The following is a 49,763-nucleotide window of genomic DNA, read 5'->3' as shown; positions in this document are numbered from 1 at the left end:
TTGCTCCTTGGCGTCGTCTCACTGCTCAATATTCCATTAAAACTTATTCCGAATATCGACCCTCCAATAGGAGCTGTCGTTGTTAGCTATGAAGACGCAAACCCGACAGAAGTGCTTGAAAAAGTAACAAAACCAGTTGAAACCAGTTTATCGACTTTGCCTGGTTTGAAATCGATGCAGTCCATTTCCCAAGAGGGTTCAAGTTTAATTATTTTACAATTTTCATGGACGACATCAATTGAAGATATCCAAGATGACATTAACAATGCGATTAATCAAGTAAGGGTGCCTGATGATGCAGAGGAACCGCGGTTTTTAAAATTTGATCCTTCACAGTTTCCCGTAATCCAAATGGCGGTATCAGCCGGTAAAAACGCAAATGAATTCCAGGATCTTGTGAAAGATTTGGAACGGGATTTAAGCAAAATTCGTGGCGTTGCCAGTGTTGATGTTGACGGCATCCGTGTTGACGAAATTAATGTCGCTTTAAATCAGGATGAATTGGAGAAATACGGCCTTTCCCAACAAGATGTTGTTGACGTCATCCAAAGCAGCAACATTTCAATGCCTGGCTCCCCTGTAACGAGCAAAGAAGAACGGTTGACAACGAGGGTTGTCAGCACCTTAACCTCTGTTGATGACGTGAAAAATCTCGTTGTTACGAAAAAAGTAAATGGCGACGATGTAAAACTTAGCGATCTTGCGAAAGTGAAAAAACAAAAAGAAAAACAAAACATTATAACGAGAGCGAATCAGGAAGACGCCGTGCTGTTAAGCGTCCTGCAGCAATCGGATGCAAACACGGCAGAGGTTTCAACAGCCTTCAATGAAAAGCTCGATGAACTTTTAGATGAAGAAAAGTACAAAAGTGTTGAAACCGCTGTGCTGTTCGATCAAGGCGATTACATACACCAAGCCATCGGAAGTGTTTCTAGCTCCCTTGTACTTGGTGGGATTCTTGCAATGCTTGTGTTGTTTCTATTCCTTCGCAACGTAAGAAGCCCGCTTATCATTGGGGTTGCCATTCCTTTCTCCGTGATTGTTACGTTTGTTTTGCTTTATTTCGCCGATTACAGCTTAAATATTATGACACTCGGCGGGCTTGCGCTTGGAATTGGTATGCTAGTCGACAATTCCATCGTTGTGATTGAAAGCATTTATCGCCATCTGCAAATGGGAAAAGATCCGAAAGAAGCCGCATCCATCGGAACGAAAGAAGTGGCTGGTGCCATCACCGCCTCCACTTTGACAACGATTGCTGTTTTTGTCCCTGTTCTGTTCATTTCTGGGCTGATCGGCAATTTATTTAAAGAGCTTGGCTTCACTGTCGCATTTAGTTTATTTGCTTCTTTATTTGTCGCGCTAACTGTAGTACCAATGATGGCAAGCCGGTTCTTAAAGGCGCAAAGCGAAGAGTTTGAGATCAAACGTAGAAATTCAAAATCAATGAAGTGGCTGGATTCTGCGACACGCTGGGTGCTTGGGCACCGTTTCGCCGTCATTCTAATGACCGTTGTGCTTCTTGCACTAGGCGGTTTGGGCCTTACAACGGTTGGCACGCAATTTCTGCCTGCCACAGACGAAGGATTTTTTACAATAAAAGTTACGCATGAAAACGGAACCCCATTGTCTAAAACGGATGAAACCGTTGGCAAAATCGAAGATATTCTTTCAGATGAAAAGGATATTCAAGATTTCCTAAGTTTAATTGGAAGCACAGCAACTGAAGGGCCTTCCGGTTCGGCCGCGGCAAATGAAGCTGAAATTTTTGTCTCAATGGTCGATTTAAACAAAAGAGACCGCTCCACACAAGAATTCAGTGAAGACATTAAATCGAAAGTGGAACGCGCTGCAGGCAATGCCGATGTGTCATTCAGCCAGCAAGGATCCATGGGTTCAGAGCCAAATACGCTAACATTCATTGTGAAAGCCGACAACGAAAAGAACTTAAATGAGTATGTCGATAAAGTTCAAGATAAAATAAGCAAGCTTTCAGATGTCAATGAAGTGACCAATGATAAAAATGAAACAGTAGAAGAGCTGCAAATTACAGTTGACCGTAAAAAAGCACTTGATGAAGGGCTTGTTCCCGCTCAAATAGCCAATGTGGTGAATAGTGTGACACGTGGCCAGCAAGCGGCGCAATTAACAACAGACGATTCAGAAGTATTGGCAGTTCACGTGAACTATGATGAATCAGTGACAGAAAATATTGATGCATTGAAAAAGCTGCTTATTAAAAAACAAGATGGCACATACACGACATTGGGGGATGTAGCGAAGATTGAACGGGCAGAGGGCCCTGTCGCCATCAATCGGGAAAACCAACAGCCGGCGGTTCAATTTACAGTAAAGTTCAGTTCTCAAACAACGCTGGGCAATGTAACGAAAGATGTCAATGAAGCTGTGGATGATCTCGATTTTCCGGATGACTTTGACCTGTCCTACACAGGGGATCAAGAGCTGCTGGAAGATTCGCTGGATGATCTAGGTTTGGCTTTCATTTTGGCTATCGTTTTCGTCTATCTCGTCATGGCTGCCCAATTTGAATCATTGAAGCACCCGTTTATCATTATCTTTTCGATCCCGCTTATCGTTATAGGTGTCATGATCGCGTTGACAACAACGAGAACACCGCTCGGTGTAACAGCAATCATCGGGTTGATTATTCTTGCGGGAATTGTAGTTAATAATGCCATCGTCCTTGTCGACTACATTAATCAGAGGAAAGAAGCGGGCTTGAGAACATATGATGCGATCATTGAAGCGGTGAAAGTGCGTACAAGGCCAATCTTAATGACGGCATTGACAACGATATTAGGACTTGTGCCGCTAGCATTAGGCATTGGAGAAGGGGCAGAAATTCAACAGCCGCTTGGGATTACAGTCATTGGCGGATTAATCAGCAGTACGTTCTTGACGCTGTTCTTTATCCCCGTGTTGTACAGCTTCTTTGATAAAGAAACAAGACATTTAAATAAAAAATATGTTACGCCTGACGGACAATTAATTCCTGCTTATTTGCTCGAACATCATGAGGAACAAAACAAAGAAGGCGAGAAAGAAGAAACTCAATTGCCTGAATCTCCAGATGTCAATCAAATTGAAAAAGAAGATTTGTCAAAAGATGATGTTATTGCTTTGCTTGAAAAGATTGTGGAAGTTTCGAAAAAGAAACGAGATGATGATGGGGATAAGGAAGAATAGAAAAAGCGGGGCAACCCGCTTCCTTGATTTTCTGACGTTTTACTGCCCATTACTGCGGGAAAAATGAATGAAAGGAGAAAAATGATGCACCAGCCAATTAAAACGATTACTCCAAAAGAGGTTGAACAGCTACTTAAAGATAAAAAGCCAATTTCATTAATTGATGTCAGAGAAGACGACGAAGTGGCACAAGGGAAAATTCCTCAAGCGAAACATATTCGGTTAAGTGAAATTCCTGAACGTTTAGATGAAATTGAAAAAGATAAGGAGACGATTTTCGTTTGCCGTTCCGGCGGACGCAGCGGGAGAGCATGCGAATATTTGCAGGCGCTTGGCTACAACGTTGTCAATATGGAAGGCGGCATGCTTGATTGGGAAGGCGAAACGGAATAAGATATACGACTAACCTCCAGAACGTTATAATGGCGTTAATGGAGGTGTTTTTTTATGATGCAAGTAAAATTGTTTGACTTTGAACATGAAGAAGATTTGGAAGAAGCTCTGAATGATTTTCTAGCAACTTTACAAGAAGAGAAAATCGTTGAAGTGAAATATCAAGTAGCGGTAGCAGATAATTCGAAAACGTTCGACACCGTTTTTTGCTTTTCGGCAATGGTCGTTTACCGCTCTTCGTGAAAATGAATGAAGTTCCATCTCAACAAATATGTTAAAATAAGAAGCGTTGTGTACTAAAAGTGTGTGTTCAAAAGCAGGACAACGAGAGGCAAGAAGGTCGAGGAAGCGTAGCTCTGAGCAACGCAGCGTATGTTTGTAGAATACGTGAATAGCGGAAGAGCAAGCAGACGAAGAGATTCGCAGCCTATCGTGCAGGACTTTTTGAACAACCTCTAAAGCGAGTAGGGGATGGACGTTCATGAGTAATTCACGCCTCATTCGGGGGACTTTTCTATTAACAGCAGCAACGATGATTTCGCGTGTTCTAGGCTTAATCTACTACTTTCCATTTATTTGGCTTGTTGGAATCCAAGGTGCTGCGCTTTATGCTTATGCATACAATCCTTATGTGATATTGCTCAGTGTGGCAACAGTCGGGCTGCCGTTGGCTGTGTCGAAATTTGTTTCAAAATATAACGCGCTTGGCGATTATCGAACGGGAAGAAAGCTTTTTCGATCAGGCATTGTTGTCATGTTGGCGACAGGTTTTGTCACGTTTCTTATGCTTTTTCTATCAGCGGACGCGATTGCTCCTCTTTTTATTGGAGAAGGAGACGAGACAGGAAATAGCTTGGAAGATGTCGCTTTCGTCATTAAGGTCGTTAGTTTTGCATTGCTTGCCGTACCGGTCATGAGTTTGATTCGCGGCTATTTTCAAGGCTTTGAATCGATGGGGCCAACGGCAACGTCCCAAGTCGTTGAACAAATTGTCCGGATCGCGTTCATTTTAGTTTCCGGGTTTATTATTGTCGTCCTTCTAAAAGGCGACCGTACGACAGCGGTTGCATTTGCCGTTTTTGCGGCTTTTATAGGGGCGCTCGGCGGTTTGGCCGTTTTGTTTTACTATTGGCGTAAACGGAAGCCGCATCTTGATAAACTGATTGCGGAAAGTACCGTAGACCATCAAATCTCTTTGCCCGAAATGTACAAGGAATTGATTTCATATGCGATTCCATTTGTAATCGTTGGGCTTGCCATACCGATTTACCAGCAAATTGATACGATGACGATGGTAAAAACGTTGAAGTCAATTGGCATGGCCCAAGTTGATGCAGAGGCGATTTACGCAACAGTCAACCAGACGACGAACAAAATTATTATGATTCCTGTGTCGCTTGCAACGGCTTTAGGATTGACATTGATTCCGACCATTACAAAAACGTATACATCTGGCAACCTAAAAATGCTGCAGCAGCAAATTACACAGACATTTCAAATGCTTCTTTTTTTAACGCTTCCTGCCGTTGTGGGTCTGGCTGTGCTTAGCTACCCTGCTTATGGCACGTTATATGGGATGGGAGATGTTGCTTCGGGTGGGCAGTTGCTTAGGTGGTATGCGCCAACGGCCGTTTTGTTTGCGCTTTTTACAGCGATGGCGGCCATTTTGCAAGGCATCAATCAGCAAAAATTGGCTGTTCTTTCCCTTTTGTGCGGAATTTTAATCAAGCTTCTTTTAAACACGCCATTTATTGAAAAATGGGGAGGAATCGGCGCGATTCTCGCAACCGATGCGGGATATTTATTTTCGGTTGTGTTCTGCCTTTTGGTTATTAAAAAAATGATTCGATTCCGACTTCGATTTGTTGCAAAGAGGGCGCTTTTGATTTCAATTTTTGTAACAGTGATGGGGATCGCGGCATGGCTCATTAAACTGCCAATTGAGCTTATTTTTTCAGGAGATTACGGGGATGGTGCTTCGTATTTTGAGGCTCTTCTTTCACTCATTATTGGCATTGCTGGAGGGTCGTTTGTATACTTATGGTTAAGCATCCGTTCTCATCTTGCCGGACAAATTTTTGGCCATCGCTTTGCTTTCCTGAATAAAAAAGTGAAAAGTAAAAGCAGGAATCTTTGATTGAGACCTGCTTCTTTTTTTAAACTAATGACCGTACATGCCACCGATTCGGTTTTCTATTCGCCTTATTCTTTGATCAAGCCGATTGATTTCTCTTTCCATTCTTCTAAGGCGGCGATCAATATTCCCTCCAAAATAACCTGGATAGCCTAATGATTGCTGGTCTGTTGAGGGGAAACCCTGCATTCCCGGCATTTCTGGCATCCCTGGCATCTCCTGCATTTCTGGCATTCCCTGCATTCCTGGCATTCCCTGCATCCCTGGCATTCCCGGATACCCTGGAAAATATTGCGGTTCTTGTTGTCTATACATTTTAAATCGCTCCTATCAAAAATATCTTTCAATAGCAGTCTATGTGACAGTAGCGGAAGAGTATAGACGCATACCTAGAGTTCGTTCAAATCGAAAATAAATCAGTCGAAAGATAACGTTCTCCAGAGTCAGCAGTCATACATACAACGGCATCATCCGGTGAGTGGCGTTTGGCAACTTCCAGCGCAGCATAGACAGCGGCTCCTGATGATGGCCCTAGGAGGATTCCTTCTTTTTTTGCCAATTGATATACAGCGTCATATGCCTGTTCATCTTCAATCTTGATAATTTCATCATATATTGATGTGTTAAGCGTATCTGGGATAAAGCCTGGGCTCGTACCAACCAACTTATGCTTGCCAGGCTTTCCTCCCGACAAAACAGGAGAACCGGCAGGTTCAACGACATGAACCGTTAAATTTGGATAGTGCTTTTTCAGGATTTCTCCTGTTCCGGTTATCGTTCCGCCGGTGCCTGCAGGTGCAACGAAAGCAACGGGGTCTTTACCTATTGTTTCCATGTCCTTTATGATTTCAAGCGCTGTCGTTTTTCGATGGGCATTCGGATTTGCATCGTTTTCAAATTGCATCGGGATAAAGCTTCCGGGAATTTCGTTTGCCAGCTCTTTCGCTTTTTCAATGGCACCAGGCATTTTTTTGTCGCCTGGTGTTAAGACAACTGTTGCGCCGTATGCTTGTATTAAATTGATCCGTTCCTGAGTCATCGTATCAGGCATAACGATAATCGCCTTGTAGCCTCTAGCCGCGGCATTCATCGCAATGCCAATTCCGGTGTTTCCCGACGTAGGTTCGATAATCGTACCGCCTTTTTTAAGCAGCCCTTGCTGTTCTGCCGTCACAATCATTTCAAAAGCAGCCCGGTCTTTAACGCTTCTGCTTGGGTTAAAATATTCTAATTTAATGTAAACGGATGCCCCATTCGGCGGTTGAATACGGTTTAATTTAACGAGAGGCGTCTCTCCAATTAAATCCGCTATGTTTGTAACGACTTTCATCTCTACAACTCCTTTTCAATTTCTTTGTTAATTATAACAAAACTGATAAAGCGAATCTATTCACTATGAATATACGGATTTAATTTGGCGAGTGATCTCCTACCAATTATTTGATAAAATGAAAGACAAGTTTACTAGGCTTTTGAGAGGATAAGTGTATGTGTTTTTTAAAAACCTTTTGTTAACCGTTGTGCAGATTGGAATTTTATATCTTTTTTACCGTATCGGTGTTTTCATTCAGCATACATTCCATTTGTTTATCCCTGGAAGTATTATTGGAATGCTTCTTTTTTTTATGGTTTTAATGGTATGGAAACCGTTTGATCGTTTCATAGAAAAAGGAGCAGGTTTCTTTTTATCGCATTTGCCTATTTTCTTTATTCCTGCCACTGTAGGGATCATGGAATATTTTGATTTATTTAAAGGAAACGGTATATGGCTTATCGTTATTACAATCTTCAGCACGTTATTGGTTTTGATTGTTTCAGCATTAACAAGCCGTTTCATCATGAGGTTAAAGAGGAGAATGAAGGAATGAATTTTGTGGGTCTTGCATTAACAATCGTTTTATATTTATTGGCAAGAAGGCTATATTTTCGTTTTCCTTATCCGCTTTTTGCCCCAGTCGTTACGTCTTCCGTCGTCTTAGTCAGCATATTAGTGGCCTTTAAAATCCCGTATGGGCACTATATCAAAGACGTAAAAGTGATTACTGAATTACTGGGCGCTGCAATCGTCGCTCTAGGCTATCCCCTCTATAAGCAATGGCATGTGATTAAACGTTATTTCGTTCCAATTATTTCAGGGGTAATCGTTGGAACTTGGTTCGGCATAGAGAGCGGACGGCTTCTAGCCAAAGCATTTAAAATTGAAGATTTGTTAATGCTTTCTCTGTTGCCTAAGTCCGTTACAACGCCGGTTGCCATGGAAATTTCGAGCATGATTGGCGGGATTCCTTCGCTTGCGGCCGTATTCGTCATGTTTGCCGGTATAAGCTGCGTCATCATTGGGCCGTTATTGATAAAGTTATTCCGCATTCATAACCCGTTGGAAATTGGCATTGGCTACGGAAGTGCGGCACATGCTATTGGCACTTCGAAAGCGTTGGAATTTGGAGAGGAAGCTGCCGCAATCAGCTCGGTTACGATGACACTGTGTGCATTGATTGCTTCATTCTTGGCTCCGGCTATCATAGCTACTTTCGGTTAAAGAACGACATGAAAAAAGGGGCATCCCTCAATGGCTCAATTATTGAAATTACAAGATTACATTTCTCGTTATGAACAGGACCTTAATAAATATTTGAATCAATTTATACGTGTAAAGCAACGTCGGTGGGATGAATACAAAGAAAAATTAGCACACAACGATTTGCATGGTGAACAATTAAAAAAAGTGAGGCAGGCGTTTCTTGATGAATTGTACTTGCACCAACTTCAGTGGGCAAGTTCAACGATTGCTGAAAAATCACAATTGGCCGCCCGCTACGAACATGACAATGTACTAAAATTATTGCTTCAAACGTTGCCTGATACGTATTTGGTTTTTTATGATCCGGTTTTCAAAATTGAAAATGCATCGGTTGAAATGGAAGCGATTATTGTAACACCTACAATCGTTTATTGTCTCGCTATTTTAAAAGGAAAAGAAGACGACATTTATTTGGCTAATAAAGAACGTTTTTGGAAAGTGATTCGAGGGGAGCAGGAATTAAAAGTTGTGAGTCCCTTTCTTTCATTAAAACGTTCTGAAAATGTAACACGAAAATTAACCGAAAATGCCAATGCATTGCCTATTAAAAAAATAATCTTAGCTCCAGGCTGCTATGTTGATCATTTCCAGGAATTCCTAACCGTTGAGTGCTATGACAAGCGTTCTATTAAAGAATGGCAAAAGAAAGCAGCGGGGGACCCTTCCCCAATAAAGTTCAAACAATTAAAAATCGCACGCACGTTGCTCGGGAATAGTATGACAGAAAGTTACTTTAGGGATGAAGAAGATCGATATTTTGATCGTTTGAATCGACAATTTCCCGGGGAATAAAACAGAAGCTGCCATTATTCCGGTACAAACGTTATTTTTCTTTGTGTTGATTTATTAAAGGGATTGCTGTCATTTTTTATCGGTTTTTCACAATGATATACAGGAAACGCTGCTGTCCAAGATTCCAAAAATGGAAAGGGGGAAAAAGCGATTGTTTGCTCGTCTTTCCATTTGCACTCAATTGTTATGTTTGCACCTGAGGCAGAAATGCCGTTTATTCCATTTTTAAACCAAGGATGCTCGTTGACTTTTTTTGCGCCCGGTTCATTTAGGCAAACATAAAGGGAACAGTTGTCCCACATTTTTAAATGTTCGAGTGCCAGTTCAACATCTTCATTTCGGTATCGATTCATTAAATGCTGTTGCCTTTCTTTTTCTTTCGTTAAAAACTGTGAAATTTCCCGTTCATTCGCCGCTTTAAAAAAGGCAGTATAGTGGAGGGAGGTTAAAAGGGCAACATATTCGTCGATTTTTTCCATTTCGTCAATGCCTTTTTTATAGAGCTTCAATTTTGCAGCCATTGGATAGTTTGTGAAATCATATAGACCTTCATGAAGGTGGCTATCGCTCTCGATCCAGCTGTAATCATGAAGGGCAGCAACCATCACTGTTTTAAAATCCGCATGTTTAAATGGTGGATTTCCGGTATGGAAAGCCATTTCGCCAGCCAGCTTGGCGTGATCGTGCTGCTTAATTAATTCATAATGTGTTTCGTACTCTTTAACAATCAAAACAAACGCCTCCTTGATGAATAATGAAAAACATAACTGCTCTCATTTCTTTCTTCCCATTATCTTATAGAATGAAGCGGAACGCCAATTGGGCTGCCTGATGAAACACCTTTTCCTTTGTATCGTTTCGTGTTAGAATGATGTGTCGAAAGAGATTAGGAAGTGATAACATGAGACTGCGCCATAAACCATGGGCAAAAGAAAAGCTTACTAGCTACCCACATTTTGTCATTGGAGAACCAGAAAAATATAAAGGGGCCTGGCACTCACTTTTTGGAAATCATCACCCGATTCATATTGAAATCGGTACGGGAAAGGGCCGTTTTATTACTGAAATGGCGAAGAAAAATCCCCACATCAATTATATTGGGATGGAGAAGCAAGACCGCGTCATCGTTTCAGCACTTGACCGCGTGCTCAATGAAGAGAAGCTTACGAATATAAGATTGATTAATGAAAATGCCGATCACTTGCTTTCATTCTTCTCGAAAGGCGAGGTAGCAAGGATTTATTTAAACTTTTCCGACCCTTGGCCAAAATCGCGACATGAAAAAAGGCGCTTAACGTACCATTCTTTTCTTGAACGTTATAAAGAAATCGTAACGAAGAATGGAGAGATTCATTTTAAAACAGATAATCGGCAGTTGTTTGAGTATTCGCTTGAAAGTTTTTCACGCTTTGGAATGCTTCTAAAAAACATTAGTTTGGATTTGCATAAAGACGCATTGGAGGATCATGTGATGACCGAATATGAAGAAAAATTTTCTGGCAAAGGAAATCGCATTTACCGTTGTGAGGCTGTCTTCAATTAATATGTAAAGTTCACATATTTACCAAAAGCTTTTTCAAACCCATTATTTATTTTATGGTATGATAGTTTTATAATCTATACATTGATAAAAATTTTCGTTTACAAGGAGAAGGAGGCATTTGTTTTGAAGAAAAAGTTTGTAGCCATTATTACTATGATTCTACTAATCGCAAGCATGTCTGGCATTGCTTCAGCCGCAGAAGCGCCTCAAGATATGGAAAAAGCAATCCAAGATGCGAAACAAGAAGAACATTCCAACTATAAAAAAGGTTCTTTGACACTCTCTGATTTCCAAGAAATCTCGGTGAATGATCCTGAGTTGGAAACAGGCACTGTTCAAATGGCTTTGGCGGAGTATTCTGTAATCCGCGACAAAATTTTTCCTATTGTGCACAAGGAAGTTGTCTACTATGATTCGGAAAATGGAAAGGTGCTCCAGGAAGCACAGTTGGCTGGTGTTGATGAAGCAGTCAAGTATAAAGAATCACATAAAGGCGAAACAGGGATTAAGCTTCAAATGGGCTTAATCATTGCGCTTTTGATTGTTGTCCCTCTTGTTTATTTTTTAATCATTGTACTTGTTTGGGAGCCGCGCCAATATTTAACAACGAAATTTAAAATTGCTAATAAACTCTACTATGGCCAACAACAAACCTACCAATAATTAAGAAGTCAGAGGTCAGTGGCCGGGTTGGTTTGAATTTGCGAAGGGGCAAATTTAGACTTTCTAATAGAAAAGTCCGCTTATACCGATTGTATAAGTGGACTTTTTTGATTAATTGTGATTCTTAAATTCTAGTATGGCTCCGGTTTTTGTATCAACGGCAAAATCGTAATAGGTTACATTGTTTTCTTCATTGGAAGTTAGCCCTCCGCGGTAAACCGTATATTCAAGTTTGTCGTTTTGCAGTTTTTCGGGAATCATTTGGATCCACGAGCCTTCAATAGCCAGCTTTCCCTTTAATTCATCCTTCACCTTTTTTAAAGCTTTTTCAGGGGTAATGCCCTTATCTTCAAGTTGCTTTGAAATGGTTAGCCCCGCGATTAAACCGAGTGCGGTTCCTGCCAGGAAAGAGTAGACTTTCATGTAAATCTCCTTTCAAACGATTTTCTTCATTATACTAGATGGACGTCAGATGAAACAACATACGAGATGGACATTGACTGAAACTAATACGCTCACTCTGGAAGTTGTTTCTAAGTTTCGTTAAGATAAATTGTAAGAGATTGTTCAAAAAGATACTGATGGGAGGATGCGAAATGAATAAAGAAACGAAGGAACTTTTCAAAACATTAACAGAGCTAAGAGGAGCGCCGGGTTTCGAACAACATGTCCGAAATTTTATGGAAAAGGAACTTGAGAAATATGCAGACGCTATTATCCGAGACAATTTAGGCAGCTTGTTTGGTGTGAAAAACGTGTCAGGCAATGGGCCGCGTGTTATGGTTGCGGGACATATGGATGAAGTTGGATTTATGGTGACAGATATTACAGAAGAAGGCATGGTGCGTTTTCAGACGCTCGGCGGCTGGTGGAGTCAAGTATTGCTCGCTCAGCGCGTTGAAATCGAAACGAAAAACGGCGCTGTTCCAGGCGTAATCGCTTCGATTCCTCCGCATTTATTAAAAGAGGAACAAAGAAAAAAACCGATGGACATTAAAAACATGCTGATCGATGTTGGGGCAGATGATAAAACGGACGCCGAAAGGCTTGGCATTCGCCCTGGCCAGCCGATTACACCGGTTTGTCCATTCACACCGATGGCAAACGAAAAGAAAATTCTCGCAAAGGCGTGGGATAACCGTTATGGCTGCGGGCTTGCAATCGAACTTTTAAAGGAATTAAAAGATGAGAAATTGCCTAACCAACTATTTTCGGGAGCGACTGTTCAAGAAGAAGTCGGGCTTCGCGGAGCCCAGACGGCTGCGGATCTTATTAACCCGGATATTTTTTATGCACTTGATGCGAGCCCGGCCAATGATATGTCAGGGGATAAACAAGCATTTGGTAAACTTGGCAAAGGGACACTGCTTCGCATCTATGATGGTTCAATGGTTACCCATAGAGGAATGAGGGAATTTATTTTAGATACGGCAGAGTCGAAAAAAATTCCTTATCAGTTTTTTGTGTCAGCAGGCGGAACGGATGCAGGGCGGGTACACCTGTCAGGAGCCGGCGTACCATCGGCTGTTGTCGGTATTTGTTCACGTTATATCCATACATCTGCCTCAATTATCCATATAGATGATTATGCCGCTGCAAAAGAGCTTTTAATCGCCCTCGTCAAATCAACAGATGAATCTACAGTGAATTCAATTCGGGTCAACAGCTAAAGATGAACGTTGCTGTCGGTTCAAAAAATCGGGCAAAATTGTTGGCGGTTGAAAGAATAGCATCAGATATGGGCATGAACGTATTCGTCCATCCAGTCCCTTCAGGCGTTTCTCCCCAGCCGCTTTCAGATAACGAAACGAAGGAAGGCGCGCTCAACCGTGCCAGGGGAGCATTGCAACACCCGAAATGCAGCATCGGGATTGGTCTTGAGGGTGGTGTAGACAAGTTGGAAAATCAATGGTTCGTCTGCAATTGGGGAGCTCTTGTCGATGCAGGCGGAATTGAAATCGTGAGCAGTGGTGCACGCTTTTTGCTCCCGAAAGCCGTTTGCTGCGAGCTTGTAAAGGGGAAAGAGCTCAGCACTGTCATGGATGAATTTGCCGGCAAGAAAAATATAGGGCAAAGTGAGGGTGCTGTCGGAATTTTTACGAACGGCCTTGTCACTCGAAGCGAGATGTACGAACATCTCGTTAAAATTCTTTTTGGACAATATTTATTTTATAAAAAACGCTTCTGACTTTGAGGTCAGAAGCGTTTTGGCGTTTTACTCCGTTTCAAAAATATAGGATAAAGCTTTAACGGCTTGATCCGCTGTTTCACAGACTACGCTTGCTTTATTCGCAATTTCTTTTAATGGATGGATGAGCGACTCAGGACGAATTAAAATAAGCGGCTTGTTTTTGGAGATTGCAGCTGAAGCGTCCATTGCCGTATTCCATTGTTTATATTTTTCACCGAAACATGCAATGACAACGTCAGCTTTAGAGAGCAGCACCTCTGTTCTTAAATTATTCAAATCGGACGCGGCATCGTCCACTAACATTTTGTTTGGCTGCGGCCCAAGAATTTCTTCCCCGATGTGATCCGAACGATCGTGGTTTTCCATCGGCCCGACGAATGTGATCGGCAAGCCCAGTTTACTTGCTTTTTCTCTAATTTCATCTCTCCAATTATCATGAATTTGGCCTGCTAGATAAACAACTAATTCCATTTTATTTCTCTCCTTACTGTTCTTCTTAAAAATAAGTATAAGAATCTTCAACGAAAAAAACAATGATTATCTTGCCAATTACTAGATGTTTAAACAATGATATTTACATGTGTCTTTACACTAAGTATAATGATGATGTTGGCAAATAGGTGGCCGAAACTGATGATAAAAAATGAGGTGAAGATATGGAGAAGAAAGAAGTCCGGTGGGCTTGGGCAATTTTTATTATGATGTTGCTTGCCTATATTGTTCCGTACGGTTTATTGAGCGGTGTTGACGCGTGGTATGGAAGCTTTTTGTTTTGGACCCTTTTTGCTTTTATCGTGATTATTTTTAACATTTTCATGACGACGGATTGGAGTGATTAAGTTGACGGCAGCAATGGTTTGGTGGGGAGTTGCAATTTATGTCATCGTTTCACTTGTATTAGCTTATTACTCCAGAACCGGCAAGGCAGTTGACATGACAGATTATTTTCTTGGCAACCGGAAAATGGGAGGCTTTGTTTCAGCGTTAAGTTACAGTGCGACAACGTATAGTGCGTTTATGCTCGTAGGCCTTGCTGGATTAACTTATGCTGGCGGGGTTGGTGCGCTCGGTTTCGAATTGATTTATTTAGCTGGAGTAAGTTTAATTGTTTTTTTTGGCCCGCGCTTTTGGTTGGCAGGTAAAAAATATGGGTATGTTACCCCAACTGAAATGTTAGGGGATCGCTATAATAGTAAGGCGGTCGCTGTTGTTACTTCCCTTGCAAGTTGTATTTTTCTTATCCCTTATTCTGCTGTACAACTTACAGGTGTCGGCTATTTGCTTTCAAGTATGTCAGATAATGTCATTTCGTTTACGACAGGTGTAACGATTGCGGCCATTTTAGCGATTGTGTTTACGATGATTGCGGGAATTCGCTCGGTTATGTGGACAGATGCTCTTCAGGCGATTGTGATGATTGTGACTGCAACATTAGTAGTCCTTATCGTTATTAGTACATTGGGTGGGTTTGGAACATTTTTCAATACATTGGCTACTGACCATCCAGGTTCATTAGCAGTGCCTGGTAAAGGATTCTTTAGCTTTCCTACATTTTTAAGTTTAACATTGCCATGGATTTTTTTCTGTATTTCAAATCCACAAGTGAGCCAGCGGTTGTACATGCCAGCCTCTTTCTCAAGCATGCGAAGGATGCTCTTAGGGTTTCTCGTTTTTGGATTCATTTATACATTAGTTTCAATCATTTGGGGTTACGCAGCACTAATCAAGTTTCCTAACCTGGAAAATGCTGACCTTGCAACACCAACGCTATTGTCGTCTGATGTTGTTCCGCCTGTGTTAGCGCTGGTTGTCATGCTTGGGATAATGGCGGCAGCCATCTCGACAATTGATTCGATTATTTTAACGCTATCTTCATTGATTTCAAGGGATGTATACCGAAATGCAGCGAAACATGCAACAGACAAGCGCCAATTATTGGTTGGGAAAATCGTCATTCCAATCATCACAATACTGGCTTACCTATTTGCCCAGTTGCAGCTGGATCTAATTGCAGTTCTTTCCGTTTCTGCATCAGCAGGATTACTCGTCATCGTACCTGCCTATGTTGGCGTGTTTTTTTGGAAAAGAGGAACGGCTGCAGGCGTGCTTACAAGTGTTGTATTGAGCGGCTTATTAGTTGCCTTTCTCGAGTTAACGAAAATCAAGCCGTTTGGCTACGGTTCAGGCGTTTGGGGATTTCTTCTCTCAATTGTTCTATTTATCGCTGTTAGTGCTGTTACCTCAGCACCCACTGAAAAGGCGAATCACTTTATTCATGATCTAAATTCAGAACTTCGCAATAAAAAAAGGAAAACTGCACTTTCGAATCATGGGAAAATCGTTTAATGATGAAATTTTTCAGACATTGATACGCTCTTCAGCGATCATTGTCTGTTTTTATATTTTGCTTTATTGAAATCTTTCTTAATGCATTTTTAATGTGGGATAAGTGGAATTGTTGGGATAATGGTAGTAAAATAAAAAATAATGAACGTCAGCCTCCATTAAAAAAATGGAGGCTTTTCTATCCCGGTAGAACCGAACTTTCATGTTGGGAGGTGGAAACCATTGAAGCCAATTGAAATGAAACGAAAAATTGAAAAGCGCCTTTCTCGTTCCGAATGGCGGTTTAGCTATAATAAAAATGACGAAACGATGCGAATTGAAGATATTCATACGAAAAAAGGAATGACCCTTTCTTTAAATGGTTTACTTACGAAGTGGGAAGAAAATAAAGATACATATTTTGATGAGTTGATTGAACATATTGAAGAAGCGATGAAAGCAATGAATGAAGAGCAGCGGCTTTCAGGAAAAGAAAAAGCCATTTTTCCTGTTATCCGTTCAACTTCTTTCCCAACTGAATCAAATGCAGGGAAAAAGCTAATCCATGATAAGCATACAGCTGAAACGGCGATATTCTATGCGCTTGATCTTGGAAAATCTTATCGATTAATTGACGAAGGGCTGCTTAAAGAAGAAGGTTGGGAAGAATCAATGATTAAGGAGGCAGCGCGATTTAATTTGCGTTCGCTTGACGTAAAATTGAGAGAGGATACAGTTGCGGGAAATACGTTTTATTTTTTAAACACGAATGATGGATACGATGCTAGCAGAATTTTAAATCAGCCATTGCTGGAATCAATGGCGGAAAAAGCTGAAGGAACATTGGCAATCGCTGTACCCCATCAAGATGTTTTAATCTTTGCCGATATACATAACGACACAGGCTACGATGTGCTTGGACAAATGACAATGTCCTTTTTTGCGAGTGGAAGAGTGCCAATAACAGCTTTGCCATTTTTGTACAATGGCGGGGAACTTGAACCTATCTTTATTTTAGCTAAAAACCGACCCCAAAAAGATAAATAACAGATGAATTACCTTTAAGGACAGAGAGAAAAAGGAGGTGAAGGCCCATGGAAAAATGGTGGAAAAAACTATGGAAACTCATGTTTGGCGATGAGGAGGAGGAAGACGGACCTGAAAGACAGAGCATCCGGCCCAGAAGATTTCCAATCTCAGAACACGAAAATAATGCAAAAGTGATTCACGAATATCCAAAAGGCAACTTTCGTTTTCCTCTCATACCAGATAAAGAAAAGGCGCAAACTGACGAGAAAAGTTTCCATACCCATCGAAAAATGCCTTCACAACAAGAAAAAGAAAAATTCGGAGGGAAGGATTTCAAAGTTTCAAATGTCCCTTCGCCTATTTTTGGTTTCGGAGAGCGTTACACATTCGAGCCATTCCCAACTAAGGAAAAACAGGCAAACGAAGAAATGGGCGAACCAACGATTCATGAAGTGAATGATGAGGAAGCTGAGGACGAAAGTCTTCAGCCTATCATTCAGGAAGCAGAACCTGTTGATGAAGAGAAGGGCGGACGTAACAATGTCCAATTGAATGCTGAAAAAGAGTCTAATGAAATCAACGAAGAATTAAAAACTGAAGAAAATAGAGCACATGGCCCAGAGGAAAAAGAATTGCAAAACGCAACTCCTTTAAGAAATAGCCAGGCGAAAAATGAGTTGCCTAAAGCAAATGCTTCCAGAATTGGCCAAAGTGTACCTGTTCAAAATCAACCGGCACCTGTTCCGTATAATGTGATGATGTTCAAGGCTGATCGCAGCCGCATTTACTATTTTCCGAAATTGCAATTGCTGGATTCACCTGTCCGGAAGAAAGAGGATAGTTTACCATGGTTGGAAGAACAGAAAAAGCTGCTAAATGAAACGTTTAAAAATTTCAATGTGAATGCAGTTGTCGTCAATGCGGTTAAAGGGCCGTCTGTCACAAGGTTTGAAGTTCAACCGAGTCCGGGTGTAAAAGTGAGCAAGATTACAAATTTATCGGATGATATTAAGCTTAGTTTGTCGGCAAAAGAAATACGGATTGAAGCACCGATACCTGGAAGAAACGCAATCGGCATTGAAGTCCCCAACCGCTCAAGCCAGCCTGTAGGATTAAGGGATATTCTTGAGAGCCAAGCTTTTCAAAAACATTCTTCTCCGCTTGCTGCCGCACTCGGTGTCGATATTTCGGGAGCGCCGGTTGTTACTGATTTAAGAAAAATGCCGCACGGATTAATTGCCGGTGCGACGGGTTCAGGAAAAAGCGTGTGCATTAACGCGATCTTGGCGAGCCTTTTATACAAAGCCAATCCGGATGATGTCAAGCTCTTGCTGATTGATCCGAAAGTCGTTGAACTTGCGCCATATAACGAACTTCCCCATCTCGTTACCCCTGTGGTGACAGATGTGAAAGACGCAACGCTTGCGCTTAAATGGGCAGTGGAAGAAATGGAGCTGCGGTATAAAAAGTTTGCCAAGTTAAAAGTGAGAGATATCGATCGCTATAATGAAAGCATTAAAAAGAATAAAAACAACGATGAAAAAATGCCTTACATCGTCATTATTATTGATGAGCTTGCCGATCTGATGATGGTATCCCCACAAGAAGTGGAAGACGCCATCTGCCGCATCGCCCAAAAGGCAAGAGCGTGCGGCATCCACCTTTTAGTAGCGACACAGCGCCCGTCTGTTGATGTGATCACAGGATTAATTAAGGCAAATATCCCGACAAGGATTGCATTTTCAGTTTCATCCCAAGTCGATTCGAGAACAATCCTTGATGCCAGTGGAGCTGAAAAGCTTCTCGGAAAAGGGGATATGCTTTTCATGGAAAATGGCTCCCCTAAACCAATCAGATTGCAAGGCAACTTTGTTTCTGACGAAGAGATAGATCGGATTACAGAATTTATAAAAAAACAGCGAAAACCAAATTATATGATTGAGATGGATGAATTAACATCCCACTCCAGTGATGAGCATGAAGATGAACTGTTTGAAGAGGCATGCGAGTTTATTTTCGAACAAGGCGCGGCTTCATCTTCAAGCCTTCAACGACGGTTCCGGATTGGCTATAATCGTGCCGCAAGATTAATTGACTTGATGGAAGAAAGCGGCCTTGTATCAAAAGCAAATGGAAGCAAACCTAGAAAACTGTTAATGACAAAGCAAGAGTTTCTCGAAAGAATGAGCAAGCAAGCATAGACTGGTGTGGCAGTTACCTAAATAAACCTTGTTTTCTAACGGTTCGTTTACTATGATTAAGAAGAATTGCAATCGGAAATCGTATATAAGGAGAACAGTTGGAGAATGAAAGAAATCGAACTAAAGCTTAAAGGAAAAATTAAGCGCCTAACGAATAAAACGTTCAAATTTGATAGCAGGGTTGGAGAGGGTTGGTTTTCAGCTGTTTATTTTTTGAAAACGAGTGAAATCGCGAGGCTTCATCGTCCCAATGCAAACGTAACGATGCAATTTTTTCAAAAAACGGATGATGCTGTGTTATGTGGTACAGATGAAGCGATTGCACTCGTCCAAACGTTCGCAAAAAATACTGATGAACTCGAAGTGATGTCATTAAAAGATGGGGATAAAATTTCTGCTTTTGAAACGGTCATGACAATTTCCGGGCCTTATCAAAATTTTGGCTTTCTTGAGGGAATGATTGATGGCATTCTTGCAAGAAGAACATCAGTAGCTACCAATGTTTATAAAGTATCAAAAGCAGCCTCTTATTCCGGCATTCAAAAGCCGATTATTTTTATGGGAGACAGAGACGACCATTTCACCCAGCAAGCAGGCGATGGCTACGCGGCATATATTGGAGGCTCCACCGCCCAAGCGACCCACGCCATGAACGAGTGGTGGGGGAAAGAAGGAATGGGGACGATGCCGCATGCATTGATTCAGCTTTTTCAAGGGGACGTTGTGGAAGCGACGAAGGCCTATTACAAGACTTTCCCTGAAGACGAATTAATGGCACTCGTTGATTATAATAATGATGTCATCACTGATTCCCTTCGGGTGGCACGTGAATTTAAAGAGAAATTAAAAGCTGTACGTGTAGATACATCCAGAACAATGGTTGATCAATTTTTTTGCCGAAACCAGGAAATGCTTGGCAGCTTTGATCCAAGAGGCGTCAGTCCTGAACTTATTTTTGCGCTCCGCAAAGCATTGGATGCGGAAGGTTTTAATCATGTAAAAATTGTTGCAAGCGGCGGGTTTAATGAAGAGAGAATATTGGAATTTGAAAAGAAAAATGTCCCGGTCGATATGTACGGCGTCGGGAGCAGTCTGCTTAAAATCAACATCGGCTTTACAGGAGATAATGTATTGTTAAACGGTGAACCGCAAGCGAAAGCGGGAAGGAAATACCGCCCAAACCCAAGATTGGAAAAGGTGGACTTATAATGCGCTTGTTGGATTGAATTCGGGTAGCCTCTTATACATATTTGTATGGTCGGCCGATCGTTTATTTGCTATAATTGTCCTCATTGAAGAAAGCCGTATGGTCTATGAAGTCAGGTGCCGGAGGCGGGGCTGGATGAAATCGGCGACCGATTTCTATCATGAAAAGCCAGATGCCAAAAACCGTAATAGAACGTATATTAGCAATTTTTGGGTCGATTCCATATACTAAACATAGAATGATGCAGCAAGAGAAATTGTTACAAGATTGATTGTGGAGGTTCATTATGACGACATTCCATTTCGTTGGAATAAAAGGTACCGGGATGAGCGCACTCGCTCAAATTTTAAATGATATGAATGAAAATGTTCAAGGCTCAGATATCGGCAAATATTTTTTTACACAGGAAGCCCTAGAGAAAAAAAATATTCCAATCCTTCCATTTGATAAAGACAATATAAAAACGGGACAAATTGTAATTGCTGGCAACGCATTTGGGGAAGATCACGTTGAAATTGTCGAAGCCAAGAAACGCAATCTTCCAGTGTACCGTTATCATGAATTTATTGGGGAATTTATACGTAAATTTACAAGCATTGCTGTCACCGGAAGCCATGGAAAAACATCAACAACAGGACTGCTTACGCACGTTCTTGGCCATGCAAAATCAACATCCTATTTGATTGGCGATGGAACGGGAGCAGGCAGGGAAAACAGTGAATATTTTGTCTTTGAAGCTTGTGAATATCGCCGGCATTTTTTAGCTTATCATCCCGATTATGCGATTATGACGAATATTGATTTCGACCATCCAGACTATTTCGAGGACATCGATGACGTTTTTGATGCATTCCAAGAGATGGCTAAACAAGTGGGAAAAGCGATCATTGCTTTCGGAGATGATCCTTATTTGCAAAAAATCCAGGCGAATGTTCCTGTTGTCTTTTACGGATTTAATGAGGAAAATGATTTCCAAGCGAGTAATATTACGACCACTGTTCAAGGAACCAGCTTTGATGTGTTTGTCCGTAATACGTTTTACGGTTCTTTTCAAATTCCAATGCATGGAAATCATAATGTCTCCAATGCTCTTGCTGTTATTGCACTTTGCCACTATGAGGGAATTGAAATTGAAAAGATTCAAGAACAGCTTAAAGCATTCAAAGGAGTAAAACGGCGTTTTAATGAAAGAGTGTTCCATAATCAAATCCTCATTGATGACTACGCCCATCATCCAGCAGAAATAACGGCAACAATCGACGCCGCAAAGAAAAAGTATCCTGATAAGGAAATTGTCGCTATTTTTCAGCCGCATACTTTTTCAAGAACGAAAACATTCCTGAACGAATTTGCCGAAAGTTTGTCACATGCAGATGCTGTTTACTTATGTGATATTTTTGGCTCAGCAAGGGAGCATGAAGGCAGTCTGTCCATTGAAGATTTAAAAAACAAAATTCCACATTCACATTTAGTCCATGAAGAGTCAATCGGTGATTTAAAAAAACATGATAGCGGCGTCCTCATTTTTATGGGTGCAGGCGACATTCAAAAATATCAGAAAGCATACGAAAAGCTATAAGCTAAAAAAAACGCTGACGCTCTTTCCTAAAGGTGAGAGGTGGGATGGGTTTAAATTGATGAATGGCCAATTTGCTTTCTTATTTTTTAAAAGGAACTCGACATTCTTTCAAAATGTCGAGTTTTTAACTTCTCCAGCCTCTAATTTCTCGTAAGGTGTGGGAAACATTTGCTATCGAATAGTTTTCATTATACTTGCTAAAAATACTATTGAAAAATAAAAAAGAGAAGGATTATAAGTGCATTTATCGAATAGAGTTATTATGTACAGGTTTTACAAAAGAATTTTTTGGGTAAGAGAAACGGTAAGGAGGTGTACTAAATTTGATTTGGATTCTCTATATAAGCGCGCTAATTGTTGCGGTTGCCTTTGCAGTATTAGTTATATTTATCGTGCAAACATTGAAATCATTAAGAATAACCCTCGATAATGTCGCCACGACGGTGGACAGTTTAGAAAAACAGCTAAATGGCATTACTGTGGAAACTACTGAGCTTTTACATAAAACAAATAAGCTTGCAGAAGATATTCAAGAAAAGTCGTTAGCTTTAAATTCTGTTGTTGATCGAGTAAAAGATGTAGGAAATTCACTCGGGACGCTCAACCAGTCGTTTCGAAACATCTCTAACCAAGTTGTAGCAGGGAGCGAAAGATATTCGGAACAAGTCGAAAAGGCTGTTGAATGGACCGGGGCTCTCATGAGGATTTGGCAACAATGGAAAGTGAAAAAGAAAGCAACTGATCAATATATAGGGGTTGAAGAAAAATAATTTATTTAAAGGAGGCTTTATTTCATGAGTGATAACAATTTAAAAAGCAAAGACTTTTTAACGGGTGTAATTGTAGGAAGCATCGTTGGAGCGGTATCCGCTTTATTGCTGGCACCAAAGTCAGGGAAAGAGATGCGCAGTGATTTAAATGAACAAGCAAGCGTAATGAAAGAACGTTCGTTGCAGCTTAAGGATACGGCGGTTGAAAAAGGGACTGAATGGATCTCTGTTGCCAAAGAAAAGTCTTCAGATATCGCCAAAACTGTTTCTGATCAATCGTCACAAGTGGCCAGTAAAGTAAAAGATATTACAGGCCAAATTAAGTCGAATATGGACAGCGGAAGCAGCCCGCTTACAAGTGAAAACCCATTTCTCGAAGATTCAAATGAATCGATTGTTTCCACAAATACAACAGCCACCCCAACAGATGATGTAAGTAAAATGGATGAATGATGAGTTAGAACCGTTGCATTCGTGCTAACGGTTCTTTTTGATCCATGCAATCTACATTATTTCCTAAAGATGTAAATTCGCTCGTTTAATAGGTATTTGCTTTAGTGCTTAAAAGCGTTTAATTATTAAAGAAAAAGTTCGTGACTTTCTGAATGGTATCGTTTATAATTAATCCTAATAGTTCGAGGACAGAAAATAAAAGAGGAGTGGGAAGAATGGGAAACGTTGAACTTGAACAGCTGCGGGAACAGCTTGATGATGTAAACCTTAAGCTTTTGGAACTTATTAATAAGCGGGCGGAATTGGTTCAAGAAATAGGCAATGTTAAAAAGGTGCAAGGAGTGAATCGTTTCGATCCTGTGAGGGAAAGGGATATGCTTGATTTAATTGCAGAAAAAAACGAAGGCCCTTTTGAAACATCGACGTTACAGCATATTTTCAAAGAAATTTTTAAAGCTAGCCTAGAACTTCAAGAAGATGACCACCGGAAAGCATTGCTTGTATCGCGTAAAAAACAATCTGAAAATACGATTGTTACGATCAAGGGAGAAACTGTAGGAGACGGCATTCAGCGCGTTATTGCTGGCCCTTGTTCTGTCGAAAGTTACGATCAGGTCAATGAAGTCGCCAAAGCGATCAAAAAGCAAGGGCTTAAATTTTTGCGCGGCGGTGCTTATAAGCCTAGAACATCCCCATACGATTTCCAAGGTCTAGGGGAAGAAGGCTTGAAAATCTTAAAACAAATCGGTGACGAGTTAGATTTAGCGGTTATCAGCGAAATCGTTACACCAAACGATATTGAAAAAGCGCTCGATTACATTGATGTGATTCAAATTGGCGCCCGGAATATGCAAAACTTTGAACTGCTAAAAGCAGCCGGTTCTGTGAACAAACCAGTTTTATTAAAAAGAGGCCTCTCAGCAACAATTGAAGAGTTCATCAATGCAGCAGAATACATTATTTCTAACGGAAACGGCCAAATCATGCTTTGCGAGAGAGGTATAAGAACGTACGAGAAAGCAACGAGAAATACACTCGATATCTCAGCCGTTCCAATCTTAAAGAAAGAAACACATTTACCTGTTGCTGTTGACGTCACACATTCCACTGGCCGCCGTGATCTTCTTCTCCCAACTGCGAAAGCGGCGCTTGCCATTGGTGCTGATATTGTGATGGCGGAAGTCCACCCTGATCCTGCAGTGGCATTGTCTGATTCGGCACAACAAATGGATATTGAACAATTTGAACATTTCATGGACGAGTTAAGGGCCTCTGGATTGTACAAAGATGTGACAAAGTCTTCTGCCGTATAAGGCTGAAGGCTTTTCTTTTTGAAAAAGAGTTCCCCATTCGTTAAAATAAAGATTGCGATTACATTTGATGTAGCAAGTAAGGTAGCGTATGATAAGAGCAGAAGTCAGAATTCAGAGGCCCGGAATTATTTTGGACAAGAGTCAGAATTCAAAGGCCAGACTGGAGTAAGACAGATTACATTTACGAATGTAAAGCCTGAAATGGAAGTTTGAAGCGACTTTAAGGAGGTTAGCACGCGTGAGTGCGACGATCTATGATGTGGCAAGGGAAGCAAATGTCTCAATGGCAACAGTTTCCCGTGTTGTTAACGGAAATCCTAATGTGAAACCATCTACAAGACAAAAAGTACTGGAAGCAATTGAACGGCTCGGTTACCGTCCAAATGCAGTTGCTAGAGGATTGGCGAGCAAAAAGACAACAACTGTTGGTGTCATTATACCGGACATCTCAAGCATACTTTTTGCTGAATTGGCACGCGGGATTGAAGATATTGCTACAATGTATGAATATAACATTATTTTGAGCAACTCGGACCAAAATAAAAATAAAGAAGTCCGTTTAATTAATACGTTGTTAGGCAAGCAAGTAGACGGAATCGTTTTTATGGGTGGAAAGTTGGAAGACGAAGTAATCGCTGAATTTAAAAATTCTCCCGTTCCCGTTGTTTTGGCAGCAACTGTTGATGAAAACAGGGGGACGCCGTCTGTAAATATTGATTATGAAACAGCAAGTTTTGATGCGGTAAATGCATTCATTGAGAAGGGCCATAAAAATATTGCGGCTGTCATCGGGCCTATGGAAGATCCGATTAATGGGCAGCTAAAATTTTCCGGCTACCGCAAAGCAATGGAAAAGGCGGGAATACAAATTAAAGATGGCTTTGTTTCAGTAGGAGATCTCTCATATGATTCTGGATTGCAAGCGGTCGAATCATTCCTTCAATTGCCCGAACCGCCAACAGCCATTTTCGTTGGAACGGATGAAATGGCGCTTGGTGTCATTCACGGCATCCAAGATGCAAAATTATCCGTTCCTCATGATATCGAAGTTATTGGGTTTGACAATACGAGATTAGCAACGATGGTAAGGCCGACTTTGTCGACTGTCGTAATGCCGATGTATGATATCGGTGCGGTTGCTATGCGTCTTTTGACGAAGCTCATGGAAAAAGAAGAAGTAGACGAGAAAACGATCTTGCTTCCTCATCGGATTGAATTTAGAGGCTCAACAAAATAAAGAAAACGATGGACTAGCTGTTTTTGTGCTAGTCCACTTTCTTTATATGCGTGTTCAAAAAGGAGGACAACGAGATTCGTAGCCTATTAAGGAAGTTCGACAAAAAGCATCACGTCCTGTGATAACGTCGAACTGACTTACCTCCTGTAAGCCTCCAGACTTTTTGAACATCCTCTTTATTTGATAATTGATAAGGCTTTATGTAACATGAGCAAATTTTTCTCAGTTATTTCAGCTTTTCTTGGTATGGCTGGATAAATGCCACCGGCATCCTCCCATGTTTTAGGTAAGGTAACTGGCGACTTTGCCTGCCATTTTGCAATCCAATTTTCAGGAAGAGAGCCTGTTCTGTCGTCATCGTTCATCGCAAGCCAAATTTTACCCCATGCTCTTGGTACGGCGCGCCAGATGTCATAACCCCCGCCGCCGACGGCAATCCATTTTCCGTCGCAATGTTCATGCGCCATTTCATGGGCAAGTTTTGGGATGGTGTCGAAGCTTTTCATTGTTAGGGATAGATGGGTTAATGGATCATAATAATGGGCGTCAGCTCCATTTTGTGTAAGAATGATATCAGGCTTAAAATAATGTGCAACTTCTCTTACGATTGCTGTATAGATTTCAAGCCAAGATTCATCTTCTGTAAAAGCGTCGACAGGCACGTTAAAGGAATAGCCGTAGCCGTCTCCTTGGCCTCTCTCGACGTAATTTCCGGTTCCTGGAAATAAATAACGCCCTGTTTCATGAATGGAAATGGTGCATACATTCTGTTCTTCGTAAAAAGACCATTGGACACCGTCGCCGTGATGGGCATCTGTATCAATATAAAGGACACGGGCATCATATTTTTCCCTCAGCCATTTAATCGCAATCGAGCAATCGTTATAGACACAAAATCCGGAAGCTTTTCCGCGATGCCCATGGTGGAGCCCTCCGCCAAGATTCAAGGCATGGAGAGCCTTGCCTTCCATTACTTGTTCACAAGCTGTCAGAGTGGCTCCGACTAGAAGTGCGCTCGCTTCGTGCATTTCTTTAAATACAGGTGTATCTTCTGTCCCAAGGCCATAGCTCTCCGCAATCTGCGGATCCAAGTTTCCCTGCCCGGCAAGCTTAACTGCATCCATATAATCTATTGAATGGATCAATGCAATTTCTTCATCCGTCGCCATCCTTGGGGTAATCACTTGTTTTGAATCAATCGCATCGCTTTGTTTTAACAGATCGAGCGTCATTTGAACACGCAATTGATTAAATGGGTGATCATCATGAAATTTATACTTTAGCATGTCGTCTGAATAAATGAATATCGCATTTTTTTTCATTCGGATATCCCCAATCTCTAACTTCCCAAAAACACGTTAGCGTTTTTTAAAAAAATTAAGAAAGTATAAATTTGTCTCTTTCACAAATTTAGACCAATCCGGCTTCCGACCTCTGACCCCCGGATCAGTACATAAATCGGTTTTTAAACCGAAGTTGATCAAATCTTTGGATTGACTCTTCATCAACACGTTTGCCGATGCGAACCATTAAGCAGTTGGCTGGGTGGGAGCTGATTTCAGGGTCATCGGTCGCGTACCAGACAAGGCCTGCTGAATTCATCATTTTTTCCATCATTTTCCGGTATTCCCATACAGATAATTTTGTCCCTTCTAAATCCCAGTGCCAATAAAATTCTGTCGTGATGATAATATAATCTTCCATGGCATCGTCCATCATCGACACGTTAAGAAGGCTTTTTCCCACACCGAAACTTCGAAATTTAGGAATGATTTCAATCGCGCCCAATTCGATTAAATTTTCCATATTGCCTTCCGACCATCTTTCCAATGGGTCAGGATAAACGTATGTAACATAACCGACAACAGTATTTTCATGCCGTGCAATAATGATCCGCCCTTCAGGGAGTTTCGCTATTTCAATTAATGCTTTATGCTGTTGTGGAGGGGGCCGAAAAGCAACGAGATCCTCATGGAAATGATGTCCGGCAAGTTGTTCGGAAGAAATAGGGCCTTCTATCATTAACTCACCATGAGGTGTATTCAATTTCATAGAATGATACGTTTTTTTATGCTCCATTGGGCACCACCTTTGAAAAATATCATTACATTTCATTATACATGAAAAGAGATTAAAAACCGCTAACATAAATTGTGAAAATTCCGATGTGTGTTATAATTAAGTGTATCAGCGAGACTTATCCGGTTTTTCCTCCGTTGCCTCACGATTTGTTCGCTTTGTGCGGTTCTTACGGCTGGTTGCCTCGTAATGATTAGGAAGGAGAGATTCGATGAAAGTGGAAGCGCTTCCTTCAGAAGAGGGAAATTATAATTTGCAAGATTATAGTGAAATGAGCGGCCACTTCAAGTGGGAAGATGCATATAGGCATTTTGCCTGGCATGATACCGGCAGAGTGAATATCGCCTATGAAGCAATCGATCGTCATGCAGAGTCCGCAAATAAAGATAAAATTGCTTTATATTTTTTTGACAATACCCGAAATGAAAAATATACGTTTCAAGAGATGAAATGGAATACGAATAAAGCAGCGAATGTACTAAAGCAGATTGGTATAAAAAAGGGTGACCGCGTAGCTATTTTCATGCCGCGCACCCCGGAATTATACTTTTCTTTGTTCGGAATACTAAAAACCGGAGCTGTTGCCTGTCCAATTTTCGATGCGTTCAAGGAAGATGCTATACGGGACAGGCTTGAAGACAGCGGTGCAAAAGCCATCATAACTACGCCCGAGTTGCTAAAGCGGGTTCCTGTTGAACACTTGCCGGAGTTAAAGCATGTTTTGCTTGCCGGGGAGGAAGTGAAAGAAAAAGGGCGCTATATGAGCTTCAGCACCCGGATGGCAAGTGCGAGCGAAGATTTTAATATCGAATGGGTTGATTTAGAAGATGGAATGATCATTCATTATACAGCAGGATCCAGCGGACCTTTAAAAGGAATCTACCATGTTCATCAAGCAATGGTCCAAATCTATCAAACATCAAAATGGGTACTCGATTTAAAGGAAAATGATATTTATTGGTGTACGGCGAACCCTAGCTGGATTACAGGGACTTGTTACGGCGCGTTTGGCCCATGGCTTGCAGGCTGTACAAATGTGATCCATGGCGGCCGGTTTAATCCTGATGAATGGTATGAAACGATCGAACAATACAATGTCTCAGTTTGGTATAGTGCGCCTACTGCATTTCGCATGCTGATGGGCGCTGGCGATTCGTTTGTTAAGAAATATGATCTCAGTTCACTAAGGCATATTTTAAGTGTAGGCGAACCTTTGAGCCCTGAAATTATCCGCTGGGGAATGAATGTTTTTAAAACGCGGATCCATGATACGTGGCTAATGACTGAAACAGGATCCATTCTTATTTCCAATTATTCAAGTTTGGATATTAAACCGGGTTCGATGGGGAAAGCTTTGCCAGGTATTGAGGCCGCGATCATTGATGATCATGGCAATAAGCTGCCTGCGAATCAGACGGGAAATATCGCCATAAAAAAAGGCTGGCCCTCCATGATGAGGAAAATTTGGCGTCAGCCCGAAAAGTATCTTTCTTATTTTACAAAAAACGGCTGGTTTGTAACGGGTGATTCAGGTTACATGGATGATGACGGTTATTTTTGGTATCAGGGGCGGATTGATGATGTCATCATGACTTCAGGAGAACGAATTGGCCCGTTCGAAATTGAAAATAAACTTAGGGAGCACCCTGCTGTTGCAGAAGCTGGGGTTATTGGCAAACCGGATCCAAAGCTTGGCGAAGTGATAAAAGCATATATCGTATTAAAAGAGGGATTTTATAAATCGAAAGAGTTGGAACTAGAAATCCGCTCATTTGTGAAAAAGGGGCTTTCTGCAGAAGCTGCACCAAGAGAAATTGAATTTAGAGATAAACTGCCAAAGACAAGAAGCGGAAAAATTATGAGGCGAGTCTTAAAGGAATGGGAGGGAGAGCAGCCTTTCCAAATAAGAAGTTAACTCATATTCAAACGAAAGAAACCAACAGACCGAATCCTATTTTGGATTCGGTCTGTTGGTTTTTACACTAATCGCTGTCTGGTTTCTTTTCTTTATCCTCTTGTTTCTGATCTTTTGGTTTTTCATTCTTATTCTCGTTATTTTTCTTATCGGTCTCCTGTTTTGATTTTTCCTCGGCCTTCTGTTTTTCTTTCGTTTCTGACTTTTGCTCTTGTTTTTCAGGTTTTTTGGCTGTTTCTTCTTCCTGAGTCTTTTCTTTAGACCAGTTTCCAACAATCATTTTTTCAGAAGGAGAAGATTCTTTTCCAGCTACATCCACTGCAGTGACATAATACGCGCTTGCACTTTCTGAAATCACGTAAGAGTTTGAGTTTGAGAATGTCGCAACACTGCCGACTAGTTTGAAATTATTTGTCTCATCTTGTGCGCGGTAAATTCGGTATCCGACAATGTCAGATTCCCCATGTTTTGCCCAGGTGAGCGTGTTTCCTTTTACATTTAATCCGGAGACAGGGTCAGGTGTCTTGCCATTTTCTTTTGCTTTTTCCGTGGCAACCCCATCCATAGAACGCCAGTTGTTTGGAAGCATATTTTTTATATCGACGCCGTTGAGTGAATCAACTTTAAGATTAACTCCTTGCTTCGTAAATTCTGAAGGAGTAGAGTCCAACGCAAGGTAATTTTTTCCGTTGATGACAACGTATTGAACCAAATCAAGGCTGTCATCTACTTTTTTCGGTGCAAACTTTGCGTTAAATAAGTCTGTTTTTACAAGACCGGCTTTTTTACACATTTCTGAAGCGAGGTGGCCGGAGATGCCGCAAATCGAACGACGGACAATGCCGCTAGGCATCGCAAAGCGTTTATTCGGGGCAATTAGATCCGAATTCACATCATAGGCTGAGTTAGCAAGCAGTGCCCATATCCGTTGTGTTCGATGTGCATAGTTGCTTCTGTCAAGGCTCATCGGTTTATCATACCCGGTCCAAACCCCAAGGGTGACATTCGGATTTGTTGCGACAAACCATGAGTCTTTCCAATCTTGAGAAGTTCCTGTTTTACCAGCCCAATCTGTTCGGAATTTCAAATAGCTTGGCACTCTTGATGCCGTTCCGCCGCCGCGCAGCACATCTCTCATCATATCGATCGTTAAATAGGCTGTTTGCGGGCTGAAAACTTCGACCGGTTTTGCTTTATGTTCGTAAATCACTTTACCATGATTATCAACGATCTTTTCAATAAGGTAGGCGTCATGAAATGTGCCTCCATTGGCAAACGTTGCATAAGCATTTGTGTTTTCTTCAACGGTTACTCCACGCTGCAACGCACCAAGCGCCATGGATCGGTTGTAACGATCAACGCTCATAAGTGAAGTAAATCCCATTTTTTCAAGATAGCCCGTTGCTTCATACGGATCCATCATTAAATAAGCCCTTGCTGCTGGAACGTTTATCGATTTTGCTAGCGCTTCCCGGGTTGTCACAAGCCCTTTGTACCCGCCGCCGTAGTTTCTAGGCTTCCATCCGTTATGGTTTAGCGGTGTATCAGCAAGCATGTATCCCGGTTGAACTTTCCCTAATTCCATCGCAGGGGCGTAATCGAGCAGAGGCTTCATTGTTGAACCGTTGGAACGATAAGCTTGTGTTGCATGGTTTAATTGTGATTCTTCATAATCTCTTCCTCCAACAAAACTTAAAATTTTTCCAGTGCTATTCTCGATCAGAATCGCACCGACTTCCATTGGATATTTTTTCGAAACTTTTTCTCCTGTTTTAGGATCAGTTCTTAATGCAGTTTTTGGAGCTTGGAAATAACTTGGATTATCAAGCACGCCGTCTTTTGCCTTTTGCATTGCATCATAAATGTCCTTTTTCACTGTAGTATGAATCTGGTAGCCTTTTCTCCGTATTAGGTTATCGGCGTTCTCTACGTATTCACTAAAAAACTCGTAATCTTTTTTTATGTCCTGTAAATTCACACCGCGTTTTTTTGCTACTTCTTCCATTGATTTTCCAGTAATGCGGGATTCATAAATCATGCTTTCATATAATGCATAATTGGCCCGCATTGATTTGCCGTCATGTCCATTTTCATCTGCGAACGTACTTGCGAGTACTTCCGTTGCCCGTTTTTCAACTTCAAAATGAAAATACGGATAAGTTTTTTGAGGGATTGGTTTCGGTTTCGCTAAATTGGCTTTTACATCATAGGCAACCGCTTCATTGTATTGCTTTTTATCAATAAAACCTTCCATATACATCCTTAACAGCACAGTCTTCATTCGCTTCAAGCCGGGCTCCAATGACTTTTTGACCGTACCGTCATTATTAAAAGGAGTATAACTAAAAGGGTTTTGCGGAAGACCGGCGATAAAAGCAGCTTGCGGCAAATTTAGGTCCTTGGCACTCACGCCAAAAATTCCTTGGGCAGCGGCTTCAATTCCAGCAATGTTTTGGCCTGTTGAATTGCGTCCGAACGAAACAATATTTAAGTAAGCCTCAAGAATGTCGTGTTTATCAATGGCACGCTCCAATCTCATGGCAAGCAATATTTCTTTCGCTTTACGTTCAAAAGACACTTCGTTCGTTAAAATTTGATTTTTTACAAGTTGTTGTGTGAGCGTGCTTCCTCCCGTTTGGACGCTTGAATTTGTCAATTCTTGAAATGTCGCGCGAATGAGTGCTTTAGGGACAATTCCTTTGTGATCATAGAAATAGTTATCTTCAGTTGCAATAATCGCTTGTTTAGCATAATCGGAAACGTCTTCCACTTTGACTTCTTTACGTTCAAGGTCTGAGCGAAGATTGCCAAGCAATTTATTGTCTGCAAAATAAACTTGGCTTGACACTTCATAATTGTAAATGCGCTCTTTCATATTTTCATAACTTTCCACTTGCTCATCTTTCACAAGGGATGCAAAGTAACCCGCGCCTACTCCAAAGGCGAAAAAGGCAGCCATTAATCCAAAGGTTATAAAAATAAGAAAAAGATTCCAAACGACTTTAGTAGCAATGCTTGCTCCTTTAATAATTCCAAGTTCACTTAATTTATTCATAAAAGCTTTATAAGCATTGCGAGCTTTGGAAAAGTATTCTTTCATGAAATACCTCCTATACAAAATCGGTATAATTATAGCACATCTTACCCGTATTTGTGTCTAAAATCCGCCACATATGGGCAAGCACTTGACATCATTATTATGGTATGATAAAAAATATACTAAAATCATAGCTAAAAACAGTGATAGGAATAAGTAGCGTTTGTTTCCCTGTTTCAGAAAGCTGATGGCCGATGTGAATCAGCACATAGATAAGCGTGAATTACATCCTGGAGTTTTCTTTGTGAATGTATAAGTACGTGTTCAAAAAGGAGTACTAAGGCAGGCCTGTAAGCCTCCAAACTTTTTGAACATCCTCTATAAGTAGCAAAGAACGGTACACGCCGTTAACAAGTTAGAGTGGGAAATTCAATTGAATTTCCAATAAGGGTGGTAACGCGACGAACAAACTCGTCCCTTTTTTGGGGGGCGGGTTTTTTATTTAATAAATTATCTTTACGAATTGGAAGGAGAAGGACATGGACATCATACAAGATTTAAAGCAGCGAGGTTTAATTTACCAAGTGACAGATGAAGAAGGACTGGAAAAAGCCCTTTCTTCACAAAAAATAAAACTTTACTGCGGTTTTGATCCGACCGCTGACAGTCTGCATATCGGAAACTTATTGGCGATTTTAACGTTGCGCCGTTTTCAACTGGCTGGACATCAGCCGTATGCACTCGTTGGAGGGGCAACAGGCTTAATCGGGGATCCGAGCGGAAGGACGGATGAACGGGGGTTAAATCCTCAAGAAACCGTTAAACAATGGAGCGAAAAAATCAAAGCGCAATTATCACGTTTATTGGATTTTGAGACGGAGGAAAATCCGGCTAAAGTCGTAAATAACTACGACTGGCTTGGGAGCATGACAATCATTCCTTTTTTGCGTGACGTCGGGAAAAACTTTTCGTTAAACTACATGCTCGCAAAGGACTCCGTTCAATCAAGGCTTGAAGGCGGAATTTCTTACACCGAATTTTCGTACATGATGCTTCAGTCATACGATTACTATAAATTGTATGAAAATGAAGGGATTCGTCTTCAAATAGGCGGAAGCGATCAATGGGGCAATATTACGGCCGGCCTTGAATATATCAGAAAGCAAGGTGTGGAGGAAGAAGTCTTCGGATTGACAATGCCGCTTATTACAAAAAGCGATGGAACGAAGTTTGGCAAAAGCCAAGCAGGCGCCATATGGCTTGACGCTGAAAAAACATCGCCATATGAGTTTTACCAGTTCTGGTACAATGCGGATGATCGTGACGTTGTTAAGCTTCTAAAATGCTTTACATTTTTACCGCTTGAGAAAATTGCCGAGCTTGAAACATCGCTTAAAAAAGAACCTGAAAAACGCCTCGCGCAAAAAGCTCTTGCTGAAGAAATGACAAAAATTGTCCACGGCGACAAAGCTTTTGAACAAGCGATCAATATTTCAGAAGCCCTCTTTAGTGGAGATATTAAATCATTGACGGCTGATGAAATGAAGCAAGCCTTCAAAGATGTACCATCCTACACTATGGAATCCGATGAACCGATCGGCCTTGTTGACTTGCTTGTCAACAGTAAAATTTCTCCATCTAAACGGCAGGCAAGAGAAGATATCAATAATGGCGCCATTTACTTAAATGGCGACAGGATTCAAGAAGTAAACAAACTGATTAGCAAAGAAGAGGCCATTGAACAACAGTTTATTTTGATCCGCCGCGGAAAGAAGAAATATTTTATGATTAAATACAAAGGTTGAGAATCATAATCACTTTTACAAAAAACTGCTGTTTGAGCGCTTTTTAAACTCGAAACATCCACGGGAGATGAAGCATTCCTCGTGGATGTTTTTATTTAGTCGATATCATATGAAATAAAAATAATTAATATTTTCTGTGATTTTGATGTTTTCAAACATCAAAAGTTGTTGTATGATGATATAAACTATTTTAAATTGATAGTATTTAAAGAAAACAAACAAAGGTGAAACAACTTGATTATAAAAGTGAAAGACATTATGACAAAGACTTCTTATCGTTTTACTCCTGACGATGACATTTTTCGAGTCATTGAAATGTTTTATGAATTGAACTTAGAAGGGGGATTAGTCTTTCGAAACGATGAATTAGATGGGCTTTTTACAGAAAAAGATCTTATAAAAGGCGTGGCATTAAAGAAAAAAAAGCTCAGAGATATTTATCAGAAAGTAGAGAAATCAGTACTTGAAGAAGAAATCATCACAATGATTAACGATTCGGATTGCACGATTTACCCGGTAAGAAGCATGGACAATATTTGGACAGGCTACTTAACTAGCAATAATTTAATTGATGCTAAATTGCATCAAATTGAGACGAATGAATTGAGTTTGAATGCCATCTTTGAGTATGCACATAATGGAATACTCTCGATTGATAACAAAGGGTATATTACTGCGATGAACCCTGCGGCGGAGAAAATGACGAGACTTAAAAAGGAAGAAGCAATAGGGAAATTTTTAGCCGATGTTGGAATTCCAGTTGGTTTGTTAGATGTCGTGAGAACTGGCAAACAAGCGACAAATAAATATTATGTTGGACGACGAAAATTCATATCGAATCGGACGCCTATTTTTAAACAAGGCAAAGTGGTAGGCGCAGTCGGAGTATTTCAAGATATTTCCGAAATTGAAAAAATGTCAAATGAATTGCAGACAGTCAAACAGCTTATACAAGACTTTCATTCAATTATCGATTTTTCATCTGAAGCGATGTTAATACTTGATAAATATGGGAAGCTGGTGAAAGTCAATCAAGCTTTTAAGCGAATGATGAGGTTGGATGAATTGCCGCAATATTACCAGCAACTGGTTGGCGATTATGTTGATCATTGTATTGTATCTGCCATAGAGAAAGAGAAACGTTTAGTTAGTTTCATTGATAAAAACAAGAAGAATGGGAATTTGCTCTATATCCGTGCAGCGCCTCTTCATTGCAATGAAGAAATCTATGAAAAAATCATTGTTAGCATTAAGAATATATCATCAGATAAAAGAGAGCACCATCCATTGTATTCGAAAAGTTACGAGCTGCACGAGCTATTCTCGGATTTTAAAAAGAAACATATATTTTGTACGCAATCTTCTATCATGAAAAAACTTAAAAAAAATATTCTTAAAGTTTCTAAGAGTGAACCTCCAATTTTAATTGAAGGGGAGGTTGGGACCGGGAAGGAAAGAATTGCAAGAATTATCCATTCATATCACACACTAAAAGACGAACCTTTCGTAAAAATCAATTGTTCGTCAACCGCTACCCCGCTGGAAACTTTTGAAGAAAATCTTAGAAACAATAAGAACGTGGGGAAGTGTACCTATTATTTTCACGAAGTGAACAAGCTCTCAGTAGACGAACAAATCATTTTATTAAACTTTCTACGTTCATTACAAAAAGACAGCCATATTATCGTTTCTTCAAGTGAAAATTTACTCAGTTTAGTTGAGGAGGAAAATTTTCTTGCAGATTTATACGAAGTGTTAAACGGTATTTTATTGACAGTTCCAGCCTTACGCGACAGAGCGGAAGATATCCCTTTAATGGTATCTGTTTTTCAAGATAAATTTTCAAGCTTATACAAAGTAGAAAAGTTTTTTTCGGAAGAGGCAATCGAATGCTTACAAAGTTATCATTGGCCAGGCAATATTATCGAACTGATGAACGTCGTTGAATGGCTTATGACTACAGATACGGAAGTAGTAATTAATAAAAAGGAAGTTGAAAACGCTTTATTTCACCAACATATCGCTTCTTTACCGCCTAGTAATGTAATAGTAAAAGAAATCATGCCATTAAAAGAAGCGATTGAACAAGTGGAAAAACAATTAATTACAAAAACGATGAAATTGTATCGCAATACAAGAAGTTCAGCTTCTGTACTTGGTATAAATCAGTCAACGGTTGTCCGAAAAATGCAAAAGTATTCAAAGGAAGAACACAGCCGTCTAGGCTAATCCAATATAAAACTGAAGGAGAGAGAGAGATGAGTTGGCAACAAGAAATTGAAGAACTGAGGAAAAGGGAAAAAGAAGCCCAGGAAATGGGTGGAAAAGAAAATGTCGAAAGGCATCGTTCCAGAGGAAAATTAACAGTAAGGGAAAGAATCCACAGGCTGCTCGATGAAGGCACATTTCACGAGACTGGGGCGATTGCGGGTAAAGCGGTCTATGACGAAAATGGGGAAAGACAGAGCTTTACTCCTGCTAACTTTCTTTTAGGCACTGGGAGAGTAAATGGAAGAAAAGTTGTTGTCGGTGCAGACGATTTTACTGTTCGCGGCGGTGCAGCAGACGGCGCAATTAAAGAAAAGCAAATTTACTCCGAAAAAATGGCACATGATTTGCAGCTTCCGATCATTCGCCTTGTAGATGGAACAGGTGGCGGTGGAAGCGTGAAGTTTCTTGATACATTCGGAAGGACCTACGTTCCAGTAAACCCAGCTTGGGATTATGTTGTCAAAAATATGGGTCTTGTTCCGGTTGTAGGCGCTTGCCTAGGATCTGTTGCAGGGCTTGGTGCTGCACGGGTAACAGCCTCCCATTTTTCGGTAATGGTAGAAAATACGGCACAGCTATTCGTTGCCGGACCGCAAATTGTTAATTTTGGGGTTGGCCAGAATTTAACGAAAGAAGAATTAGGCGGTGTACAAGTCCATCGGTCGAGCGGCGCAATCGATAATGTCGTGAAATCGGAAGATGAAGCCTTTGAACATATTCGGAAGTTTTTATCCTATTTGCCAAGCAATGTTTATGAGCTTCCTCCGGTCATTCAATCCGATGATAGCCGTAATCGAAAAGAAGAGAAGCTAATTTCTGTCATTCCAAAAAATCGCCGGCGTCCTTACAAAATTCGCCCCATTTTGGAAATGATTTTTGACAAAGACTCCATTTTTGAAATGGGAAGATATTACGGTGGCGGAACCGTAACGGGATTTGCAAGGCTTGATGGGCATCCCGTTGGATTTTTAGCAAACGATCCGTATGTTGGGGGTGGGGGCCTAACTGTTGAAAGCTGTGAGAAAATTGAACGTTTTGTAGATATGTGTGAAACATTCCACCTGCCTATCGTCAATTTCGTTGATCAGCCAGGCCTTGTTGTCGGATTGGAATCAGAGAAACGAGGAACCATTCGAAAAGGCGTTCGCGCGATTGCAGCAATCTATCAAGCGACGGTACCAATGATGGAGATTATTATACGGAGAGTATTTGGGGTAGGCGGGGCCGGCATGTCCAATGGGCACGGATTGAATCTACGCTATGCATGGCCTTCGGGTGACTGGGGCTCGCTCCCTGTTGAAGGTGGAATTCAAGTAGCCTATCGCCGCGATTTGGAAGCAAGCGACAATCCACAAGCACTTCTTGAGGAATTGGCAGCAAAAATGGAAAGCGTACGCTCGCCATTTCGAACTGCTGAAGCTTTTGGCATAGAGGAAATCATTGACCCCCGCGATACAAGGCCGCTGCTTTGTGAATGGATTGATGATGCGTATAGACTATTGCCGCAGCTTCTGGGGCCATCTAAACATACGATGCGACCATAAGAATCCTATAAAACAGGGGGAACTCAATAACTATGAAAAGAACACAATTAACTTTCATCACAAGATTGCTATTTCTCTTAGCGTTCACATTTGTCATAATTGGATGTTCTTCTAACTCCGATGAAAAAGCAAGTACCGCGGAAAAGGGAAATGACGGAACAAAAACAGAAGAGGGCACTCCGAAAAAGGGGGGAGAAGCCATTTTTGCTTATGAAACGGATGTAAGCAATTACGATCCTACTCAAGGAAGCGCGGGAAGTGACCATGCCCTCCTGTGGCCGGTTTACGATACATTAATCAAGTTTACTCCAGAACTTGAACCTGAAGCCGGTTTGGCAGAATCTTGGGATTTCTTGGATGACAAAACAGTGGAGCTCAAGCTAAGGGAAGGCGTAACATTTCATGATGGAACACCATTTAATGCAGAAGCTGTAAAGTTTAATATTGAAAGGGCTAATTCCGAAAATTCAAAGGTGACCGACTTAAAAAACATTGACAGTGTTGAAGTAGTGGACGAAAAAACAGTGAAATTACACTTATCCCAACCTGATTCATCGATTTTACTTGCGCTGTCCGATCGCGGCGGAATGATGGTTTCTCCAACAGCTGTTAAAGAAAAAGGGGAAGACTTCGCGCAGAACCCTGTAGGTGCAGGGCCATATAAAATGGTTAAGCGCGTGCCAAATGGTGAGGTTGTATTTGAAGCATATGAGGATTATTGGGAAGAAGGCAAGCCTTACCTCGATAAAATGACAGTAAAAATCATGGCTGATGAAAATACGAGAATCAATGCATTAAAATCGGGCGAGGTTGATTATGCAGATAACATCAAGCCTGGTAACGTGCAACAGCTTAAAAATGATTCGAATATTGTTTTAAAGGATAAAACATCAGTTGCATTCCGCATTCTCTATCTTAACGCGGAAAAAGAGCCTATGAACAATAAAGCTGTAAGACAAGCGCTTTTATATGGCATTAATCGTGATGACATCATACAAGCCATTAACTTTGGAAGCGGCGAGCCAGCTTCTCAACCATTTCCTTCAGGATATTGGGCTGCTGGTGAAAATATAAAAGTGGACTATGATCCGGAAAAAGCGAAGCAAATTTTAAAAGATGCTGGTCTGGAAGATATCACAATCAAAATGAACCATTATTCAACCGCTTATGAACAAAGAATTGCTGAAGCGATTAAAAGTCAGTTAGCTGAAATAGGCATTAACGTGGATTTGCAGGCTATGGAACTTCAAGCTGCGGTTTCAAATTACTTTAATGAAAAAGAAGTTCCCATGTTTTTATCAAGCTGGACAGGCAGGCCCGACCCGCAAATTACGATAAAAAACTTATTCGCTAGTGACAGCTTCTACAATGCCGGGGGTCATTCAACAGATGAGATAGAAAAACTTATTTCTCAAGCTGCAGGCATTTATGAACAAGAAGAGCGTGCGAAATTATATGGAGAAATTAGCCAAAAAGCTTTATTAGAAGAAGCAATTATGATTCCGCTGTTCTTTGAACCAAGAACATCTGCAATGAATCAGTCTATTAAAGGCTTTGAGCCAAACTTGTTAGGAAAGCCAATTCTATCAACCGTATGGAAAGAACAATAAACAACTAGTATGAAGCTGGCCTTTCGGCCTGCTTCACTCTCCTCAATTGACAACGCTTTCCCATATTTTATTTTACGAAAGGAGAGGATAGAAAATGTTTTTAAAATTTTTATTTCGTCGATTAATCTACGTCATCCCGATGCTCTTTATAACAACTCTCATCGTCTTTTCATTTATTTTGCTTATTCCAGGTGACCCTGTCTTGGCGCTGCTTGGCGAAAATGCAACACCTGAAAAAGTAGCCCAGCTTAGACAGCAATTGGGACTTGATCAACCGATTATCGTCCAATATTTCGATTGGTTAAAAAATGCCATTCAGGGGGATTTAGGGCGCTCTATCTTTACCGGACAATTTGTCCATGAAGCTGTATTCAGCCGCCTGGCGGTTACCTTTCAGCTTGTTGTGGTGGCGATGATTATTGCAGTTGTAGGCGGCATGTTTTTTGCCATTACATCGATCTATTTTCCAAACAGCTGGATGGACTATGTTGCAAGGTTTTTTGGAACACTTGGCACAGCCATTCCGAACTTTTGGCTTGCAATGCTTTTAGTGCTGCTTTTCAGCCTAAAGCTTGATTGGGTGCCTGCAACAGGATTTACAAGCATTGCTGACAGCCCTGTTTCGTTCTTTAAAGGGATTTTATTACCTGCATTTTCGTTAGGTATGGTTGGGATCGCACAAATCACAAGGCATCTTCGTTCTTCGTTAATGGAGACAATGAGTGCAGATTACATCCGGACCGCGTACTCAAAGGGAGTGGATCGCTGGCAAGCCATTTTTAAGCATGGCCTCCAAAATGCGATGCTTCCTGTTGTCACAACAATTGGAATTTTGTTTGGAAATATGTTGGGTGCAACGGTCGTTATTGAGACCATTTTTGCTATTCCGGGCATGGGGCAGCTAGCTGTCAATTCCATTTTGCAGCGGGACTTTACAATGCTTCAAGGCGTTGTGCTCGTTATGATCGTCCTAGTTATTTTGATTAATTTTATTACTGACATTGTATATGCCGTTTTAGATCCGCGGATCGAATATTAGGAAAGGAGCTGGAAACATGGGTTTCACAACAATTTTTAAGCGGTTAATGTCGGAACGCCTTGCGTTTGCCAGTTTTATTTTTTTAATGCTACTTGTTATTGTTTCCATCATTGCTCCCTATATCATTCCCTATGATCCCGTGAAACAGGATTTGTCAAAAGTCATGTTAAGTCCAAGTGCTCAGCATTGGTTAGGAACAGATGAGCTAGGCCGTGATATTTTCAGCCGCCTTCTTATGGGAACAAGGGCAGCAATTCAAGCAGGGCTCGTCGCTATTCTTATCCCACTTTTTATTGGTGTTCCAATGGGCATTTTATCCGGTTATTTAGGCGGAGTGATTGATGATCTATTTATGCGGATTGTTGATGGGATTTTAGCTATTCCAGCAATCTTGCTTGCGTTAGGGATTACAGGTGCTTTAGGTATCAGTTTATGGAATGCGATGATTGCGATTGGGATTATTTTCACTCCGCAATTTGCGAGGCTTGCAAGAGGGCAAACGCTGCAAATTCGGAGAGAGCCTTATGTCGAGGCAGCTAAAATTTCCGGTGCGGGTTCGCTTTGGATTATGTTGAAGCATATTATTCCAAACATTGCACCTCCTATCGTCGTTCAGGCATCTTTTAACTTGAGCTATGCGATTTTGACCGAAGCCTCCCTCAGCTTCCTAGGCCTCGGTGCACAGTCTCCACAAATCAGCTGGGGAAACATGATTCAACAAGCCTACAGCATGATTAACATGAATGCATGGATGATTATTTACCCGGGCATTGCCATTCTATTGACTGTCCTAGCTGGCAATTTTCTTGGAGACGGACTCCGTTCAGCACTCGATCCGAAGGTGAAAAAAGCATAAGAAAGGAAGGTAGGTAACATGGGATCGGATGCAACATTGCTTGAAGTTAAGCATCTTCAAACGTACATCCCTACACCGAAAGGGGAAATCAAACCTGTCAATGACGTCTCATTTTCAATAAAGAAAGGTGAAATTGTCGCGCTTGTCGGCGAATCGGGAAGCGGAAAAAGTGTATCTTCCCTTTCCATAATGGGACTGAACGCAAGCGCCATTAAATACAAGCCAGAGAGTTCAATTATGTATAAAGGAAAAGATCTATTGAAGTTAAAAGAAAAAGAGATGCGTAAAATCCGTGGAAATGACATCGCCATGATTTTCCAAGATCCGATGTTCTCATTAAACCCCGTTCATCCAATTGGGAGGCAGATTGCGGAGTCGATTGTTCTGCATAAAAAAGTGAAATACAAAGAGGCGGAAAAAACTGCCCTCGATCTGCTCAATAAAGTGGGCATTCCGGATGCGGCGAGGCGTTTGAACGATTATCCACATCAATTATCTGGCGGAATGCGCCAGCGTGTCATGATCGCCATGGCGCTTGCTTGCAACCCCCAGCTCCTAATTGCAGACGAACCGACGACAGCCCTTGATGTCACCATCCAGGCGCAAATTTTAACTCTCCTTAGGAGCTTGCAGCAAGAGTTTGGCATCTCGATCCTCTTAATCACCCATGATCTTGGGGTTGTCGCTGAAACAGCTGACCGTGTCTTAGTCATGTATTGTGGGAAAATCGTGGAAGAAGGAACGGTGGAAGACATCTTTGAGCGGCCACTTCATCCGTATACAAAAGGGTTGATGGCGAGTGTCCCTCCGTTGTATGGGCCGTCAAGAGATAAATTGGACGCTATTACGGGCGTTGTGCCAAACCCGTTGGAATTGCCGAAAGGCTGTAATTTTGTCACACGCTGCCAGTATGCTACAGAAAAATGCAACCTGGAAGCGCCGACGTTGCTTCAACATCCAGCAGGAAACCGGGTTTCTTGTTGGAATCCGCTTGATCAGAAAGGAGAGGACGCGCACCATGAAACAACAACCACTAGTGTCACTTAAAGACATCAAAAAATATTTTCCAGTTGGAAGTGGATTGTTTGGAAAAAAAGACCACTTTGTCAAAGCAGTCGATGGTGTTAGCCTCGATATTTATCCGGGTGAAACCGTCGGGCTTGTTGGAGAGTCGGGATGCGGAAAATCAACAACAGGCAGAATGGTTGTCGGCCTTTCTGAACCGACAGGCGGAGACATCTATTTTGAGGGAAAAAAACTTTCAGACTACAAAAATAAAAAAGAGCTTGGAAAAAACTTGCAAATGATTTTCCAAGACCCTTATTCATCATTAAATCCAAGAATGACCGTAGCGGATATTATAGCCGAGCCGCTAGTCCTGCATAAAGTCGGGACAAAAAAAGAACGGAGAAAACGAGTCGATGAGCTGCTGGAGAGGGTAGGACTCGCCTCGTACCATGGCAGCCGATATCCAATTGAATTTTCCGGTGGACAGAGGCAGCGCCTCGGGATTGCTCGTGCGCTCGCGCTTAAGCCGAAATTGATTGTCTGTGATGAACCGGTTTCGGCTTTGGACGTGTCAATACAGGCACAAATCTTAAATCTACTAAAAGAAATTCAGCAAGATATGGGCCTTTCCTATCTTTTCATTGCCCATGGAATTCAAGCCGTTAAGCACATCAGTAATAAAATTGCGGTCATGTACCTTGGGCGTATTATCGAATTTGCGGAAACGGAAGAATTGTTTGCAAATCCCCGTCATCCTTATACGCAGGCACTGCTGTCAGCCGTTCCCCACCCTGATCCGAAAATGCGCGACAGGGAACGGATCATTCTGAAAGGCGATTTGCCGAGCCCGGCGAATCCGCCAACAGGCTGCCGCTTCCATACACGGTGTCCAGTTGCGATGGAGCAATGCAAGAGTATTGATCCTACGCTCGTTCCGACATCTGAACAAAGCTTAACCGCTTGCGTTCTTTTCGAAGAAAAAATCGCGAATTAGCGATAAGGAGTGGGAGAATGAATGTGAATAAATCTCTTCTCGGATTAAATACCGATGAAGAACTGATTGTGAAACAAGTAGAGCATTGGGCAAAAGAAAGAAGCGACAAAACTTTTATTTTTTACGGAGAAGAAAACGAAAGTTACACTTATCAAGCATTTAATGAAATGGCAAACAATGTCGCACATCATCTAATCGCAAGCGGCATCCAAAAAGGAGACCGGATATCGCTATTTCTAAAAAACCCATTAGTCACGACAATTGCGATGTTTGGGATCTGGAAAGCAGGTGCTGTCTTTTGTCCGATAAATTTTAATTACAAAGGAAAACTGTTATCTTACCAGATCAATGATACGAAACCAAAAATGCTCATAACAGAAAGACAAATGGTTTCACTTATTAATGACATTGAACAGGCTCTCCCGAAACTACCGGTTGTTATTTATGACCCGAAAGAAACAGATCATGATTTTAAAAAGGAAGCAGCGGAAGTTACGCTTCATAACAAATTTGAATCGTTGCCATTTGATACGCTAATAAAAGGGAATGGAACCAACCTTGAAATTGAGCTTCATTATTATGATACGGCAAATATTATTTATACGTCAGGCACGACAGGCCCAGCGAAAGGAGTTGTCCAGTCTTATCGCTGGATGCACGGATATACGTATATTTCGAGGGCATTCTGCAATGAAGAAGACGTCATTTACAATGATCTGCCGATGTACCATGTTGGCGGCGCCTTCTCACTTGTAGCGAGAGCAGCTTATGTCGGGTGTACCGCTGCAATTTGGGATAAATTCAGTCCGAATGATTTTTGGAAGAGAATTAAAACATGTGGAGCAACAAATGCAACATTGCTTGATGTGATGATCCCGTGGTTAATGAAAGCTGAGCCAAATGAACACGATCGATACAATACATTGAAAAAAGTGCATATGCAGCCGCTTCCTAAATACCACCATGACGTTGCGAAACGATTTGGGTTCGATTTTGTAACTGCTGGCTTCGGCCAGACTGAATCAGGAAGTGGTTTCAGCAGCTTGATTGTGGAACGTAGTGAAGGAGAGGGAACCCCTCCTGAATTATATAAAGGATATTCGTATCAAGAAATGCTAACGATTGCGAAAGAACTGAATCTTCCAATCCAAAAAGGGAATGAACCACTGGCAAAAGGTTTTATGGGTTATCCAACACCACATGTTGAAGCGGCCATTTTAAATGAAAAAGATGAAAAATGCGGATTCGGAGAACACGGCCAAATCGCTTTCCGATCACGTTATCCTAGCCTGATAATGAAAGAATATTTCAATAAACCGGGGGCAACGGTCGAAGCGTTCCAAAATCTATGGTTCCATACGGGTGACGTCGGCTACAAAGATGAAAACGGCTTCTATTATTTTGTTGATCGAATGAAAGATGTCATAAGAAGCCGAGGGGAAAATGTTTCCTCTTATCAAGTGGAAGACATGATGAACCAACATGAACTTGTAAGCGTTTGTGCAGCTTTTCCAATTCCAGCTGAAGAAGGAGAGGAAGATGACATTGTTGTTTATGTTGTTCCGAAATCAGAAGGGTTAACTGAAAATTCCCTTAAAGAATGGGCGAAAAAGGAAATGCCGAAATTTATGTGGCCCAAATATATACGGATGATTCCTGACTTGCCAAGAACACCTACAAATAAAATAGAAAAGTATAAATTAAAAGCGATGATAATAGAAGAATTAAAAACGATTCGAAATTAAAAAAATCCATTTCTATTTTTGGAGGAGGGTTAGGGTGAGAGTCGAGAAGTTTGAACAAACGCTAGGAAGCGAAAAAGAATCTGTTATTAAAATGTTTGAAAAATGGGCTGAAGAAATGGGAGAAAAACCATTTCTCTACTATGGGGAAGAAAACGAGACGTATACTTATCAAGCGTTCAATGAAATGGCAAACAGCTTTGCACATAATCTTATCAAATTAGGCATTCAAAAAGGCGATCGTATTTCTCTATTTTTAAGAAATCCGTTCGTTACAACGATTGCGATGTTCGGCATTTGGAAAGCTGGCGCTGTATTTTGCCCAATTAACTTTAATTACAAAGGCAAACTGCTATCCTATCAGATTAATGATACGGAACCGAAAGTATTAATCACGGAAAGACAAATGGTGTCCATGATTAATGAAGTGAAATCCGATTTGCCGCCATTAACGGTCATTGTCCATGATCCGAAAGAAACGAACCATGATTATATTGAAGAGCTTGCAAACGTTGAGTTAGATGGTCAATTCCCCTTCTTTTCGTTTGATAGCTTTACAAAAGGGAACGTTACAAATCCGAACATCGAAATGCATGATTATGATATAGCCAACATTATTTATACGTCGGGTACAACAGGCCCAGCAAAAGGCGTCGTACAGTCGTATCGCTGGATTCACGGTTATACGTACTTTTTTAGAGCATTTAATAAGCAAGAAGATGTCATTTATTGTGACTTACCAATGTACCATGTTGGTGGCGCTTTTGCACTTGTTGCACGAGCTGCTTTTGTAGGCTGTACGGTTGCCATGTGGGATAAGTTTAGTCCTAATGATTTTTGGAGTCGAATCAAAGTAAGTGGTGCAACGAACGCCATTTTGCTTGATGTCATGATTCCGTGGTTAATGAAAGCCGACCCATCTGAAAATGACCGAAATAACACGCTAAACCGCGTGCATATGCAGCCGCTTCCACAATACCATCATGATGTCGCGAAACGCTTTGGAATTAATTTTATCTCTGCTGGGTATGGACAAACGGAATCCGGTAATGGATTTGTTGCAATCATTGATGAACTTGGCGAAGAAGAAGGAACACCGTCTGAGCTCTATAAAGGTTATACAAGGGAAGAAACAGCAGAAATCGCTAAAGGATTGAATATTCCTTTTCAAAGGGGCGATCAGCCATTGGCAAAAGGATATATGGGTGTTGTCGCTCCTTTTTACAAAGCGGCGATTTTGAATGAACATGATGAGGAATGTGAAATAGGACAGCCTGGCCAGCTTTCCTTGCGTTCACGTTTCCCTCACTTGCTTTTAAAAGAATATTTTAATAAACCAGCCGCAACGGTAGAAGTGTTCCAAAACCTTTGGTTCCATACTGGTGATGTCGGTTATAAGGATGAAAACGGGATTTACTATTTTGTTGATCGGATGAAAGATGTCATCAGACATAAAGGGGAAAATATATCTTCTTATCAAGTAGAAGACTTGATTAATCAACACGAACTAGTGCATGTTTCAGCCGCTTTTCCAATCCCTGCAGAAGAAGGTGACGAAGATGACATTGTTGTCTATGTCGTACCTAAAACAGAAGAATTAACCGAAGATCAACTCAAAGAATGGTCAAAAGGTGAAATGCCGAAATTCATGTGGCCTAAACATATTCGACTTATTCCTGATTTGCCAAGAACACCTACAAATAAAATAGAAAAGTATAAATTAAAAGCACAAATAATGGAGGAACTCGCTAAAAAGAGTTAAAATAAAGAGGATTCAGTAAAAACAATCAAATCTAATCATGACATGGAGGTATTTACAAATGAAAGAAATTAAAGCAAATATGGCAGGTAACGTTTGGAAAATTCTTGTAAGTGCAGGGGATCAAGTAGAAGAAGAACAAGAAGTCGTTATTCTAGAGTCGATGAAAATGGAAATTCCGATTGAAGCCGAAGAGGGCGGAACCGTGAATGAAGTGAAAGTAAATGAAGGTGATTTTGTAAACGAAGGCGACGTTATTATGACACTTGAGTAGTCCAAAAGAAGAAGAGCTCCTAAACAGGAGTTCTTCAACTATTGTGCTGAAAGGATGAGTCCATGCAAGATGTACTAAAAAGAAGCTGGCCTAAAGATTTATCACAAACATTAGTATACCGTGGCGGAGAAAAACCTTTGCACGAATACTTAAATCAGAACGCAAAGGAACGTCCTAATGATACAGCCTATATATTTTATGGAAATGAAATCACATGGAATCAATTAAATGATGATACAAATCGTCTCGTTCATTTTTTAAAAAAGAAAGGTATAAAAAAAGGCGATTGCATTGCCTTGTTTATGCAAAATTGCCCCCAATATCTTATCGGGCATTATGCGATTCAGAAACTGGGAGCCATTGTTGTTCCGTTAAACCCAATGTATAAAGAAGCTGAATTAGAATATTTGGTCAACGAGGTTTCCATAAAGGCGATTATTTCCGGCCAAGAACTTTATGAAAGAATTCGTAATGTAAGTGGAAAAATCCCATCCGTTGAATTTGTTCTGACAACAAATTACGCGGATTATCTTCCAAATGAAAATGACATAACGATGCCGCTTCCAGATGAACTTAAGCTAAAAAAACGGAATATTAAAAACACATTTGACTTTATTGAAATCATTAAGCAACATAACCCATTGGATGAAACGGCAGAAATCGATCTTTGGGAAGATGTTGGTTTGATGGTATTTACCTCCGGTACAACAGGAAGACCGAAAGCAGCTATGTTAACTTACGGCAATGCCTTATTTAAAACGGCTACAATCGTACAAACAAAAAATTACAATGAAGAAACGAGAACAACTGCTATTTCTCCTCTTTGCCATATTGCTGGAATGTTAATGGGTGTAAATATCCCCGTTTATAGCGGTTGCCAAACGGTTTTATTTACAAGGTTTGATGCTGAGGCTGCCATTACAGCCATCGAAAAGTATAAAATCAATTCGTGGTATACGGTCGCGACAATGAACGTTGCTATCCTAAATCACCCGGGTGTTGAAAAAAGAGATTTGTCCTCATTAAAAACTAACTTTGCAACAAGCTTCGGCATTCCGGTGAATAAGCAGCTTGCGGATGATTGGTCAAAACTCACCGGCGGATGTATCCTTTGTGAATCGTCTTACGGGCTAAGTGAAACACATACCGCCGACACATTTATGCCGATCGATAAGATTAAATTTGGAACGTGTGGCATTCCTACATATGATACGGAAATCCGGATCGTAGACATTGAAACAGGAAAAGATTTGCCGCCAGGAAAACAGGGAGAAATTGCAGTTAAAAATAAAGGTGTTTTCAAAGGATATTTCAATCGGCCGGATGCCACGTTGGAAACACTTCGAGACGGATGGGTCTTTACCGGTGACATTGGGATGATTGATGAAGATGGCTATTTATATTTTAATGGCCGAATAAAGGAAATGATAAAATCGTCAGGCTATAGTGTATTCCCTGAAGATGTTGAGGCATTAATGAAGGAACATGAGGCAATTTTACAAGTAGCAGCTGTTGGTGTGCCTGATACGGTCAGAGGTGAAAGCGTAAAAGCTTTCATCGTATTAAAGCCGAAATATAAAGGTAAAATCACTGAATCTGCCATCATCGAGTGGGCAAAACAGAAAATGGCTGCATATAAATATCCGCGGAAAGTAGAATTTAGAGACAGCTTGCCTGCGACGAGTTCCGGGAAAGTTTTGCGAAGATTATTAAAAGAAGAATAAATAAGACTGGCGATAGGTTAGAGAGTGAAGCTATTTTGCAATTATATACAAAAATAGTTTCACTCTCTTGTTGTAGAAAAAAGGTGAAACTAATGATTTAACTTTACTGTCATTAAAAGTAATAATACACTAAAAATAAGTGAAGATACAAAATAGTGGAAAATTAAATTACATTTGGTAGTGTCAAAAGATTTATGAAAACAAAGTAAATAGCACTACCTGAGGTCTGGTGGTGATATGTGATCCGCAATCGCTCTTGACAAACACCATCCAAATGGTCGTTAAGAAGCATAACAAGGGCGAAGGGATCAAAAAGAAGGCAAGGGAAAGCAAGCCCTTGTTGTACCAAAATTTTGCCATTTGGCTGGCTCGGTTTGTCAAGAGTTCGCTGCGCCGATTGCTCAGTGCTTAGGGCTCTGCGAATCAAAAAGTTAGGCTGATTGCTGATTAACCAAAAAGTCTTGAGCCAACGTGATGAGGGTTGTCCA

44 protein-coding genes and 1 other annotated feature are annotated in these 49,763 nt (G+C 41.0%); of the genes, 35 read left to right on the top strand and 9 right to left on the bottom strand.

Going from position 1 to position 49,763, the window contains the following annotated elements:
* From DCC39_RS13045 to DCC39_RS13030, 4 genes are all read left to right on the top strand, one after another.
* On the top strand, positions 1 to 3,207 hold a 3,207-nt coding region (locus DCC39_RS13045; RefSeq protein ID WP_133243488.1), incomplete at its 5' end, for an efflux RND transporter permease subunit.
* Between the two features lie 84 nt (positions 3,208 to 3,291).
* Positions 3,292 to 3,600 carry a rhodanese-like domain-containing protein gene (locus DCC39_RS13040; protein ID WP_240613643.1) on the top strand — a complete coding sequence of 103 codons (309 nt, stop codon included), beginning with the start codon at positions 3,292 to 3,294 and terminating at the stop codon, positions 3,598 to 3,600.
* Positions 3,601 to 3,654: 54 nt separating this feature from the next.
* The gene (locus tag DCC39_RS13035; protein ID WP_165820869.1) at positions 3,655 to 3,843 is read left to right on the top strand and encodes a sporulation protein Cse60; all 189 of its coding nucleotides are present in this window, start codon (positions 3,655 to 3,657) and stop codon (positions 3,841 to 3,843) included.
* Positions 3,844 to 4,081: 238 nt separating this feature from the next.
* Positions 4,082 to 5,737 (top strand): putative polysaccharide biosynthesis protein, encoded by a 1,656-nt coding sequence (locus tag DCC39_RS13030; protein WP_116555344.1) that lies wholly within the window; start codon positions 4,082 to 4,084, stop codon positions 5,735 to 5,737.
* Positions 5,738 to 5,761: 24 nt separating this feature from the next.
* Here the strand turns inward: DCC39_RS13030 and DCC39_RS13025 are convergent, their stop codons facing one another.
* Both DCC39_RS13025 and cysK read right to left on the bottom strand, forming a co-directional pair.
* Positions 5,762 to 6,049: a hypothetical protein gene (locus DCC39_RS13025; RefSeq protein WP_116555343.1), complete on the bottom strand. Its 288-nt coding sequence runs from the start codon at positions 6,047 to 6,049 to the stop codon at positions 5,762 to 5,764.
* Between the two features lie 85 nt (positions 6,050 to 6,134).
* A complete protein-coding gene (gene cysK / locus DCC39_RS13020) occupies positions 6,135 to 7,064 on the bottom strand; it encodes a cysteine synthase A (protein ID WP_116555342.1) in 930 nt (309 codons plus the stop codon).
* A 160-nt stretch (positions 7,065 to 7,224) separates the two neighbouring features.
* Here cysK and DCC39_RS13015 point away from each other — a divergent pair, with 160 nt between their 5' ends.
* Genes DCC39_RS13015 through DCC39_RS13005 form a run of 3 tightly spaced genes read left to right on the top strand, consistent with a single transcriptional unit; the run spans position 7,225 to position 9,107 of the window.
* Entirely contained in the window at positions 7,225 to 7,602 is a 378-nt protein-coding gene (locus DCC39_RS13015; protein ID WP_240613642.1) for a CidA/LrgA family protein, read from the top strand.
* On the top strand, positions 7,599 to 8,273 hold the full coding sequence (locus tag DCC39_RS13010) for an LrgB family protein (protein ID WP_116555341.1): 675 nt from the start codon (positions 7,599 to 7,601) through the stop codon (positions 8,271 to 8,273). Before DCC39_RS13015 ends, DCC39_RS13010 begins: the two co-directional genes overlap by 4 nt.
* Positions 8,274 to 8,303: 30 nt before the next feature.
* On the top strand, positions 8,304 to 9,107 hold the full coding sequence (locus DCC39_RS13005) for a hypothetical protein (RefSeq protein ID WP_116555340.1): 804 nt from the start codon (positions 8,304 to 8,306) through the stop codon (positions 9,105 to 9,107).
* Between the two features lie 14 nt (positions 9,108 to 9,121).
* On the opposite strand, the gene DCC39_RS13000 is transcribed toward DCC39_RS13005, so the two are convergent.
* On the bottom strand, positions 9,122 to 9,838 hold the full coding sequence (locus DCC39_RS13000; RefSeq protein WP_165820868.1) for a DUF3891 family protein: 717 nt from the start codon (positions 9,836 to 9,838) through the stop codon (positions 9,122 to 9,124).
* A gap of 170 nt (positions 9,839 to 10,008) precedes the next feature.
* Here DCC39_RS13000 and trmB point away from each other — a divergent pair, with 170 nt between their 5' ends.
* Together trmB and DCC39_RS12990 are read left to right on the top strand one after the other, a co-directional pair.
* On the top strand, positions 10,009 to 10,650 hold the full coding sequence (gene trmB / locus DCC39_RS12995; RefSeq protein ID WP_116555338.1) for a tRNA (guanosine(46)-N7)-methyltransferase TrmB: 642 nt from the start codon (positions 10,009 to 10,011) through the stop codon (positions 10,648 to 10,650).
* Between the two features lie 123 nt (positions 10,651 to 10,773).
* Positions 10,774 to 11,313 carry a hypothetical protein gene (locus tag DCC39_RS12990; protein ID WP_116555337.1) on the top strand — a complete coding sequence of 180 codons (540 nt, stop codon included), beginning with the start codon at positions 10,774 to 10,776 and terminating at the stop codon, positions 11,311 to 11,313.
* A 111-nt stretch (positions 11,314 to 11,424) separates the two neighbouring features.
* Here DCC39_RS12990 and DCC39_RS12985 read toward each other — a convergent pair whose 3' ends face one another.
* Positions 11,425 to 11,736, bottom strand: a complete 312-nt coding sequence (locus DCC39_RS12985) for a PepSY domain-containing protein (protein WP_116555336.1) — start codon at positions 11,734 to 11,736, stop codon at positions 11,425 to 11,427.
* A gap of 173 nt (positions 11,737 to 11,909) precedes the next feature.
* On the opposite strand from DCC39_RS12985, the gene DCC39_RS12980 reads away from it, so the two are divergent.
* The gene (locus tag DCC39_RS12980; protein ID WP_116555335.1) at positions 11,910 to 12,983 is read left to right on the top strand and encodes a M42 family metallopeptidase; all 1,074 of its coding nucleotides are present in this window, start codon (positions 11,910 to 11,912) and stop codon (positions 12,981 to 12,983) included.
* A 2-nt stretch (positions 12,984 to 12,985) separates the two neighbouring features.
* Positions 12,986 to 13,501 carry a DUF84 family protein gene (locus DCC39_RS12975; protein ID WP_116555334.1) on the top strand — a complete coding sequence of 172 codons (516 nt, stop codon included), beginning with the start codon at positions 12,986 to 12,988 and terminating at the stop codon, positions 13,499 to 13,501.
* A 27-nt stretch (positions 13,502 to 13,528) separates the two neighbouring features.
* Here DCC39_RS12975 and DCC39_RS12970 read toward each other — a convergent pair whose 3' ends face one another.
* Complete coding sequence (locus tag DCC39_RS12970) at positions 13,529 to 13,975, bottom strand: YtoQ family protein (RefSeq protein ID WP_116555333.1); 447 nt, start codon at positions 13,973 to 13,975, stop codon at positions 13,529 to 13,531.
* Between the two features lie 185 nt (positions 13,976 to 14,160).
* On the opposite strand from DCC39_RS12970, the gene DCC39_RS12965 reads away from it, so the two are divergent.
* From DCC39_RS12965 to ccpA, 11 genes are all read left to right on the top strand, one after another.
* Entirely contained in the window at positions 14,161 to 14,343 is a 183-nt protein-coding gene (locus tag DCC39_RS12965; protein WP_116555332.1) for a hypothetical protein, read from the top strand.
* A 1-nt stretch (position 14,344) separates the two neighbouring features.
* Positions 14,345 to 15,850: a sodium:solute symporter family protein gene (locus DCC39_RS12960; RefSeq protein WP_116555331.1), complete on the top strand. Its 1,506-nt coding sequence runs from the start codon at positions 14,345 to 14,347 to the stop codon at positions 15,848 to 15,850.
* Between the two features lie 237 nt (positions 15,851 to 16,087).
* A complete protein-coding gene (locus tag DCC39_RS12955) occupies positions 16,088 to 16,876 on the top strand; it encodes a DUF1444 domain-containing protein (RefSeq protein ID WP_407071857.1) in 789 nt (262 codons plus the stop codon).
* A 47-nt stretch (positions 16,877 to 16,923) separates the two neighbouring features.
* Complete coding sequence (locus DCC39_RS12950; protein WP_116555329.1) at positions 16,924 to 19,059, top strand: DNA translocase FtsK; 2,136 nt, start codon at positions 16,924 to 16,926, stop codon at positions 19,057 to 19,059.
* Between the two features lie 105 nt (positions 19,060 to 19,164).
* Positions 19,165 to 20,268: a nicotinate phosphoribosyltransferase gene (locus DCC39_RS12945; protein WP_116555328.1), complete on the top strand. Its 1,104-nt coding sequence runs from the start codon at positions 19,165 to 19,167 to the stop codon at positions 20,266 to 20,268.
* A gap of 284 nt (positions 20,269 to 20,552) precedes the next feature.
* The gene (gene murC / locus DCC39_RS12940) at positions 20,553 to 21,845 is read left to right on the top strand and encodes a UDP-N-acetylmuramate--L-alanine ligase (RefSeq protein ID WP_116555327.1); all 1,293 of its coding nucleotides are present in this window, start codon (positions 20,553 to 20,555) and stop codon (positions 21,843 to 21,845) included.
* A 323-nt stretch (positions 21,846 to 22,168) separates the two neighbouring features.
* Positions 22,169 to 22,615 carry a DUF948 domain-containing protein gene (locus DCC39_RS12935; protein ID WP_116555326.1) on the top strand — a complete coding sequence of 149 codons (447 nt, stop codon included), beginning with the start codon at positions 22,169 to 22,171 and terminating at the stop codon, positions 22,613 to 22,615.
* A 24-nt stretch (positions 22,616 to 22,639) separates the two neighbouring features.
* A complete protein-coding gene (locus DCC39_RS12930) occupies positions 22,640 to 23,068 on the top strand; it encodes a YtxH domain-containing protein (protein WP_116555325.1) in 429 nt (142 codons plus the stop codon).
* A 215-nt stretch (positions 23,069 to 23,283) separates the two neighbouring features.
* A complete protein-coding gene (locus DCC39_RS12925; RefSeq protein ID WP_116555324.1) occupies positions 23,284 to 24,381 on the top strand; it encodes a bifunctional 3-deoxy-7-phosphoheptulonate synthase/chorismate mutase in 1,098 nt (365 codons plus the stop codon).
* Positions 24,382 to 24,399: 18 nt separating this feature from the next.
* A complete protein-coding gene (locus tag DCC39_RS12920; RefSeq protein ID WP_116555323.1) occupies positions 24,400 to 24,594 on the top strand; it encodes a hypothetical protein in 195 nt (64 codons plus the stop codon).
* Between the two features lie 25 nt (positions 24,595 to 24,619).
* Positions 24,620 to 25,618, top strand: a complete 999-nt coding sequence (gene ccpA / locus DCC39_RS12915) for a catabolite control protein A (protein ID WP_116555322.1) — start codon at positions 24,620 to 24,622, stop codon at positions 25,616 to 25,618.
* 176 nt (positions 25,619 to 25,794) lie between these two features.
* Here ccpA and DCC39_RS12910 read toward each other — a convergent pair whose 3' ends face one another.
* Both DCC39_RS12910 and DCC39_RS12905 read right to left on the bottom strand, forming a co-directional pair.
* Positions 25,795 to 26,940, bottom strand: coding sequence for an acetoin utilization protein AcuC (locus DCC39_RS12910; protein WP_116555321.1), 1,146 nt, complete (start codon positions 26,938 to 26,940; stop codon positions 25,795 to 25,797).
* Between the two features lie 124 nt (positions 26,941 to 27,064).
* The gene (locus DCC39_RS12905) at positions 27,065 to 27,697 is read right to left on the bottom strand and encodes a GNAT family N-acetyltransferase (protein WP_116555320.1); all 633 of its coding nucleotides are present in this window, start codon (positions 27,695 to 27,697) and stop codon (positions 27,065 to 27,067) included.
* Between the two features lie 211 nt (positions 27,698 to 27,908).
* Between DCC39_RS12905 and acsA the strand changes: the two genes are divergently transcribed.
* Positions 27,909 to 29,612 carry an acetate--CoA ligase gene (gene acsA, locus DCC39_RS12900; protein ID WP_116555319.1) on the top strand — a complete coding sequence of 568 codons (1,704 nt, stop codon included), beginning with the start codon at positions 27,909 to 27,911 and terminating at the stop codon, positions 29,610 to 29,612.
* 67 nt (positions 29,613 to 29,679) lie between these two features.
* Here acsA and DCC39_RS12895 read toward each other — a convergent pair whose 3' ends face one another.
* Positions 29,680 to 32,712 carry a transglycosylase domain-containing protein gene (locus DCC39_RS12895; RefSeq protein ID WP_116555318.1) on the bottom strand — a complete coding sequence of 1,011 codons (3,033 nt, stop codon included), beginning with the start codon at positions 32,710 to 32,712 and terminating at the stop codon, positions 29,680 to 29,682.
* Between the two features lie 131 nt (positions 32,713 to 32,843).
* Positions 32,844 to 33,131, top strand: a binding site (T-box leader).
* A gap of 57 nt (positions 33,132 to 33,188) precedes the next feature.
* Between DCC39_RS12895 and tyrS the strand changes: the two genes are divergently transcribed.
* From tyrS to DCC39_RS12835, 12 genes are all read left to right on the top strand, one after another.
* Positions 33,189 to 34,454, top strand: coding sequence for a tyrosine--tRNA ligase (gene tyrS, locus DCC39_RS12890; protein WP_116555317.1), 1,266 nt, complete (start codon positions 33,189 to 33,191; stop codon positions 34,452 to 34,454).
* A gap of 234 nt (positions 34,455 to 34,688) precedes the next feature.
* Entirely contained in the window at positions 34,689 to 36,683 is a 1,995-nt protein-coding gene (locus DCC39_RS12885; protein ID WP_116555316.1) for a sigma 54-interacting transcriptional regulator, read from the top strand.
* A 29-nt stretch (positions 36,684 to 36,712) separates the two neighbouring features.
* A complete protein-coding gene (locus tag DCC39_RS12880; protein ID WP_116555315.1) occupies positions 36,713 to 38,269 on the top strand; it encodes an acyl-CoA carboxylase subunit beta in 1,557 nt (518 codons plus the stop codon).
* A 32-nt stretch (positions 38,270 to 38,301) separates the two neighbouring features.
* Entirely contained in the window at positions 38,302 to 39,879 is a 1,578-nt protein-coding gene (locus tag DCC39_RS12875; RefSeq protein WP_116555314.1) for an ABC transporter substrate-binding protein, read from the top strand.
* Positions 39,880 to 39,973: 94 nt separating this feature from the next.
* On the top strand, positions 39,974 to 40,918 hold the full coding sequence (locus tag DCC39_RS12870; RefSeq protein WP_116555313.1) for an ABC transporter permease: 945 nt from the start codon (positions 39,974 to 39,976) through the stop codon (positions 40,916 to 40,918).
* Between the two features lie 16 nt (positions 40,919 to 40,934).
* A complete protein-coding gene (locus DCC39_RS12865) occupies positions 40,935 to 41,774 on the top strand; it encodes an ABC transporter permease (protein ID WP_116555312.1) in 840 nt (279 codons plus the stop codon).
* Between the two features lie 18 nt (positions 41,775 to 41,792).
* Positions 41,793 to 42,821 carry an ABC transporter ATP-binding protein gene (locus DCC39_RS12860; RefSeq protein WP_116555311.1) on the top strand — a complete coding sequence of 343 codons (1,029 nt, stop codon included), beginning with the start codon at positions 41,793 to 41,795 and terminating at the stop codon, positions 42,819 to 42,821.
* On the top strand, positions 42,793 to 43,776 hold the full coding sequence (locus DCC39_RS12855) for an ABC transporter ATP-binding protein (RefSeq protein WP_116555310.1): 984 nt from the start codon (positions 42,793 to 42,795) through the stop codon (positions 43,774 to 43,776). The genes DCC39_RS12860 and DCC39_RS12855 overlap by 29 nt, the downstream gene beginning before the upstream one ends.
* Before the next feature lie 17 nt (positions 43,777 to 43,793).
* A complete protein-coding gene (locus DCC39_RS12850; RefSeq protein WP_116555309.1) occupies positions 43,794 to 45,521 on the top strand; it encodes an AMP-binding protein in 1,728 nt (575 codons plus the stop codon).
* 34 nt (positions 45,522 to 45,555) lie between these two features.
* Entirely contained in the window at positions 45,556 to 47,280 is a 1,725-nt protein-coding gene (locus tag DCC39_RS12845) for an AMP-binding protein (protein WP_240613641.1), read from the top strand.
* A gap of 58 nt (positions 47,281 to 47,338) precedes the next feature.
* On the top strand, positions 47,339 to 47,551 hold the full coding sequence (locus DCC39_RS12840) for an acetyl-CoA carboxylase biotin carboxyl carrier protein subunit (RefSeq protein ID WP_116555308.1): 213 nt from the start codon (positions 47,339 to 47,341) through the stop codon (positions 47,549 to 47,551).
* Between the two features lie 62 nt (positions 47,552 to 47,613).
* A complete protein-coding gene (locus DCC39_RS12835) occupies positions 47,614 to 49,275 on the top strand; it encodes an AMP-binding protein (RefSeq protein WP_116555307.1) in 1,662 nt (553 codons plus the stop codon).
* 163 nt (positions 49,276 to 49,438) lie between these two features.
* Here the strand turns inward: DCC39_RS12835 and DCC39_RS19280 are convergent.
* Positions 49,439 to 49,763 (bottom strand): hypothetical protein (locus DCC39_RS19280; RefSeq protein WP_205948505.1); only part of this gene is annotated, 325 nt, incomplete at its 5' end.

Source organism: Pueribacillus theae, from assembly GCF_003097615.1.
Taxonomy (GTDB): Bacteria; Bacillota; Bacilli; order Bacillales; family UBA6769; genus Pueribacillus; species Pueribacillus theae.
Note: the sequence above shows the minus strand (reverse complement) of the source record. Positions and strands in the feature narration are given on the sequence as shown.

Excerpts from the sequence above, each read along its gene's own strand:
- DCC39_RS12945 (WP_116555328.1), top strand. The coding sequence starts at position 19,165 with ATGAAAGAAATCGAACTAAAGCTTAAAGGAAAAATTAAGCGCCTAACG.
- DCC39_RS12895 (WP_116555318.1), bottom strand. The coding sequence starts at position 32,712 with ATGAAAGAATACTTTTCCAAAGCTCGCAATGCTTATAAAGCTTTTATG.
- cysK (WP_116555342.1), bottom strand. The coding sequence starts at position 7,064 with ATGAAAGTCGTTACAAACATAGCGGATTTAATTGGAGAGACGCCTCTC.
- DCC39_RS12905 (WP_116555320.1), bottom strand. The coding sequence starts at position 27,697 with ATGGAGCATAAAAAAACGTATCATTCTATGAAATTGAATACACCTCAT.
- DCC39_RS12870 (WP_116555313.1), top strand. The coding sequence starts at position 39,974 with ATGTTTTTAAAATTTTTATTTCGTCGATTAATCTACGTCATCCCGATG.
- DCC39_RS13040 (WP_240613643.1), top strand. The coding sequence starts at position 3,292 with ATGCACCAGCCAATTAAAACGATTACTCCAAAAGAGGTTGAACAGCTA.
- DCC39_RS12970 (WP_116555333.1), bottom strand. The coding sequence starts at position 13,975 with ATGGAATTAGTTGTTTATCTAGCAGGCCAAATTCATGATAATTGGAGA.
- DCC39_RS12910 (WP_116555321.1), bottom strand. The coding sequence starts at position 26,940 with ATGAAAAAAAATGCGATATTCATTTATTCAGACGACATGCTAAAGTAT.
- DCC39_RS12880 (WP_116555315.1), top strand. The coding sequence starts at position 36,713 with ATGAGTTGGCAACAAGAAATTGAAGAACTGAGGAAAAGGGAAAAAGAA.
- DCC39_RS12835 (WP_116555307.1), top strand. The coding sequence starts at position 47,614 with ATGCAAGATGTACTAAAAAGAAGCTGGCCTAAAGATTTATCACAAACA.
- DCC39_RS12955 (WP_407071857.1), top strand. The coding sequence starts at position 16,088 with ATGAAACGAAAAATTGAAAAGCGCCTTTCTCGTTCCGAATGGCGGTTT.
- DCC39_RS12985 (WP_116555336.1), bottom strand. The coding sequence starts at position 11,736 with ATGAAAGTCTACTCTTTCCTGGCAGGAACCGCACTCGGTTTAATCGCG.
- acsA (WP_116555319.1), top strand. The coding sequence starts at position 27,909 with ATGAAAGTGGAAGCGCTTCCTTCAGAAGAGGGAAATTATAATTTGCAA.
- DCC39_RS12980 (WP_116555335.1), top strand. The coding sequence starts at position 11,910 with ATGAATAAAGAAACGAAGGAACTTTTCAAAACATTAACAGAGCTAAGA.
- trmB (WP_116555338.1), top strand. The coding sequence starts at position 10,009 with ATGAGACTGCGCCATAAACCATGGGCAAAAGAAAAGCTTACTAGCTAC.
- tyrS (WP_116555317.1), top strand. The coding sequence starts at position 33,189 with ATGGACATCATACAAGATTTAAAGCAGCGAGGTTTAATTTACCAAGTG.
- murC (WP_116555327.1), top strand. The coding sequence starts at position 20,553 with ATGACGACATTCCATTTCGTTGGAATAAAAGGTACCGGGATGAGCGCA.
- DCC39_RS12860 (WP_116555311.1), top strand. The coding sequence starts at position 41,793 with ATGGGATCGGATGCAACATTGCTTGAAGTTAAGCATCTTCAAACGTAC.
- DCC39_RS13025 (WP_116555343.1), bottom strand. The coding sequence starts at position 6,049 with ATGTATAGACAACAAGAACCGCAATATTTTCCAGGGTATCCGGGAATG.
- DCC39_RS13010 (WP_116555341.1), top strand. The coding sequence starts at position 7,599 with ATGAATTTTGTGGGTCTTGCATTAACAATCGTTTTATATTTATTGGCA.
- DCC39_RS12950 (WP_116555329.1), top strand. The coding sequence starts at position 16,924 with ATGGAAAAATGGTGGAAAAAACTATGGAAACTCATGTTTGGCGATGAG.
- DCC39_RS12855 (WP_116555310.1), top strand. The coding sequence starts at position 42,793 with ATGAAACAACAACCACTAGTGTCACTTAAAGACATCAAAAAATATTTT.
- DCC39_RS13035 (WP_165820869.1), top strand. The coding sequence starts at position 3,655 with ATGATGCAAGTAAAATTGTTTGACTTTGAACATGAAGAAGATTTGGAA.
- DCC39_RS12925 (WP_116555324.1), top strand. The coding sequence starts at position 23,284 with ATGGGAAACGTTGAACTTGAACAGCTGCGGGAACAGCTTGATGATGTA.
- DCC39_RS12975 (WP_116555334.1), top strand. The coding sequence starts at position 12,986 with ATGAACGTTGCTGTCGGTTCAAAAAATCGGGCAAAATTGTTGGCGGTT.
- DCC39_RS12875 (WP_116555314.1), top strand. The coding sequence starts at position 38,302 with ATGAAAAGAACACAATTAACTTTCATCACAAGATTGCTATTTCTCTTA.
- DCC39_RS12850 (WP_116555309.1), top strand. The coding sequence starts at position 43,794 with ATGAATGTGAATAAATCTCTTCTCGGATTAAATACCGATGAAGAACTG.
- DCC39_RS13030 (WP_116555344.1), top strand. The coding sequence starts at position 4,082 with ATGAGTAATTCACGCCTCATTCGGGGGACTTTTCTATTAACAGCAGCA.
- DCC39_RS12930 (WP_116555325.1), top strand. The coding sequence starts at position 22,640 with ATGAGTGATAACAATTTAAAAAGCAAAGACTTTTTAACGGGTGTAATT.
- DCC39_RS12965 (WP_116555332.1), top strand. The coding sequence starts at position 14,161 with ATGGAGAAGAAAGAAGTCCGGTGGGCTTGGGCAATTTTTATTATGATG.
- DCC39_RS13005 (WP_116555340.1), top strand. The coding sequence starts at position 8,304 with ATGGCTCAATTATTGAAATTACAAGATTACATTTCTCGTTATGAACAG.
- DCC39_RS12840 (WP_116555308.1), top strand. The coding sequence starts at position 47,339 with ATGAAAGAAATTAAAGCAAATATGGCAGGTAACGTTTGGAAAATTCTT.
- DCC39_RS12865 (WP_116555312.1), top strand. The coding sequence starts at position 40,935 with ATGGGTTTCACAACAATTTTTAAGCGGTTAATGTCGGAACGCCTTGCG.